48 protein-coding genes and 4 tRNA genes are annotated in these 47293 nt (G+C 68.0%); 49 read left to right on the plus strand and 3 right to left on the minus strand.

The window, feature by feature from the left end; translation table 11 throughout:
• The 38 genes from AB4Z01_RS23075 to dnaE all read left to right on the plus strand — a co-directional run.
• Positions 1–678: NAD(P)H-hydrate dehydratase (locus tag AB4Z01_RS23075; RefSeq protein ID WP_441697966.1), on the plus strand; the 678-nt coding region annotated here is incomplete at its 5' end.
• Positions 679–812: 134 nt separating this feature from the next.
• A tRNA-Leu gene (locus AB4Z01_RS23080) sits at positions 813–897 on the plus strand.
• Positions 898–959: 62 nt separating this feature from the next.
• The gene (tig, locus tag AB4Z01_RS23085) at positions 960–2336 is read left to right on the plus strand and encodes a trigger factor (protein ID WP_441697968.1); all 1377 of its coding nucleotides are present in this window, start codon (positions 960–962) and stop codon (positions 2334–2336) included.
• An 85-nt stretch (positions 2337–2421) separates the two neighbouring features.
• Positions 2422–3042, plus strand: a complete 621-nt coding sequence (clpP, locus tag AB4Z01_RS23090) for an ATP-dependent Clp endopeptidase proteolytic subunit ClpP (protein WP_429229734.1) — start codon at positions 2422–2424, stop codon at positions 3040–3042.
• 201 nt (positions 3043–3243) lie between these two features.
• The gene (gene clpX / locus AB4Z01_RS23095; RefSeq protein ID WP_429229733.1) at positions 3244–4509 is read left to right on the plus strand and encodes an ATP-dependent Clp protease ATP-binding subunit ClpX; all 1266 of its coding nucleotides are present in this window, start codon (positions 3244–3246) and stop codon (positions 4507–4509) included.
• A 271-nt stretch (positions 4510–4780) separates the two neighbouring features.
• Complete coding sequence (gene lon / locus AB4Z01_RS23100) at positions 4781–7186, plus strand: endopeptidase La (protein WP_441697971.1); 2406 nt, start codon at positions 4781–4783, stop codon at positions 7184–7186.
• Between the two features lie 207 nt (positions 7187–7393).
• A complete protein-coding gene (locus AB4Z01_RS23105) occupies positions 7394–7687 on the plus strand; it encodes an HU family DNA-binding protein (RefSeq protein ID WP_138891105.1) in 294 nt (97 codons plus the stop codon).
• Between the two features lie 96 nt (positions 7688–7783).
• Positions 7784–7859 (plus strand) — tRNA-Val (locus AB4Z01_RS23110).
• A 158-nt stretch (positions 7860–8017) separates the two neighbouring features.
• Positions 8018–8094 (plus strand) — tRNA-Asp (locus AB4Z01_RS23115).
• Positions 8095–8167: 73 nt separating this feature from the next.
• Positions 8168–8244, plus strand: a tRNA-Asp gene (locus AB4Z01_RS23120).
• 336 nt (positions 8245–8580) lie between these two features.
• Positions 8581–8949, plus strand: coding sequence for an NADH-quinone oxidoreductase subunit A (locus AB4Z01_RS23125; protein ID WP_441697973.1), 369 nt, complete (start codon positions 8581–8583; stop codon positions 8947–8949).
• Entirely contained in the window at positions 8940–9518 is a 579-nt protein-coding gene (locus tag AB4Z01_RS23130; RefSeq protein ID WP_441697975.1) for a NuoB/complex I 20 kDa subunit family protein, read from the plus strand. The genes AB4Z01_RS23125 and AB4Z01_RS23130 overlap by 10 nt, the downstream gene beginning before the upstream one ends.
• A 17-nt stretch (positions 9519–9535) precedes the next feature.
• Positions 9536–10183, plus strand: coding sequence for an NADH-quinone oxidoreductase subunit C (locus AB4Z01_RS23135; protein WP_441697977.1), 648 nt, complete (start codon positions 9536–9538; stop codon positions 10181–10183).
• A gap of 5 nt (positions 10184–10188) precedes the next feature.
• Positions 10189–11370 carry an NADH-quinone oxidoreductase subunit D gene (locus tag AB4Z01_RS23140; RefSeq protein ID WP_441697979.1) on the plus strand — a complete coding sequence of 394 codons (1182 nt, stop codon included), beginning with the start codon at positions 10189–10191 and terminating at the stop codon, positions 11368–11370.
• Positions 11367–12212: an NADH-quinone oxidoreductase subunit NuoE gene (gene nuoE, locus AB4Z01_RS23145; protein ID WP_441697981.1), complete on the plus strand. Its 846-nt coding sequence runs from the start codon at positions 11367–11369 to the stop codon at positions 12210–12212. Before AB4Z01_RS23140 ends, nuoE begins: the two co-directional genes overlap by 4 nt.
• Positions 12212–13510, plus strand: a complete 1299-nt coding sequence (nuoF, locus tag AB4Z01_RS23150) for an NADH-quinone oxidoreductase subunit NuoF (protein WP_441697983.1) — start codon at positions 12212–12214, stop codon at positions 13508–13510. Before nuoE ends, nuoF begins: the two co-directional genes overlap by 1 nt.
• 10 nt (positions 13511–13520) lie before the next feature.
• Positions 13521–15575: an NADH-quinone oxidoreductase subunit NuoG gene (gene nuoG, locus AB4Z01_RS23155; protein ID WP_441697985.1), complete on the plus strand. Its 2055-nt coding sequence runs from the start codon at positions 13521–13523 to the stop codon at positions 15573–15575.
• Between the two features lie 4 nt (positions 15576–15579).
• A complete protein-coding gene (gene nuoH / locus AB4Z01_RS23160; RefSeq protein ID WP_441697987.1) occupies positions 15580–16587 on the plus strand; it encodes an NADH-quinone oxidoreductase subunit NuoH in 1008 nt (335 codons plus the stop codon).
• A gap of 12 nt (positions 16588–16599) precedes the next feature.
• Entirely contained in the window at positions 16600–17088 is a 489-nt protein-coding gene (gene nuoI / locus AB4Z01_RS23165) for an NADH-quinone oxidoreductase subunit NuoI (RefSeq protein ID WP_429229724.1), read from the plus strand.
• A gap of 108 nt (positions 17089–17196) precedes the next feature.
• Positions 17197–17796, plus strand: a complete 600-nt coding sequence (locus tag AB4Z01_RS23170; protein ID WP_441697988.1) for an NADH-quinone oxidoreductase subunit J — start codon at positions 17197–17199, stop codon at positions 17794–17796.
• A gap of 4 nt (positions 17797–17800) precedes the next feature.
• Entirely contained in the window at positions 17801–18109 is a 309-nt protein-coding gene (gene nuoK / locus AB4Z01_RS23175; protein WP_034832270.1) for an NADH-quinone oxidoreductase subunit NuoK, read from the plus strand.
• 10 nt (positions 18110–18119) lie between these two features.
• Entirely contained in the window at positions 18120–20066 is a 1947-nt protein-coding gene (gene nuoL, locus AB4Z01_RS23180) for an NADH-quinone oxidoreductase subunit L (protein WP_441697990.1), read from the plus strand.
• 9 nt (positions 20067–20075) lie between these two features.
• On the plus strand, positions 20076–21596 hold the full coding sequence (locus AB4Z01_RS23185; protein ID WP_441697992.1) for an NADH-quinone oxidoreductase subunit M: 1521 nt from the start codon (positions 20076–20078) through the stop codon (positions 21594–21596).
• 21 nt (positions 21597–21617) lie between these two features.
• Positions 21618–23081 carry an NADH-quinone oxidoreductase subunit NuoN gene (gene nuoN / locus AB4Z01_RS23190; RefSeq protein WP_441698043.1) on the plus strand — a complete coding sequence of 488 codons (1464 nt, stop codon included), beginning with the start codon at positions 21618–21620 and terminating at the stop codon, positions 23079–23081.
• Complete coding sequence (locus AB4Z01_RS23195; RefSeq protein WP_441697994.1) at positions 23081–23839, plus strand: biotin--[acetyl-CoA-carboxylase] ligase; 759 nt, start codon at positions 23081–23083, stop codon at positions 23837–23839. Before nuoN ends, AB4Z01_RS23195 begins: the two co-directional genes overlap by 1 nt.
• A 1-nt stretch (position 23840) precedes the next feature.
• Complete coding sequence (locus AB4Z01_RS23200) at positions 23841–24626, plus strand: type III pantothenate kinase (RefSeq protein ID WP_441697996.1); 786 nt, start codon at positions 23841–23843, stop codon at positions 24624–24626.
• On the plus strand, positions 24623–26305 hold the full coding sequence (locus tag AB4Z01_RS23205) for a ribonuclease J (protein ID WP_441697998.1): 1683 nt from the start codon (positions 24623–24625) through the stop codon (positions 26303–26305). Before AB4Z01_RS23200 ends, AB4Z01_RS23205 begins: the two co-directional genes overlap by 4 nt.
• Positions 26306–26359: 54 nt before the next feature.
• Positions 26360–26764 carry a methylmalonyl-CoA epimerase gene (gene mce, locus AB4Z01_RS23210; RefSeq protein ID WP_441698000.1) on the plus strand — a complete coding sequence of 135 codons (405 nt, stop codon included), beginning with the start codon at positions 26360–26362 and terminating at the stop codon, positions 26762–26764.
• A gap of 215 nt (positions 26765–26979) precedes the next feature.
• Entirely contained in the window at positions 26980–27246 is a 267-nt protein-coding gene (locus tag AB4Z01_RS23215) for a DUF1467 family protein (protein WP_441698002.1), read from the plus strand.
• Positions 27225–27800 carry a DNA-3-methyladenine glycosylase I gene (locus AB4Z01_RS23220; protein WP_441698004.1) on the plus strand — a complete coding sequence of 192 codons (576 nt, stop codon included), beginning with the start codon at positions 27225–27227 and terminating at the stop codon, positions 27798–27800. The genes AB4Z01_RS23215 and AB4Z01_RS23220 overlap by 22 nt, the downstream gene beginning before the upstream one ends.
• Before the next feature lie 513 nt (positions 27801–28313).
• Positions 28314–29627: a proline--tRNA ligase gene (proS, locus tag AB4Z01_RS23225; RefSeq protein WP_441698006.1), complete on the plus strand. Its 1314-nt coding sequence runs from the start codon at positions 28314–28316 to the stop codon at positions 29625–29627.
• Positions 29628–29802: 175 nt separating this feature from the next.
• Entirely contained in the window at positions 29803–31065 is a 1263-nt protein-coding gene (locus AB4Z01_RS23230) for a lipoprotein-releasing ABC transporter permease subunit (protein ID WP_441698008.1), read from the plus strand.
• Between the two features lie 7 nt (positions 31066–31072).
• Complete coding sequence (locus tag AB4Z01_RS23235) at positions 31073–31759, plus strand: ABC transporter ATP-binding protein (RefSeq protein WP_441698010.1); 687 nt, start codon at positions 31073–31075, stop codon at positions 31757–31759.
• Positions 31760–31838: 79 nt separating this feature from the next.
• Complete coding sequence (locus AB4Z01_RS23240) at positions 31839–32132, plus strand: hypothetical protein (RefSeq protein ID WP_441698011.1); 294 nt, start codon at positions 31839–31841, stop codon at positions 32130–32132.
• Positions 32133–32699 carry a type II toxin-antitoxin system VapC family toxin gene (locus AB4Z01_RS23245; RefSeq protein WP_441698012.1) on the plus strand — a complete coding sequence of 189 codons (567 nt, stop codon included), beginning with the start codon at positions 32133–32135 and terminating at the stop codon, positions 32697–32699.
• A 10-nt stretch (positions 32700–32709) separates the two neighbouring features.
• On the plus strand, positions 32710–33957 hold the full coding sequence (locus AB4Z01_RS23250) for a lipoprotein-releasing ABC transporter permease subunit (protein ID WP_441698013.1): 1248 nt from the start codon (positions 32710–32712) through the stop codon (positions 33955–33957).
• A gap of 41 nt (positions 33958–33998) precedes the next feature.
• Complete coding sequence (locus AB4Z01_RS23255) at positions 33999–34187, plus strand: hypothetical protein (RefSeq protein ID WP_441698015.1); 189 nt, start codon at positions 33999–34001, stop codon at positions 34185–34187.
• Positions 34188–34403: 216 nt separating this feature from the next.
• On the plus strand, positions 34404–37877 hold the full coding sequence (gene dnaE, locus AB4Z01_RS23260; RefSeq protein WP_441698016.1) for a DNA polymerase III subunit alpha: 3474 nt from the start codon (positions 34404–34406) through the stop codon (positions 37875–37877).
• A 7-nt stretch (positions 37878–37884) separates the two neighbouring features.
• Here the strand turns inward: dnaE and mazF are convergent, their stop codons facing one another.
• Entirely contained in the window at positions 37885–38220 is a 336-nt protein-coding gene (gene mazF / locus AB4Z01_RS23265; protein ID WP_441698017.1) for an endoribonuclease MazF, read from the minus strand.
• The gene (locus AB4Z01_RS23270) at positions 38221–38472 is read right to left on the minus strand and encodes an AbrB/MazE/SpoVT family DNA-binding domain-containing protein (protein ID WP_441698019.1); all 252 of its coding nucleotides are present in this window, start codon (positions 38470–38472) and stop codon (positions 38221–38223) included.
• A 178-nt stretch (positions 38473–38650) separates the two neighbouring features.
• On the opposite strand from AB4Z01_RS23270, the gene AB4Z01_RS23275 reads away from it, so the two are divergent.
• From AB4Z01_RS23275 to AB4Z01_RS23325, 11 genes are all read left to right on the plus strand, one after another.
• Positions 38651–39226 (plus strand): chromate transporter, encoded by a 576-nt coding sequence (locus AB4Z01_RS23275; RefSeq protein ID WP_441698021.1) that lies wholly within the window; start codon positions 38651–38653, stop codon positions 39224–39226.
• Positions 39227–39230: 4 nt separating this feature from the next.
• Complete coding sequence (locus AB4Z01_RS23280; RefSeq protein WP_441698023.1) at positions 39231–39755, plus strand: chromate transporter; 525 nt, start codon at positions 39231–39233, stop codon at positions 39753–39755.
• A 65-nt stretch (positions 39756–39820) separates the two neighbouring features.
• Positions 39821–40234, plus strand: coding sequence for a DUF3592 domain-containing protein (locus AB4Z01_RS23285; protein WP_441698025.1), 414 nt, complete (start codon positions 39821–39823; stop codon positions 40232–40234).
• 91 nt (positions 40235–40325) lie between these two features.
• Positions 40326–40865, plus strand: coding sequence for a queuosine precursor transporter (locus AB4Z01_RS23290; RefSeq protein ID WP_441698027.1), 540 nt, complete (start codon positions 40326–40328; stop codon positions 40863–40865).
• A 14-nt stretch (positions 40866–40879) separates the two neighbouring features.
• The gene (gene queA / locus AB4Z01_RS23295; RefSeq protein ID WP_441698029.1) at positions 40880–41920 is read left to right on the plus strand and encodes a tRNA preQ1(34) S-adenosylmethionine ribosyltransferase-isomerase QueA; all 1041 of its coding nucleotides are present in this window, start codon (positions 40880–40882) and stop codon (positions 41918–41920) included.
• On the plus strand, positions 41913–43046 hold the full coding sequence (tgt, locus tag AB4Z01_RS23300) for a tRNA guanosine(34) transglycosylase Tgt (RefSeq protein WP_441698031.1): 1134 nt from the start codon (positions 41913–41915) through the stop codon (positions 43044–43046). The genes queA and tgt overlap by 8 nt, the downstream gene beginning before the upstream one ends.
• 9 nt (positions 43047–43055) lie before the next feature.
• On the plus strand, positions 43056–43526 hold the full coding sequence (queF, locus tag AB4Z01_RS23305) for a preQ(1) synthase (protein ID WP_441698033.1): 471 nt from the start codon (positions 43056–43058) through the stop codon (positions 43524–43526).
• On the plus strand, positions 43523–44653 hold the full coding sequence (gene queG / locus AB4Z01_RS23310; RefSeq protein ID WP_441698035.1) for a tRNA epoxyqueuosine(34) reductase QueG: 1131 nt from the start codon (positions 43523–43525) through the stop codon (positions 44651–44653). The genes queF and queG overlap by 4 nt, the downstream gene beginning before the upstream one ends.
• Before the next feature lie 98 nt (positions 44654–44751).
• The gene (locus AB4Z01_RS23315) at positions 44752–46134 is read left to right on the plus strand and encodes an RsmB/NOP family class I SAM-dependent RNA methyltransferase (protein WP_441698037.1); all 1383 of its coding nucleotides are present in this window, start codon (positions 44752–44754) and stop codon (positions 46132–46134) included.
• Between the two features lies 1 nt (position 46135).
• Positions 46136–46666 (plus strand): GNAT family N-acetyltransferase, encoded by a 531-nt coding sequence (locus AB4Z01_RS23320; RefSeq protein ID WP_441698039.1) that lies wholly within the window; start codon positions 46136–46138, stop codon positions 46664–46666.
• Positions 46663–46944 carry a DUF1294 domain-containing protein gene (locus tag AB4Z01_RS23325; RefSeq protein ID WP_441698041.1) on the plus strand — a complete coding sequence of 94 codons (282 nt, stop codon included), beginning with the start codon at positions 46663–46665 and terminating at the stop codon, positions 46942–46944. The genes AB4Z01_RS23320 and AB4Z01_RS23325 overlap by 4 nt, the downstream gene beginning before the upstream one ends.
• A gap of 145 nt (positions 46945–47089) precedes the next feature.
• On the opposite strand, the gene AB4Z01_RS23330 is transcribed toward AB4Z01_RS23325, so the two are convergent.
• A partial coding sequence (locus tag AB4Z01_RS23330; protein WP_441694510.1) for an IS66 family transposase occupies positions 47090–47293 on the minus strand: 204 nt, incomplete at its 5' end.

Here is a 47293-nt window from a genome sequence, read left to right on the forward strand (position 1 = left end):
ACCCGGCGGGTCGGCGCCGGCCTGCTGACCGTGGTCGCGCCCGAGGCGGCGCTGCCGGCCTTCCGCGCCGACTGGCCCGGCGCCATGGCGCTGCCGACGGAACGCTGGGACGGGCTGCTGGCCGACCGGCGCCTCGGCCCGGTGCTGATCGGCCCCGGCGGCGGGGCCGGGCCGGCGCTGCGCCAAGCAGTGGCGGCGGTGCGCGATGCCGGCAAGTCGCTGGTGCTCGATGCCGACGGCCTCGCCAGCTATGCCGGCGAGCCGCAGGCACTGGCGCGGGCCTTGGACGCCGACTGCGTGCTGACCCCGCATCAGGGCGAGTTCGATCGGCTGTTCGGCAAGGCCGAGGCCCCGCGCCTGGTCCGGGCGCGCCAGGCTGCGGTCGCGGCCGGCGCCGTGCTGGTGCTGAAGGGGGCGGACACCATCATCGCCGCGCCGGACGGCCGCGCCGCGATCAATGCCAATGCCCCGCCGACCCTGGCCACCGGCGGCACAGGCGATGTCCTGGCCGGCATGGTGCTGGGGTTGAAGGCGCAGGGCATGCCCGGCTTCGAGGCCGCCTGCGCCGCGGTCTGGCTGCACGGCGCCGCGGCCCAGCGGGTCGGCGCCGGGCTGATCGCCGAGGACGTGATCGACGCGCTGCCTGGCGTGCTGGACCGCATCGCCGGCGGGTCGTGAGCCACACGGGCGCCCGCGTTTTGCCTGTCGCCCGCAAAAACCCTGTGCTATGACCGCCCCTTCGCAGGGCCGACCCCCTTCGCTGCGCGTCGTTTTGTGCGTGTTTTCGGGAACGCGCAGGGGTGGGGGTCTTCGCGGGCGTGGCGGAATTGGTAGACGCACTGGATTTAGGTTCCAGCGGCGAAAGCCGTGGGGGTTCAAATCCCTCCGCCCGCACCATTGAACATCCCGACAGGGCACAGCTCGACCGACCTGTCACATCGACGGATTCCTGAAGACCGATGCAAGTGATCGAAACCAGCACCGAGGGTCTGCGGCACGAGTTCAAGATCGTCGTGCCTGCGGCCGACATCGAACAGCGCGTCCAGACGGAGCTCGTCAAGCTCGCGGGCCGGGTCAAGCTCCCCGGCTTCCGCCCCGGCAAGGTGCCGGTGTCGCTGATGAAGCAGCGCTACGGCAAGTCGGTCATGGGCGAGGTCCTGGAAGGGGCCGTCGACGAGGGCACCCGCCAGGCCCTGGAGGAGCGCAACCTCCGCCCGGCCCTGCGCCCGAAGGTCGAGGTGACCAGCTTCGACGAGGGCAAGGACCTCGAATACAAGGTCGATGTCGAGGTGCTGCCGGAGATCACCGCGCCGGCCTTCGACAGCGTCGAGATCGATCGTCCGGTCGCCGAGGTGACCGACGAGCAGATCTCGGCCGGCCTGACCCGGATCGCCGAGACCCGCCGCAAGTTCGAGCCGGTGACCGAGGAGCGCGGCCTGCAGGCCGGCGACGTCGCCGTCATCGACTTCGAGGGCAGCCTCGACGGCGCCGCGCCGAGCGAGGAGATGTCCGGCAAGGACCACCGCCTCGAGATCGGCTCGAACCGGTTCATCCCGGGCTTCGAGGAGCAACTGGTCGGCAAGAAGCCGGGCGAGCACGTCACCGTCTCGCTGAACTTCCCCGAGGAGTACCAGAGCGCTGATCACGCCGGGAAGCCGGCGGTGTTCGAGGTCGACGTCAAGTCGATCGAGCAGGGCGTGGTGCCCGAGGTGAACGAGGACTTCGCCAAGGAGCTGGGCTTCGAGGATCTCGAGGGCCTGCGCAACGCGGTCAAGGGCCAGACCGAGCAGGAGTTCGGCCGGGTGTCGCGCCTGCGCGCCAAGCGCAAGCTGCTCGACAAGCTGGCCGAGCTGGTCGACTTCGCCGTGCCGCAGGGCATGGTCGATCTCGAATTCGACCAGATCTGGCAGCAGGTGCAGCAGTCGATCGAGACCGGCGGCGACGACAATCCGGACAAGAACAAGCCGGAGGACGAGCTGAAGGCCGAGTATCGCGCCATCGCCGAGCGCCGCGTCCGCCTGGGCCTGCTGTTCGCCGAGATCGGCCGCGCCGAGAACGTCGAGGTGACGCAGGAAGAGCTGAACCGCGCCCTGATCGCCGAGGCCCGCCGCTATCCGGGCCAGGAGCAGCAGGTCGTCGACTTCTTCCGCAAGAACCCGCAGGCGATCGAGAATCTGCGGGCGCCGCTGTTCGAGGAGAAGGTCGTCGACCTGATCCTCGGCAAGATCAAGGTCAACGACACCACCGTGACGCCGGAGGAGTTGGCGCGCGACCCGGACGAGGACGAGGCGGGCGACGCCAAGCCGGCCGCCACCGACACCGCTTCCGGCGCTTGATCGGTTGAAGGTCGCCGCGGACCTCCCCTAATGTAGGGGAGAGCCGCGGCGCCCTGCCGGCCCGCGCGAGCCCTTCGAGGAACGTATGCCTCCGTATCAGCCGACCATGAACGCCCTGGTCCCGATGGTCGTCGAGCAGACCAATCGCGGCGAGCGCGCCTATGACATCTATTCCCGCCTCCTCAAGGAGCGGATCATCTTTCTGACCGGGCCGATCTATGACGAGCTGGCCAGCCTGGTCTGCGCCCAGCTGCTGTTCCTGGAATCGGAGAACCCGAAGAAGGACATCGCCTTCTACATCAACTCGCCGGGCGGGGTGATCACGGCAGGCATGGCGATCTACGACACCATGCAGTACATCCAGCCGAAGATCATGACCGTCTGCATCGGCCAGGCGGCTTCGATGGGCTCGCTGCTGCTGGCGGCCGGCGCCCCGGGCAAGCGCTTCGCCCTGCCGAACAGCCGGATCATGGTGCACCAGCCCTCCGGCGGCACCCGTGGCCAGGCCTCGGACATCGAGATCCAGGCGCGCGAGATCCTCAAGCTGCGGCAGCGGCTGAACGAGGTCTACGTCAAGCACACCGGTCAGAGCCTCGAGGAGATCGAGCGCTCGATGGACCGCGACAAATACATGTCGGCCGACGAAGCCAAGGGCTTCGGAATCGTCGATGAGGTCGTCGAACGGCGCCCGACCGTTGCCGAATAATCGATCTCTTTGCCCGCGGCCCTACCGATCCGGGCCGAAGGGCGCTATCTTGATTCGTGATGATGCGGATCTGCCTTGCGCCGGGACGAGCTTGTCGCAGGGTAGAGCCGCCGCCATCTGGAGGCAGCCGCATCCCGGCCCGCAGGTCCCCGCGGCGGGGAAGACGTGGATCGGTAACGCGGATGCGGAAGTGAGGCAGTGATGGGTAAGACCGCAGGCGGTGACTCGAAGAACACGCTCTACTGCTCGTTCTGCGGCAAGAGCCAGCACGAGGTTCGCAAGCTGATTGCGGGCCCGACTGTGTTCATCTGCGACGAGTGTGTCGAGCTGTGCACCGACATCATCCGCGAGGAGAACAAGACCACGCTGGTCAAGAACCGCGACGGGGTCCCGACGCCGAAGGACATCCGCAAGGTTCTGGACGACTACGTGATCGGCCAGGAGCACGCGAAGAAGGTGCTCTCGGTCGCCGTGCACAACCACTACAAGCGGCTGGCGCACGGCCAGAAGAACGGCGAGGTCGAGCTCGCGAAGTCGAACATCCTGCTGATCGGGCCGACCGGCTGCGGCAAGACGCTGCTGGCGCAGACCCTGGCCCGCATCCTCGATGTTCCCTTCACCATGGCCGACGCCACGACGCTGACCGAGGCGGGCTATGTCGGCGAGGATGTCGAGAACATCATCCTCAAGCTGCTGCAGGCCGCCGACTACAATGTCGAGCGGGCGCAGCGCGGCATCGTCTACATCGACGAGGTCGACAAGATCAGCCGCAAGTCGGACAACCCTTCGATCACCCGCGACGTCTCGGGCGAGGGCGTGCAGCAGGCCCTGCTGAAGATCATGGAAGGCACCATCGCTTCGGTGCCGCCGCAGGGCGGGCGCAAGCACCCGCAGCAGGAGTTCCTGCAGGTCGACACCACCAACATCCTGTTCATCTGCGGCGGTGCCTTCTCCGGGCTGGAGAAGATCATCTCGTCGCGCGGACGGGGCAGCTCGCTCGGCTTCGGCGCCGATGTGCGCGGGCCGGATGAGCGGACGACCGGCGAGATTTTCAGCGAGGTCGAGCCCGAGGATCTGCTGAAGTTCGGCCTGATCCCCGAATTCGTCGGCCGCCTGCCGGTGGTCGCGACGCTCGAGGATCTCGACTCGGAAGCGCTGATCGAGATCCTGTCCAAGCCGAAGAACGCGCTGGTGAAGCAGTACCAGCGCCTGTTCGAGATGGAGGACGTGCATCTGTCGCTGACCGACGATGCGCTGAAGGGCATCGCCAGCCGCGCCATCCAGCGCAAGACCGGCGCGCGCGGCCTGCGCTCGATCATGGAAAGCATCCTGCTCGAGCCGATGTACGACCTGCCGAGCATGAACGGCGTGGTCGAGATCGTGGTCAACCGCGAGGTGGTCGACGGCCGTGCCAAGCCGCTGCTGATCTATGCGGAGAAACAGCAGGAACGCGCTCCCGGCGCCTGAAACCGGGAGCCGGACACATCCTGACCGATCTGACAGCCGATGCCTCCGGGCATCGGCTGTTTCATTTCGAAGTTGGCGCAAACGGCCGCCTTTGGCTTGCCACTGCGGCCCGATTGCGCTCTTGTGACCCTACCATGAGGGCTGCAGCATCCCCGTCCCTTGAACGGCTTCCGGTCATCGCCACGTCTATTGGGCGCGCCGGGTCTCCTTCGTCCGGCGCCGGCGCGGCGCCGTTCCTCGGGCCGCTGCCCACCCCAGTAAGGCAGAACGCATGTTGAATCTGAACAAAGACACGCTGTACCCGGTGTTGCCTCTGAGGGACATCGTGGTCTTCCCGCACATGATCGTGCCCTTGTTCGTCGGCCGCGAGAAATCGGTGCGCGCGCTCGAGGATGTGATGAAGGAGGACAAGCAGATCCTCCTGGTCACCCAGCGCAACGCCTCGCAGGACGACCCGTCGCCGGAGGAGATCTTCGACGTCGGCACGATCGGGACGGTGCTGCAGCTGCTGAAGCTGCCGGACGGGACCGTCAAGGTGCTGGTCGAAGGCGTGAAGCGGGCGCGCATCGTGCGCTACGCCGACAACCCGGAATTCTTCCAGGCCCAGGTCGAGCCGCTTGAGGAGGTCACCGCCGACGCGCAGGAGGTCGAGGCGCTGGGCCGGGCCGCGGTCGCCCAGTTCGAGCAGTACATCAAGCTCAACAAGAAGATCCCGCCGGAGGTGCTGGTCTCGGTCAACCAGATCGAGGACGGCGCCAAGCTGGCCGACACCATCGCCGCGCACCTGTCGCTGAAGATCCCCGAGAAGCAGCAGATCCTCGAGATCGCCTCGATCACCGAGCGGCTGGAGAAGGTCTACGGCTTCATGGAGGGCGAGATCGGCGTCCTCCAGGTCGAGAAGCGCATCCGCAGCCGCGTCAAGCGGCAGATGGAGAAGACCCAGCGCGAGTACTATCTGAACGAGCAGCTGAAGGCGATCCAGAAGGAGCTCGGCGAGGGTGAGGACGGCCGCGACGAGGCGGCGGAGCTCGAGGAGCGGATCAACAAGGTCAAGCTGACCAAGGAAGCCCGCGACAAAGCCATGGGCGAGCTGAAGAAGCTGCGCTCGATGAGCCCGATGTCGGCCGAGGCCACGGTGGTCCGCAACTACCTCGACTGGATGCTGTCGATTCCCTGGAAGCAGCGGACCCGCACCAAGAAGGATCTGCTGCATGCCGAGCAGGTGCTGAACGACGACCATTTCGGCCTGGAGAAGGTCAAGGAGCGCGTGCTGGAGTACCTGGCCGTGCAGCAGCGGACCAACAAGATCCGCGGCTCGATCCTGTGCCTGGTCGGCCCGCCGGGCGTCGGCAAGACCTCGCTGGGCAAGTCGATCGCCAAGGCCACCGGCCGCAACTTCGTGCGCATGTCGCTGGGCGGCGTCCGCGACGAGGCGGAGATCCGTGGCCACCGGCGGACCTATATCGGCTCGATGCCCGGCAAGGTGCTGCAGGGCATGAAGAAGGCGAAGTCGTCGAACCCGCTGTTCCTGCTGGACGAGATCGACAAGCTCGGCGCCGACTACCGCGGCGACCCGTCGTCGGCGTTGCTGGAGGTGCTGGATCCGGAGCAGAACTCGACCTTCAACGACCACTATCTCGAAGTCGATTACGACCTGTCGGACGTGATGTTCATCTGCACGGCCAACAGCCTGCGCATGCCGCAGCCGCTGATGGACCGCATGGAGATCATCCGCATCCCCGGCTACACCGAGGATGAGAAGATCGAGATCGCCAAGCGCCACCTGATCCAGAAGCAGGCCGAGGCCAACGGCCTGAGGAAGGGCGAGTGGACGCTGACCGATGAGGCGCTGCGCGACCTGATTCGCTACTACACCCGGGAGGCGGGCGTCCGCAGCCTGGAGCGCGAGATCGCGGGCCTGGCGCGCAAGGCGGTGCGCGAGATCCTGTCGACCGACGTCAAGAAGATCGTCGTCAAGTCGGAAGATCTCGACAAGTATGCCGGCGTGCGCAAGTTCCGCTACGGCGAGGCGGAGCTGGAGGACATGGTCGGCGTCGTCACCGGCCTGGCCTGGACCGAAGTCGGCGGCGAGATCCTGACGATCGAGGCGGTGCCGGTCCCCGGCCGCGGCCGCGTGGTCGCCACCGGCAAGCTCGGCGACGTGATGAAGGAATCGGTGCAGGCGGCGGAAAGCTTCGCCAAGGCCCGCGCCGTGTCCTTCGGCATCAAGCCGACGCTGTTCGGCAAGCGCGACATCCACGTCCATGTGCCGGAGGGGGCGACCCCGAAGGACGGGCCGTCGGCCGGCGTCGCCATGGTCGTGGCCATCGTCTCGGCGCTGACCGGGAACCCGGTCCGCCGCGACGTGGCGATGACCGGCGAGGTCACCCTGCGCGGACGCGTGCTGCCGATCGGCGGACTGAAGGAGAAGCTGTTGGCGGCGGTCCGGGCCGGCATCAAGACCGTGATTATTCCGAAGGACAATGAAAAAGACCTTGCGGATATTCCGGATTCGGTGAAGAAGGCCTTGGCAATCCTGCCGACCGCCAGTGTCGAGGAGGTTCTGAAGAACGCCCTGGTGCGTCCTCTGGAACCGATCGAATGGAAGGATACGGATGTGGACGACATCGCCCCCGTTGCCGCCGATGGCGACGACGAAGCGGTGATCCGCCACTGACCAATTGCGGCGGCCTTGGAACTCGGCAGAATTCCATGTGTTTCAGGGCCGCCGACGATTGACCGTGTTTCCGCGATACGCTTACATTTCGTGACGTTTCGGTGTCGGGAAAAGGCGCATCGAACGGTTGTCGGTTTGGAGAGTACCTAGCCTGTATCCGGCGAACCCGCCGGAACGACCAACGCAGAGCCTGAAGGAGGCCGACACGTGAACAAGAACGATCTCGTCGCACACGTCGCGGAAAGCACCGGTCTGTCGCGTGCCGATGCTGGCAACGCCATCGACAGCTTCATCGACGGCGTCACCCAGACGTTGACGAAGGGGGGGGAGGTCCGCCTCGTTGGGTTCGGCACCTTCGGTGTTGCGGCGCGTGCCGCGTCTGAGGGCCGCAACCCGCGCACCGGCGAGACCATCAAGATCGCCGCCTCCAAGCAGGTGAAGTTCAAGGCCGGCAAGGGCCTGAAGGACTCCGTCAACAGCGCCGGCGGCAAGAAGAAGTAAGCCTCCGCGTATGGACCTGAACCGGCCGGTCGGCGCCCTGGCCCGACCGGCCGCTTCATGTCCGGGCCCCGCGGCTTCGCCTCCGAGGGCCCGCCCGGGCGATTAGCTCAGTTGGTAGAGCATCGGTTTTACACACCGAGTGTCGGCGGTTCGAGCCCGTCATCGCCCACCAGTTCCCGGCCGCTCCGGCGGCCGTCGCGGCTTCCCGAATCCCAGGTCTATCCTTGATCCGGCCGCCGCGAAAATCCCGCACCGCCCGCTGGCAATACAAGTTGACAGCCCCCGGTGGAGTGGGTATCTCAAGCGCCTCGCCGCGATGAGCGGCCAGATGCGGGTGTAGCTCAGTTGGTTAGAGCGCCGGCCTGTCACGCCGGAGGCCGCGGGTTCAAGTCCCGTCACTCGCGCCACTTCCTGTTTTCCGGTCTCGCTCCGGGTTTCGGCGGTCCGCCGAAGGCCCCGTGATCGTTGCCGGCACCCTGCGCGGGTGTAGCTCAGTTGGTTAGAGCGCCGGCCTGTCACGCCGGAGGCCGCGGGTTCAAGTCCCGTCACTCGCGCCACTTCCCCTGCCATCATCAGTATTGCTCCCGGGCCGGCCTCGTCTTCGACGGGCTATTCGGCCCTTGCTGCATTTGGACGCGGCTGGACCCGCCAGTCCAACTGGCCGTTCACGATGCCTTCCGGGAGTGCGAAGATCTCAGCAAAATCATGCAGTTGAGAAGCATTCGCATTTACAAAATGTGGCGGAAATTCGCTTCTCTCGTCCGACATGCCGGCCTATAAAGGCCGCGCCGGAAGGGCGGCCGTGACGGACGGCCTTCACGACGAAGAAAGAGATTTGGGGTGGAGCGCCTGCCGATCAAGATCGCGCAGGCTCCACGTGTGACGGGTGAGCGATGACGACCTCTCTAGTGTCGGAGTACTTTCCGATCCTCGTCTTCCTGGCGATCGCCATCGTGATCGCCGGCGCCGCGGTCGGCGCATCCCTCGTCGTCGGGAAGCAGAATCCGGACAGCGAGAAGCTCTCGGCCTATGAGTGCGGCTTCGACGCCTTCGCCGATGCGCGCTCCAAGTTCGACGTCCGGTTCTACCTGGTCTCGATCCTGTTCATCATCTTCGACCTGGAAGTGGCGTTCCTGTTCCCCTGGGCCGTGGCGCTCAAGAACATCGGGATGTTCGGCTTCTGGTCGATGATGGTGTTCCTCGGCGTCCTGACCGTCGGCTTCATCTACGAGTGGAAGAAGGGAGCGCTGGAATGGGAGTGAGCGCGACGCAGCCGGGCAGCACGGTGGCGAGCAGCCCCGTGGGCGTCGGCACGCCGATCCCGCCGGGCGCCGGGCAGGACGCGGTGATCCGCGCCGCCAACGCCGAGATCCAGGACCGCGGCTTCCTGCTGACCCAGTTCGACTCGCTGATCGACTGGGCGCGCACCGGATCGCTGTGGCCGATGACCTTCGGCCTGGCGTGCTGCGCGGTGGAGATGATCCACGCCTACATGCCCCGTTACGACCTGGACCGACTCGGAGTCATCCCGCGGCCCAGTCCGCGCCAGTCCGACGTCATGATCGTTGCCGGCACCCTGACCAACAAGATGGCTCCGGCCCTGCGCAAGGTCTACGACCAGATGCCGGAGCCGCGCTGGGTCATCTCCATGGGCTCCTGTGCCAATGGCGGCGGCTACTATCACTATTCCTACTCGGTGGTGCGCGGCTGCGACCGCGTCGTCCCGGTCGACATCTATGTCCCGGGCTGCCCGCCGACGGCCGAGGCCCTGGTCTACGGCATCATGCAGCTGCAGAAGAAGATCCGGCGCGGCAACCGGATCATCCGCTGAGGGATCGGGAAGCGAGAATGGCATCGATCCAGGAACTGACCGATCTCGGCACGGCCCTCGCGGCGGCGCTGGGCGCGGATGTGCTCGATCACGCGGTGTCGCCGACGGCCGAGCTGACCCTGACTGTCCGGCGTGACTCGATCGTCCGGGTGCTGACCCATCTGCGCGACGCGCCCGAGACCCTGTTCGAGCAGCTGACCGACCTCTGCGGCGCCGACTATCCGACCCGGCCGGAGCGGCTGGAGGTGATCTACCACCTGCTCAGCTTCCGGCATAACCGCCGGATCCGGATCAAGCTGACGACCGATGAGGACACGCCGGTGCCGTCGGCTGCCGGCACCTTCCCGGCCGCGACCTGGTTCGAGCGCGAGGCCTGGGACCTGTACGGCATCTTCTTCGCCGACAACCCGGACCTGCGCCGCATCCTCACCGATTACGGCTTCGAGGGGCATCCGCTGCGCAAGGACTTCCCGCTGACCGGCTATGTCGAAGTCCGCTACGACAATGAGCAGAAGCGGGTGGTGTACGAGCCGGTCAAGCTGACCCAGGATTTCCGCACCTTCGACTTCCTCAGCCCGTGGGAAGGCATGACGCGGCCCGGTCCTGATGTGCCCGTGGTTCTGCCGGGCGACGAGAAGGCCGCGCTGAACGAGCCGAAGGCGTAAGCATCATGGTCGAGACCCAGATCAAGCCCTACACCATGAACTTCGGCCCGCAGCACCCGGCCGCTCACGGCGTGCTGCGCCTGGTGCTGGAGCTGGACGGCGAGGTGGTCGAGCGGGCCGATCCGCATATCGGGCTGCTGCACCGCGGCACCGAGAAGCTGATCGAGTACAAGACCTACATGCAGGCGACGCCGTATTTCGATCGCCTGGACTACGTCGCGCCGATGAACCAGGAGCACGCCTTCGCCCTGGCGGTGGAGCGGCTGCTCGGCGTCACCGTGCCGGAGCGCGGCCAGTACATCCGGGTGCTGTTCTCCGAGATCAGCCGCATCCTCAACCATCTGCTCAACATCACCACCTACGCGCTCGATGTCGGCGCGGTGACCCCGTCTCTATGGGGCTTCGAGGAGCGCGAGCTCCTGATGGAGTTCTACGAGCGGGTGTCGGGCGCGCGGCTGCACGCCAACTACTTCCGTCCGGGCGGCGTCGCTCAGGACATGCCGGCCGGCCTGGCCGACGACATCTTCGCCTACACCGAGCGCTTCCCGAAATTCGTCGACGATCTCGAAAGCCTGCTGACCGAGAACCGGATCTTCAAGCAGCGCCTGGTCGATATCGGCGTGGTGACGGCCGAGCAGGCAAAGGCCTGGGGCTTCACCGGCGTCATGCTGCGGGCCTCGAACGTGTCCTGGGACCTGCGCAAGTCGCAGCCCTATGAGGTCTATGACAGGCTCGATTTCGACATTCCGGTCGGCCTGACCGGCGACTGCTACGCCCGCTACCTGCTGCGGATCGAGGAGATGCGCCAGTCCAACCGCATCATCCGCCAGTGCCTGGAGCAGATGCCGAAGGACGGCCCGGTCAAGACCACCGACCGCAAGGTGTCGCCGCCGCCGCGCGCGGACATGAAGCGCTCGATGGAAGCGCTGATCCATCACTTCAAGCTCTACACCGAGGGCTATCACGTCCCGGCCGGCGAGACCTATGCCGCGGTCGAGGCGCCGAAGGGCGAGTTCGGCGTCTATCTGGTCGCGGACGGCACCAACCGCCCGTATCGCTGCCGCATCCGCGCCCCGGGCTTCGCCCATCTGCAGGGGCTCGACTTCATGAGCCGGGGGCACATGCTGGCCGATGCGGTCGCGATCATCGGCAGCCAGGACATCGTGTTCGGGGAGATCGACCGATGACGGCCGCAGGGATTGCGCCGGAGGCGGAGCAGCCGAAGGAATTCGCCTTCACGCCCGAGAATCTCGAGCGGGCGAAGAAGATCATCGCCAAATACCCCGAGGGCAAGCAGCAGAGCGCGGTGATCCCGCTGCTCGACATCGCCCAGCGCCAGCACCACAACTGGATCCCGCGGGTGGCGATGGACCATGTCGCCGACCTGCTGGAGATGCCGCGCATCCGGGTGTACGAGGTCGCCAGCTTCTACACCATGTTCAACAAGGCGCCGGTCGGCCGCCACTTCTTCCAGGTCTGCACCACCACCCCGTGCTGGCTGCGCGGCTCCGGCGAGGTGATGAAGGCCCTGCAGGACAAGGCCGGCTGCGGCCACCACGAGACCAGTGAGGACGGCCTGTTCTCGGTGCTCGAGGTCGAGTGCCTGGGCGCCTGCGTCAACGCCCCGATGGTCCAGATCAACGACGATTTCTACGAGGATCTGGACTACGACAAGACGGTCGCGCTGATCGACGCGCTGAAGGCCGGCCAGCAGACCACGCCCGGCCCGCAGAACGGCCGCACCAACTCCGAGGCGCTGTCCGGCGCGACCACCCTGCTGAACATGCGGCCCGGCCACCGCCCGGCCGTGCCGGCCTCGGCGGCCCCTCCGGTCGCGGACGGCGGCAAGGGCGATCAGCCGGACCCGGCGCCCGGCGCCGCCCCGCCGGCGCATGAGGTCGCGGCCCAGGCCGAGGCTTCTCCTGGTGCCCATCGTGGCGATGCCGAGCCCGAGAAGAAGGGCAGGCCGAAGCAGAAGGTCGAGACGAGCGGCGACCACGCCGGCACCGCGGATTCGGGAGAAAAGTGATGCTGCGCGACGAAGACCGCATCTTCACCAATCTCTACGGCTGGGACGACTGGGGCCTGGACGGCGCCCGCCGCCGCGGCATCTGGAGCGACACCAAGGCGCTGGTCGATCTCGGCCGCGACAAGATCATCGAGGAGGTCAAGACCTCCGGCCTGCGCGGCCGCGGCGGCGCCGGCTTCCCGACCGGCATGAAGTGGTCCTTCATGCCGAAGGAGAGCAAGGACGGCCGCCCGAGCTACCTGGTCATCAACGCCGACGAATCCGAGCCGGGCACCTGCAAGGACCGCGAGATCCTGCGCTTCGACCCGCACCGGCTGATCGAGGGCGCGCTGCTAGCCTCCTTCGCCATGGGGGCGCACGCCTGCTACGTCTACATCCGGGGCGAGTTCTACGGCGAAGCCTCGAACATGCAGGTCGCGATCGACCAGGCCTATGACGCCGGCCTGCTCGGCAAGAATGCGGCCGGCACCGGCTGGGATTTCGACCTGTACCTGCATCGCGGCGCCGGCGCCTATATCTGCGGCGAGGAAACCGCGCTGCTGGAGAGCCTGGAGGGCAAGAAGGGCCAGCCGCGCAACAAGCCGCCATTCCCGGCCGGCGCCGGCCTGTATGGCTGCCCGACCACGGTCAACAACGTCGAGACCATCGCCGTCGTCGGCGAGATCCTGCGCCGCGGCGGCGCCTGGTTCGCCGGCATCGGCCGGCCGAAGAACCAAGGCACCAAGCTGTTCTGCATCTCCGGCCATGTGAACCAGCCCTGCAATGTCGAGGAAGAGCTCGGCATCCCGATGCGGGAGCTGATCGACCGTCATGCCGGCGGCGTGCGCGGCGGCTGGGACAACCTGAAGGCGGTGATCCCCGGCGGCTCCTCCGCCCCAATCCTGCCGAAGGACATCTGCGACACCGTCCTGATGGATTTCGACGCGCTGCGCGAGGTCAAGTCGGCGCTCGGCACCGCCGGGCTGATCGTCATGGACAAGTCGACCGACGTGATCTACGCGATCGCCCGCCTGTCGCGCTTCTACATGCATGAGAGCTGCGGCCAGTGCACGCCGTGCCGCGAGGGCACCGGCTGGATGTACCGGGTGATGCAGCGCATGGTCACCGGCGATGCGCGGTCGGACGAGATCGACATGCTGCTGCAGGTGACCAAGCAGATCGACGGCCGCAGCATCTGCGCCCTCGGCGACGCGGCAGCCTGGCCGGTCCAGGCGCTGATCCGGCATTTCCGCGACGAGATGGAGGAGCGGATCCGCGACTATCGCGACCGCGCCCATCGCCGCGAAGCTGCGGAATAGGAAGGCACCGATGCCCAAGCTGACGATTGACGGGGTCGAGATCGAGGTCGAGCCGGGCACATCGGTGCTGCAGGCCTGCGAGCGCCTCGGCATCGAGGTGCCGCGCTTCTGCTTCCACGACAAGCTTTCGGTGCCGGCCAACTGCCGCATGTGCCTGGTCGAGATGGAGAAGGCGCCGAAGCCGATCGCGTCCTGCGCGATGCCGGCCGGCGACGGCATGGTGATCCGGACGAACACCGATGTCGTGCGCGACGCGCGCCGCGGCATCATGGAGTTCCTGCTGATCAACCATCCGCTCGACTGCCCGATCTGCGACCAGGGCGGCGAGTGCGACCTGCAGGACCAGGCCGTGGCCTACGGCTTCGACCGCGGCCGCTACACCGAAGGCAAGCGCGCGGTCACCGACAAGTATCTCGGGCCGCTGATCGAGACCTTCATGACCCGGTGCATCCAGTGCACCCGCTGCATCCGCTTCATCGACGAGATCGCCGGTGTGCCGGTGCTCGGCGGCGTGAACCGCGGCGAGCACATGGAGATCACCACCTATGTCGAGCAGGCGATCGCGTCCGAACTGTCGGGCAACCTGGTCGATGTCTGCCCGGTCGGGGCGCTGACCTCCAAGCCCTACGCCTTCAGCGCCCGGCCGTGGGAGCTGCGCAAGACCGAGACGGTCGACGTGCTCGACGCCATCGGCTCGAACATCCGCATCGACGCCCGCGGCGGCGAGGTGATGCGCGTGCTGCCGCGGCTGAACGAGGACGTCAACGAGGAGTGGATCAACGACAAGACCCGCTACGCGATCGACGGGCTGAAGCGCCGCCGCATCGACCGGCCCTATGTCCGGCGTGACGGCAAGCTGCAGCCGGCCAGCTGGGCCGAGGCGTTCCAGGCCATCGCCGGGAAGGCCAAGGGGCTGGACGGCAAGCGCATGGCGGCGATCGCCGGCGACACCGTCGACGCCGAGGCCATGGTCGCGCTGAAGGACCTGATGACCGCCTTCGGCTCGCCGAACCTCGACTGCCGCCAGGACGGGGCGAAGCTGCCGGCCGGGCCGCGCGGCGCCTATCTGTTCAACAGCGGCATCGCCGGGATCGAGCAGGCCGACGTCATCCTGCTGGTCGGCACCAACCCGCGCTCCGAGGCGGCGATCGTCAACGCCCGCATCCGCAAGCGCTGGCTGAAGAACGGCCTGACCGTCGGTGTGGTCGGCCCGGCTGTCGACCTGACCTACCGCACCCGCCATCTCGGCGCCGGGCCGGAGACGCTGGCGGCGATCGCCGACGGCACCGACGGCTTCGCCGAGGTGCTGCGCAACGCCAAGGCGCCGCTGCTGATCGTGGGGCAGGGCGCCCTGACCCGTGAGGACGGTGCCCAGGTGCTGGCCGCCTGCCGCCGGATCGCCGAGATCTTCGGCCTGGTCCGCGACGACTGGAACGGCTTCAACGTGCTGCACACCGCGGCGGCGCGGGTCGGCGGGCTCGATCTCGGCTTCGTGCCGGGCCTGGGCGGCCACGACGTCGCCGGCATCCTCGACGGCGCGACCAAGGGCGAGATCGACTTCGTCTGGCTGCTGGCGGCCGACGAGATCGACACCGGCCGGCTGGGCAGCGCCTTCGTGGTCTATCAGGGCCATCACGGCGACCGTGGCGCCCACCGCGCCGACGTGATCCTGCCGGGGGCCGCCTACACCGAGAAGAACGCCACCTACGTCAACACCGAAGGCCGCGTGCAGCAGGCCCGCATGGCGGTGTTCCCGCCGGGCGAGGCGCGCGAGGACTGGAAGATCCTGCGCGCCGCCAGCGACGTCCTGGGCCAAAAGCTGCCCTATGACAGCCTGCGCGAGGTGCGCCAGCGCCTGGTCGCGGTGAACCCGGTCTTCGGGGCGCCGGACACCCGGGCGGCGGGCGAGTGGGGGGCCTTCGGCGCCGAGGGCGCGATGGGCTCGGCGCCCTTTGTCTCGGCGGTCGAGAACTTCTACATGACGGACCCGATCACCCGCGCCTCGGAGACGATGGCGCAGTGCATCGACGAAATCCTGGGCCAGCACAAAGCGGCGGCGGAGTAGGGCGATGGGTTTCTGGAGCGGATACGCCTGGCCGATGGTTCTCGTCGTCCTTCAGATCATCGCGATCATCCTGCCGCTGATCGTCGCGGTGGCCTACCTGACCTATGCCGAGCGCAAGGTGATGGCGGCGATGCAGCTGCGCCAGGGGCCGATGGTGGTCGGCCCGTTCGGCCTGCTGCAGCCGATCGCCGACGGCCTCAAGCTGCTGAGCAAGGAGACGATCATCCCGTCCGGCGCCAACCGGATGCTGTTCATCCTGGCGCCGATGATCACCTTTTTCCTCAGCCTCGTGGCCTGGGCGGTGATTCCGTTCGACGACGGCTGGGTGCTGGCCGACATCAATGTCGGCGTCTTGTACCTGTTCGCGATCTCGTCGCTCGGCGTCTACGGCATCATCATCGCCGGCTGGTCGTCGAACTCGAAATACGCCTTCCTCGGCGGCCTGCGCTCCGCGGCGCAGATGGTGTCCTACGAAGTCTCGATCGGCTTCGTCATCATCACCGTGCTGCTCTGCGTCGGCTCGCTCAACATCTCCGACATCGTCAGGGCGCAGCAGACCATCTGGTTCGCGGTCCCGCTGTTCCCGATGTTCGTGATCTTCTTCATCTCGGCGCTGGCCGAGACCAACCGGGCGCCCTTCGACCTGCCCGAGGGCGAATCCGAGATCACCGGCGGCTTCATGGTCGAATACTCGTCCATGACCTATGCGCTGTTCTTCCTCGGCGAATACGCCAACATGATCCTGATGAGCGGGATGACGACGATCCTGTTCCTCGGCGGCTGGCTGCCGCCCTTCGGCTTCGCGCCGTTCACCTGGATCCCCGGCGTGATCTGGTTCGTGGCGAAGATCCTGTTCTGCCTGTTCGTGTTCATCTGGGTCCGGGCGACGCTGCCGCGCTTCCGGTACGACCAGCTGATGCGGCTGGGCTGGAAGGTGTTCCTGCCGTTCTCGCTGGCCTGGGTGGTGATCACCGCCGGCGTGCTGACCGCCTTCGGCTGGCTGCCGAACTGAGAGGCCGAGACCATGGCATTCATCGACCGCACCGCCCGCAGCCTGCTGCTCAAGGAAATCCTGGGCGGGCTGGCGCTGACCTTCAGCTACATGTTCAAGCAGAAGGCGACGCTGAACTACCCCTTCGAGAAGGGGCCGCTGAGCCCGCGCTTCCGCGGCGAGCACGTGCTGCGCCGCTATCCCAGCGGCGAGGAGCGGTGCATCGCCTGCAAGCTGTGCGAGGCGATCTGCCCGGCCCAGGCCATCACCATCGAGGCCGAGCCGCGCGCGGACGGCAGCCGCCGCACCACGCGCTACGACATCGACATGACCAAGTGCATCTATTGCGGCCTGTGCCAGGAGGCCTGCCCGGTGGATGCGATCGTCGAGGGACCGAACTTCGAGTTCGCCACCGAGACGCGCGAGGAGCTTTTCTACAACAAGGAAAAGCTGCTGCAGAACGGGGACCGCTGGGAAGCGCAGATCGCCGCGAACATTGCGATCGACGCGCCGTACCGGTAAGACCCGCCTCGCCGGGGGATTCGGCCGGCTCCCACAGGGGAGCGGCGCCGAGGGGAAGAGCAACCGTGACCTCGAGCGTCCGCAGGGGACGACAGGGAGCACCGTGAGATGATCATCCAGGCCTTGGCCTTCTATCTGTTCGCCGCGATCACCGTGGCTTCCGCCGTGATGGTGATCTCGGCCCGCAACTCGGTGCATTCGGTGCTGTTCCTGATCCTCGCCTTCTTCAACGCGGCGGCGCTGTTCGTGCTGATCGGGGCGGAGTTCCTGGCGATGATCCTGGTCGTCGTCTATGTCGGCGCGGTCGCGGTGCTGTTCCTGTTCGTCGTGATGATGCTGGACATCAACTTCGCCGAGCTGCGGGCCGGCTTCCTGCGCTACATGCCGGTCGGCGCGCTGATCGGCGTGGTGCTGCTGGTCGAGCTGTTCCTGCTGTACGGCTCGGTCGGCGGCCCCTCGATCCTGTCCGCGGGGGCGGCGAAGGCGGGCCCGACCAACACGGCGGCGCTGGGCCAGCTGATCTACACGCAGTACGCCTTTCCGTTCCAGGCCGCGGGCCTCGTCCTGCTGGTCGCGATGATCGGGGCGATCGTGCTGACCCACCGCCACCGCGCCGGCGTCCGCCGCCAGGTGATCTCAAATCAGCTCGCGCGCCGCCGCGAGGAGGTGATGGTGATCAAGAAGATCGGCACCGGGGAAGGGGCCTGACACGATGACGATCGGACTCGGGCACTACCTCGTCCTCGCGGCGATCCTGTTCACGCTCGGCATCTTCGGCGTGTTCCTGAACCGCAAGAACGTCATCGTCATCCTGATGTCCGTCGAGCTCATGCTGCTCGCCGTCAACATCAACCTCGTCGCCTTCTCGGTCGCGCTCGGCGACCTGGTGGGACAGGTGTTCGCGCTGTTCGTGCTGACCGTCGCCGCCGCCGAGGCGGCGATCGGCCTCGCGATCCTCGTCGTCTACTTCCGCAACCGCGGCTCGATCGCGGTTGAGGACATCAACATGATGAAGGGCTGAGGCGCCCCCGATGGACATAGCAGCAATCTTCCTGCCGCTGGCCGGCTTCCTGATCGCAGGACTGTTCGGCCGCCTCATCGGCGACCGCGCCTCGATGGCCGTGACGACGCTGGCCGTCTGCGTCGCCGCCGTCATCTCCTGGTGGCTGTTCTTCGACGTCGCCATCGACGGCAACGTCCGCACCCATTCGCTGTTCCTGTGGATCAGCAGCGGCACCTTCGTCGCCGATTGGGCGCTGAAGTTCGACACGCTGACCGCCGTGATGCTGATCGTGGTCAACACCGTCTCCGCGATGGTGCACGTCTACTCGATCGGCTACATGTCGCACGACCATTCGAAGCCGCGCTTCTTCGCCTATCTGAGCCTGTTCACCTTCGCCATGCTGATGCTGGTGACGGCGGACAACCTGGTGCAGCTGTTCTTCGGCTGGGAGGGCGTCGGCCTGGCGTCCTACCTGCTGATCGGCTTCTGGCACGAGAAGGAGAGCGCCCGCGCCGCCGCGGTAAAGGCGTTCCTGGTCAACCGCGTCGGCGACTTCGGCTTCGCCCTGGGCATCTTCGCCGTCTACAAGATCTTCGGCACGGTGCGGTACGAGGAGATCTTCGCCGCCGCGCCGCATCTGGTCGATGCCCGGATCAACTTCCTCGGCATGGACCTGCCGGCCCTGACCACCGCCTGCCTGCTGCTGTTCGTCGGCGCCATGGGCAAGTCGGCCCAGCTCGGCCTGCACACCTGGCTGCCGGACGCGATGGAAGGCCCGACCCCGGTCTCGGCCCTGATCCATGCCGCCACCATGGTCACCGCCGGCGTGTTCATGCTGGCGCGCATGTCGCCGCTGTTCGAATACGCCCCGGATGCGCTGGCCGTGGTCTGCGTCGTCGGCGCGCTGACCGCCTTCGTCGCCGCGACAATCGGCCTGACCCAGTTCGACATCAAGCGGGTCATCGCCTATTCGACCATGAGCCAGCTCGGCTACATGTTCTTCGCCATCGGCGTCTCGGCCTATCAGGCGGCGATCTTCCACCTGCTGACCCACGCCTTCTTCAAGGCGCTGCTGTTCCTCGGTGCCGGCTCGGTGATCCATGCCATGGGCGGCGAGCAGGACATGCGCAAGATGGGCGGCATCTGGAGGCTGATCCCCTGGACCTACGCCCTGATGTGGATCGGCAGCCTGGCGCTGGCCGGCATCGGCATCCCCGGCGTGTTCGGCTTCGCCGGCTTCTACTCCAAGGACATGATCCTCGAGGCGTCCTGGGCCGCCCACACCAATGTCGGCGCCTTCGCCTATTGGCTCGGTATCCTGGCCGCGGTGATGACCGCCTTCTACAGCGGCCGCCTCCTGTTCCTGACCTTCCACGGCAAGCCGCGTGCCGACCACCACACCATGGACCATGCCCATGAATCCCCGCCGGTGATGCTGGTGCCGCTGCTGATCCTCGGCACTGGCGCGGTGCTGGCCGGCCTGATCGGCTACGACGTCTTCGTCGGCGAGGGGCGCGAGCACTTCTGGCGCGAGGCGATCCTGGTGCTGCCCGCCCAGGACAGCATCGAGGCGGCGCACCATGTCGCCCTGTGGGTCAAGCTGCTGCCGCTGGTTGCCGGGCTGGTCGGGCTCGCCGCCTCCTGGGTGTTCTACATCCAGTCGCCGGGTCTGCCGGGCGCGGTGGTGCGGGCGTTCAGGCCGGTCCACCAGCTGTTCTTCCGCAAGTGGTACTTCGACGAGATCTACGACGCGCTGTTCGTCAAGCCGGCCTTCGTCATCGGCCGGGCCCTGTGGAAGGGCGGCGACGGGGCGATCATCGACCGGCTCGGGCCGGACGGCGTCGCGGCCACCTCGATCGGCATCGCCCGTCGGGCCAGCCGGCTCGAGAGCGGATATGTCTACCACTATGCCTTCGTCATGGTGATCGGCGTGGTCGCGCTGGTCTCCTGGTATGTCTTCGGCGGCCGGATCTGAGAGTGACCCATGGGTAATTGGCCGATCCTCTCGCTCGCCACCTTCCTGCCGCTGGTCGGGGCCGCGCTGATCCTGCTGCTGGCCCGGGGCAGCGACGCCGCCGTGGCCGCCACCTCCCGCTGGGTGGCGCTGTGGACCACGCTCGTCACCTTCGCCCTCTCGGTCGCCATCTGGCTCGGCTTCGACCCCTCCGCGGTCGGCTTCCAGATGGAAGAGAAGGTGGCGTGGTTCCCGGACCTCAACATCGCCTATCACATGGGCGTCGACGGCATCTCGGTGCTGTTCGTCGTCCTCTCGGCCTTCCTGATGCCGATCTGCATCCTCGCCAGCTGGGAGAGCATCCACAGCCGGGTGAAGGAGTACATGGTCTCGTTCCTGATCCTCGAGACCATGATGATCGGCATGTTCTGCGCGCTCGACTACGTGCTGTTCTACGTCTTCTTCGAGGGCGTGCTGATCCCGATGTTCGTGATCATCGGCATCTGGGGCTCGGGCCCGCGCCGCATCTACGCCGCCTTCAAGCTGTTCCTGTTCACGCTGCTCGGCTCGGTGCTGATGCTGGTGGCGCTGCTGGCCATGTATGTCCAGGCCGGCACCACCGACATCCCAACCCTGCTGGCGACCGATTTCGGCTACGACATGCAGGTCTGGCTGTGGCTGGCCATGTTCGCCTCCTTCGCCGTGAAGGTGCCGATGTGGCCGGTCCACACCTGGCTGCCGGACGCCCATGTGGAAGCGCCCACCGCGGGCTCGGTGATCCTGGCCGGCGTGCTGCTGAAGATGGGCGGCTACGGCTTCCTGCGCTTCTCGATTCCGATGCTGCCGGAAGCGACGGCGCTGCTGACGCCGCTGGTCTACGGCCTGTCGATCGTCGCGGTCATCTACACCTCCCTGGTCGCCCTGGCGCAGGAGGACATGAAGAAGATGATCGCCTATTCCTCGATCGCGCATATGGGCTTCGTCACCGCCGGCATGTTCTCGCTGACCCAGCAGGGCGTGGAAGGCTCGATCTTCCAGATGCTCAGCCACGGCGTGGTCTCGTCGGCGCTGTTCCTCTGCGTCGGCGTGGTCTATGACCGGCTGCACACCCGCGAGATCGCGCGCTACGGCGGCCTGGCCAACAACATGCCGAAATACGCCGTGTTCTTCATGATCATGCTGCTCGGCTCGGTCGGCCTGCCGGCCACTTCGGGCTTCGTCGGCGAGTTCCTGATCCTGACCGGGCTGTTCCAGGTGAACACCTGGGTCGCGACCCTGACCGCGACCGGCCTGGTGCTGGGCGCCACCTATATGCTGCTGCTGTACCGCAAGGTCATCTTCGGCGAGATCACCCGCGAGGATGTGCGGAAGATGACCGACCTGAGCCCGCGCGAGATCGTGCTCTTCGTGCCGCTGGCCCTGGTGGTGCTGTGGATGGGCATCTACCCGTCCAGCTTCCTGAACGTGATGTCGGTCTCGGTCGACCATCTCATCACCCAATACCACGCCGATCTCGGCCGCGCCGACGCGGTCGCGTTGGCCGTCCGCTGAGCCGGGGATCCGATCGCCATGGTGTCTTTTCCCGATCTGATGCCGGCCCTGCCGGAGATCTTCCTGGCCTGCGCCGGCATGGCGCTGCTGCTGATCGGTGTCTTCCTGGGCGAGAAGTCGACCCGGATCGTCGCCTCGCTGGCGGTGATGTCCTTCATCATCGCCGGCGCCCTGCTGGTGATGGGGCCCGGCGGCCGGACGGTGACCTTCAACGGCATGTTCGTGGCCGACCATTTCGCCGTCTTCATGAAGATCCTGGTGCTGATCGGTTCGGCGCTCACCCTGATCCTGTCGCTCGACTACCTCGAGCATGAGGGCATGTCGCGCTTCGAGTTTCCGGTGCTGTTCGTGCTGGCAACCGTCGGCATGCTGCTGATGATCAGCGCCAACAACCTGATCTCGCTCTATCTCGGCCTCGAGCTGCAGAGCCTCTCGCTCTACGTCGTCGCCGCCTTCAACCGGGATTCGGAGCGGTCGAGCGAAGCCGGGCTGAAGTATTTCGTGCTCGGCGCGCTGTCGTCGGGCCTGCTGCTGTACGGTGTCTCGCTGGTCTACGGCTTCCTCGGCACCACCAGCTTCGACGTGCTGGCCCAGGCCCTGTCCGGCCAGGCCACCTCGGGCGTCGTGGTCGGTGGCAGCTCGATGGGCGTGATCATCGGCCTGGTCTTCATCTGCGCCGCCTTGGCCTTCAAGGTCTCGGCCGTGCCGTTCCACATGTGGACGCCGGACGTCTACGAAGGCGCGCCGACGCCGGTCACCGCCTTCTTCGCGGTGGCGCCGAAGGTGGCGGCCATGGCGCTGTTCGTCCGCGTGCTGGTCGAGCCCTTCGGCCATCTCACCAGCCAGTGGCAGCAGATCATCGTCGTCGCCTCGGCCCTGTCGATGATCCTCGGCTCCTTCGCCGCGATCGCGCAGACCAACATCAAGCGGCTGATGGCCTATTCCTCGATCGGCCATGTCGGCTTCGCGCTGCTCGGCCTTGCCGCCGGCACCCAGCAGGGCATCACCGGCGTGATCGTCTACATGGCGATCTACGTGCCGATGAGCCTCGGCGCCTTCGCCGTGATCCTGTCGATGCGGATCGACGGCAAGCAGGTCGAGGGCATCCAGGACCTCGCCGGCCTCGGCAAGTCCAGCCCCGGCCTGGCCTTCGCCCTGGTGGTGATGATGTTCTCGATGGCCGGCATCCCGCCGCTGGCCGGCTTCTTCGCCAAGCTCTACGTGTTCAAGGCGGTGATCGAGCAGGGCTTCATCGTGCTCGCGGTGATCGGCGTGCTGGCCAGCGTGGTGTCGGCGGTCTACTACCTGAAGATCATCAGGGTGATGTATTTCGACGAGCCGAAGGTCGCCTTCGACAAGGCGGAAGGCGCGGCCATCCCGGCGATCCTCGCCATCTCGACCCTGTTCATCGTCGTGTTCTGGCTGCTGCCGGCGCCGCTGACCGGGGCAGCCCAGGCGGCCGCGGCCAGCCTGTTCGGGGGCTGATGCCCGACTTCCCGCTCCCAGTCACACTGCCACCAGGCTGGCGGCTCGACGCAAGGGACAGCGTCGGCAGCACCAATGACGAGGCACGGGCGCTCGCCGCGGCGGGCGCCCCGCATGGCACCATCGTCTCGGCCCGGCGGCAGGACGCGGCCCGCGGCCGGCGCGGCCGTGCCTGGTCCGCGCCGGAAGGCAACCTCTACTGCTCGGCGATCCTGCGGCCGCAGGTGCCGTTCAGCCGGGCCGGGGAACTGACCTTCGTGGTCGGCATCGCCGTGGCCGACGCGGTGGCCGGCTTCGGGCTCGAGCCGAAGCTGAAATGGCCGAACGACGTGCAGATCGCCGGCGACAAGATGTGCGGCATCCTGCTGGAGGCCGCGGTCGCCCCGGACAAGACCGTCGACTGGATCGTCGCCGGCATCGGGGTGAACGTCGCCCATCACCCCGCGTTGGCCGACTACAACGCCACCAGCTTGAATGCCGCGGGCGCCAGGGACGCAACCGTCGAGGCGGTGCTGGAACGCCTGGTCGCGGCGCTGGACCGGCGCCTGGCGGAGTGGCAGGGAGGGGGCTTCGACGCCACCCGGGCGGCCTGGCTGGAGCGCGCCGTCGGCCTCGGCGCCCGCATCAAGGTGCGGCTGGAGACCGAGACGCTGGAGGGCGTGTTCGAGCATATCGACCCCAGCGGCGCTCTGATCTTGCGCACCGACACCGGCCGGCACAGCATCACCGCAGGCGACGTCTTCTTCGGGAGGGGCTGAGATGCTTCTCGCCATCGATGCGGGCAACACCAACATCGTCTTCGCGGTGTTCGACGGGGCGCAGCAGAAGGGCCAGTGGCGGATCGCCACCGACAGCCGCCGCACCTCCGACGAATACGCGGTCTGGCTGGTCTCGCTGATGGCGATGCGGGGCTTGCGCCCGGTCGACGTCACCCGCTCGATCCTGTCCAGCGTGGTGCCGGCCGCCACCTTCAACCTGGCCAAGCTGTGCCGCGACCATTTCGGCACCGACCCGATGCGGGTCGGAGATCCGGACGTTCAGCTCGGCATCAAGAACCTGCTGCGCAACCCGCGCGAGGCCGGCGCCGACCGCCTGGTCAACGCCGTCTCCGCCGGCGCCGCCTATGCCAAGCCGCTGATCGTGGTCGATATCGGCACCGGCACCACCTTCGACGTGATCAACGCCGATGGCGACTTCATCGGCGGCATCATCGCCCCGGGACCCCAGCTGGCGCTCGACGCGTTGCACAAGGTGGCGGCCCAGCTGCCCAAGGTCGAGATCGTGCGGCCGGAGCAGGTGATCGGCTACGGCACCATCAGCGCCATGCAATCCGGCATGTTCTGGGGTTATCTCAGCATGATCGAAGGGCTGATCACCCGCATCAAGGCCGAGCTGTCGCCGACCGGCACGCCGCCGGTGACGGTGATCACCACCGGCGGCCTCGGTAGCGTTTTCGCCCAGGCGACCCATATGATCGATCACATCGACAGCGAACTGACCCTGCGCGGACTGCGCCTCATCTACGAGCGAAACACCACCACATGAATGCATCTCCCGCGGCCGGCGCCAACGGCCCCGACGACGCCCTTTACTTCCTGCCCCTCGGCGGTGCCGGCGAGATCGGGATGAACCTGTATCTCTACGGTCATGCGGGCCACTGGCTGATGGTCGATTGCGGGGTCACCTTCGCCGATGAATCGATCCCCGGCGTCGACCTGATCGTGCCCGATCCGGTGTTCATCGAGCGGCGGCGCGACAAGCTGCTGGCGATGGTCATCACCCATGCGCATGAAGACCATATCGGCGCCATCAGCCATCTGTGGCCCGACCTGCGCTGCCCGATCTACGCCACGCCCTTCACTGCCGCGGTGCTGCGGATCAAGCTGCGCGAAACCGACTTCGCCGACCAGGTGCCGATCATCGAGGTGCCGCTGGGCGGCGATGTCGAGATCGGCCCGTTCGGCGTCGGCTTCATCACCATGACCCATTCGGTGCCGGAGCCGAACGCCCTGGTGATCCGCACCAAGCACGGCAACGTCATCCACACCGGCGACTGGAAGCTGGACCCGGCGCCGCAGATCGGCGACGTGACCGACGAGGCCAAGCTGCGCCAGCTCGGCGACGAGGGCGTGGTCGCGGTGATGGGCGACAGCACCAACGCCCTCAACCCCGGCCGTTCCGGGTCGGAGGAGGAGGTGCGCATCGGGCTGGCCGAGGTGATCGCGGCCCAGCGCAACCGCGTCGTCGTCACCTGCTTCTCCTCCAACGTCGCGCGCATCCACAGCGTGGCGCTGGCGGCGCGGCAGGCCGGGCGGCAATGCGCCCTGGTCGGCCGGTCGCTGTGGAAGATCATGGAGGCGGCGCAGGCCACCGGCTACATGAACGACCTGCCGGAGCCCTTCGTGCGCGAGGACCAGGTCGGCTACATCCCGCGTGACAAGATCGTGCTGATCTGCACCGGCAGCCAGGGCGAGGCGCGGTCGGCCCTGTCCCGCATCGCCGGCGACAGCCACCCGCACATCACGCTGGAGGCCGGCGACACGGTAGTGTTCTCGGCCCGCGAGATCCCAGGTAACGAGAAGGCGATCGGCCGGGTGCAGAACGCGCTGGTGGGGCAGGGCGTCGTCCTGATCACGCCGGATGACGCCATGGTGCACTGCTCCGGCCATCCGGCGCGGGACGAGCTGACCACCCTCTACCAATGGCTGAAGCCGCAGGCGGTGGTGCCGGTGCATGGCGAGGAGCGGCACATGCGCGCCCATGCGGCGCTGGCCGAGGCCGGGCAGGTGAAGCAGACCCTGATCCCGCGCAACGGTGCCCTGATCCGCCTGGCGCCGGGACCGCTGGAGATCGTCGACAATGTCGAGCACGGCCGGCTGGCGCTGGATGGGCACCATCTGGTGCCGATCGGCGGCGAGGCGATCCGCGACCGCCAGCGCATCATCCACAACGGCGCCGCGGTGGTGACCCTGGTGCTCGACCGCGACGGCCGGCTGGCCGCCGACCCGAGGGTGGCGCTGCTCGGCATCGAGGACGCCGAGGACCAGGCCGACAGCGAGGCCGAGTTGGCGGACGAGGTTCGTTCGGCGATCGGATCCCTGCCGCGGGCCCAGCGCAATGACGACACCGCGATCACCGAGGCGGCGCGGGTGACGGTCCGGCGCACGATCCGCAGTTGGCACGGCAAGAAGCCGGTGACCGAGGTGCATCTGGTCCGGCTGTGAGGGGCGGGCCGGGTTGACTCCGGCCCCTTCCTGTCATTTCCGAGGGAGCGCACCATGATCGGCCGCCTCAACCACGTCGCCATCGCCGTGCCGGACCTGCCGGCCGCGGTGGCGCTGTATGGCGAGACGCTGGGGGCGGCGGTGTCGGCGCCGGTCGAGCTGCCGGAGCACGGCGTCACCACCGTCTTCGTCACCCTGCCCAACACCAAGATCGAGCTGCTGCACCCGCTGGGCGAGGCCTCGCCGATCGCCAAGTTCCTTGAGCGCAACCCGAAGGGCGGCATCCACCACCTCTGCTACGAGGTCGAGGACATCCGGGCCGCGCGGGACCGTCTGGTCGCCGCCGGCCTGCGCGTGCTGGGCGACGGCGAGCCGAAGATCGGCGCCCATGGCAAGCCGGTGCTGTTCCTGCATCCGGCCGACCTCGCCGGCACCCTGACCGAGATCGAGCAGGTGTGAGGCTCCAATCGGCTTTTCCTCTAAAGGAGCCGTCATTGCGAGGAGGCGAAGCCGACGAAGCAATCCAGGGGCGGCTCGCGCTGCGCTCGCAATGACGACCCTTTGCCTCGGTGCTCCGGTCTGAGCCGCGGGCGCAGACCGGCCAGGACGAAAAGACCCATATCTCGCCGCGTGCCGGCCGGGTAAGCAGGGCGGAACACTCCGGGAGGGACCACATGGGCCTGGTCAGCGGCATCGTCGTCTTCACCATCATCTGGTGGACCGTGATCTTCATGGTCCTGCCCTGGGGCGTGCGGCCCGAAGTCGACGACGCGCAGCCGGGCCATCAGGTCGGGGCGCCGGCCAATCCGCGGATGTGGCGCAAGGTGCTGATCACCACCGCCATCACCGTCGTGCTATGGGTGGTGATCGACATCCTCATCACCGAGAACGTGTTCTCCTTCCGGGACTGGGCGGACTCATGGACGAAGGCGCAGCAGTGATCGACCCCGCGCCGCTGAAGGGCTACTGTGCCGTCGCCGAGCGCGACCCGCTGCACAAGGCCTATCACGACACCGAATACGGCTTTCCGGCCCGCGACGACGCGGTGCTGTTCGAGCGGCTGATCCTCGAGATCAACCAGGCCGGGCTGTCCTGGGACCTGATGCTGAAGAAGCGCGAGACCTTCCGCCGGGCCTATGCCGGCTTCGACATCGATAAGGTGGCCGCCTTCGGCGACGCCGACCGCGCCCGGCTGCTGGCCGATCCCGGGGTGATCCGCAACCGGCTGAAGGTCGACGCCGCGATCGACAACGCCAGGCGGCTGCAGGCGATCCGCGAGAGCCATGGCAGCTTCGCCGCCTGGCTCGACGCCCATCATCCGCTGTCCAAGGCGGAGTGGGTGAAGCTGTTCAAGAAGACCTTCCGCTTCACCGGCGGCGAGATCGTCAACGAGTTCCTGATGAGCCTGGGCTATCTGCAGGGCACGCATCACCCCGGCTGCCCGGTCTATGACACGATCCTGACGCTGGACCCGCCATGGCGGCGAGGGGCGTGATGTCGTCGTCTCCGCCCTCTGCACTCATTGTATACATGCACAAAAAAACGGCAGGGCCGAAGCGCCTGCCGATCGAAAATCTGTCTTTTTAATTGTGTCCGGCGGACTTTAGTCCTGCCGGCACTCCCGACAGTTTCCTCCCTAAACTCGAGCCTGCCCTTGTTGTTGATTTTGTTCAGGCGAGGCGGACCTTAGCGAGGAAAAACACCGCTGTCACGCAGATTCGCATGCCCCCCATGCAGCCAGATCAGAGCGCATTTGCACACAAACAAAATCCTGGAATCCCTGCCGCCTGATGGATGCCCCACACGCGGCCGGCGAGTGCTTTAATGCCCACATAGGCGGTGAGGTCGCAGGCTATTTCGTGGGCGATTGATCATGCAGTAGGCAATGCCGCGTCGGCAGCGGCGCCGGGGTGAACCCCTGCCGCGGAACCCCGCATGGACAGGGTGCCGGTCCTTCCCTAAAGTCGCGCCCCTGTGTTCTCAACGGTTCCAGACGGAAGCCCGCTCGATGCGCCTGTCCCAGTTCTTCCTGCCCACCCTGAAGGAGAATCCCAGCGAGGCGCAGATCGTGTCGCATCGGCTGATGCTGCGCGCCGGCATGATCCGACAGCAGGCGGCCGGTATCTATTCGTGGCTGCCGCTGGGCTTCCGGGTGCTGAAGAAGATCGAGCAGGTGGTGCGCGAGGAGCAGGACCGGTTCGGCTGCCAGGAGATCCTGATGCCGACGATCCAGCCGGCCGACCTGTGGCGCGAGAGCGGCCGCTACGACGATTACGGCAAGGAGATGCTGCGCATCCGCGACCGCAGCGACCGTGACATGCTGTACGGGCCGACCAATGAGGAGATGGTCACCGACATCTTCCGCTCGTCGGTGAAGAGCTACAAGCAGCTGCCGCAGCTGCTGTACCACATCCAGTGGAAGTTCCGGGACGAGGTGCGCCCCCGCTTCGGCGTGATGCGCGGCCGCGAATTCCTGATGAAGGACGCCTACAGCTTCGACATCGACTACGAGTCGGCGCGGCGGTCGTACAACAAGTTCTTCGTCTGCTATCTCAGCACCTTCGCCCGGCTGGGGTTGAAGGCAGTGCCAGTGAAGGCCGACACCGGCCCGATCGGCGGCGATCTGAGCCATGAGTTCCAGATCCTGGCCGAGACCGGCGAAAGCCAGGTCTATGTCGACCCCCGGCTGCTGGAGCTGGACACCGAGGCCCGCCAGCTCGGCCCCGAGGACGACCTCGCCGCCTTCGTCGACCGCGTCACTGGCCTCTACGCCGCGGCGGACGAGATGCACGACGCGGCCAACTGTCCGGTCCCGGCGGCCGAGCTGCAGACCCGGCGCGGCATCGAGGTCGGGCACATCTTCTATTTCGGCACCAAGTACTCGGCGCCGATGGGCGCGACCGTGGCCGGGCCCGACGGCACGCCGCGGCCGGTCGAGATGGGCAGCTACGGCATTGGCGTGTCGCGCTTGGCCGGCGCCATCATCGAGGCCAGCCATGACGAGGCCGGCATCATCTGGCCGGATGCCGTGGCGCCGTTCGATGTCGGGCTGATCAACCTGAAGCCGGGCGACGCCGCCTGCGACGCTGCGGCCCAGGACCTGTACCAGCGCTTCCAGGCCGCCGGCCTCGATCCGCTCTATGACGACCGTGACGAGCGGGCGGGGGCGAAGTTCGCCGAGATGGACCTGATCGGCCTGCCCTGGCAGGTGGTGATCGGGCCGCGCGGCGCCGCCAGCGGCGTGGCCGAGATCAAGCGCCGGGCCACCGGCGAGAAGATCGAGCTGCCGCTCGACGCGGTGGTGGCGCGGATCAAGGGCTGAGTCGGCTTGGCTGGCCCGGAGGGATCGGTCTCAATGACCAACACCAAATTGTCATTGCCGGGCTTGACCCGGCAATCCAGAGGATGTCGACGCCCTCTGGATGCCCGGGTCAAGCCCGGGCATGACAGCCAGGGGGACGTTGTCCTCCTCGGCTCGGCAACCTGACCCTCCGCCCATGTTCAACGCCTTCGAACGGACCGTCGCCTTCCGCTACCTGCGGGCCCGCAGGAAGGAAGGCTTCATCTCCGTCATCGCCGGCTTCTCCTTCGCCGGCATCCTGCTGGGGGTGGCGACGCTGATCATCGTGATGTCGGTGATGAACGGCTTCCGCGCCCAACTGGTGGACCGCGTGCTCGGCCTCGACGCTCATCTCAAGGTCAGCGCCGCGGCCGGGGCGGGCGTTCCGGATTACGGCCCGCTGGCCGACAGGCTGCGGCAGGTGCCGGGCGTGGTGCGGGTGTCGCCGGTGATCGAGGACCAGGCGCTGGTCAGCCGGGATTCCGACTTCACCACCTTTCAGGGCGCGCCGGTGGCGGTCGAGGGCGTCGAGCCGGCGGATTTCCTCGGCCGCCCGGCGATCGCCCGGTCGATCCTGATCGACCGGGCGGAGGATTTCTCCGGCACCGACGGTATCGCCATCGGCAGCGGCCTGGCCGGCCAGTTCGGCGTCCGGCTGGGCGACGAGCTGACGCTGGTCACGCCGCATTTCAACCGTACCGCCTTCGGCTTGGTGCCGCGGGCCAAGACCTACACTGTGGCGGCGATCTTCTCGACCGGGCTGCAGGAGCCCGATGCCGCGACCGTCTACATGCCGCTGGAGGCGGCGCAGCAGCTGTTCCAGATGAAGGATCAGGTTGGCGGCCTCGACATCTTCACCACCGACCCGGAGCGGCTCGACGCCGTGCGGGCGCGAGTGGCCGAACTGGCCGGGCCCGACCTCAAGGTGTCGGATTGGCGCGACGCCAACGCCACCATCTTCACGGCGCTGCAGGTCGAGCGCAGCGCGATGTTCGTCATCCTGACCCTGATCATCCTGGTGGCGGCCTTCAACATCGTCTCCAGCCTGGTGATGCTGGTGAAGGACAAGGGCGGCGACATCGCCATCCTGCGCACCATGGGGGCCTCGCGCGGCGCCATCCTGCGCATCTTCTTCCTGGCCGGCGCCACCATCGGCACGGTCGGCACCCTGGCCGGGCTGGCGCTCGGCCTCGGCCTTGCCGCCAATATCGACGCCATCCGCCTGTGGCTGCAGAGCGTGCTCGGCCCCGACACCTTTGCCGCCGAGTTCAGCTTCCTGGCCTCGCTGCCGGCTCTGGTCGACTCTGGCCAGGTGGTCGCGGTCTGCCTGCTGGCCATCGGCCTGACCTTCCTGGCCTCGATCTTCCCGGCCTGGCGGGCCGCCCGGCTCGATCCGGTGGAGGCCCTGCGCTATGAGTGACGCCGCCATGACCAAAGCCCCCGAGGTGCTGCGCCTGGACGAGATCCGCCGCAGCTTCCACCAGGGCGAGACCCGGCTCGACGTGCTGCGTGGCGCCGAGCTGTCGCTGGCCGGGGGCGAGATCGTCGCCCTGGTCGGCCCCAGCGGCGCCGGCAAGTCGACCCTGCTGCACATCGCCGGCCTCTTGGAGCAGCCGGATGGCGGCACCATCACCATTGCCGGCCAGCGCTGCGACGGGCTCGGCGACGGCCCGCGCACGGCGCTGCGCCGCTCGGCCATCGGCTTCGTCTACCAGTTCCACCACCTGCTGCCGGAGTTCAGCGCCATCGAGAATGTGGTGCTGCCGCAGATGATCGCCGGCCGCTCGCGCTCGGAAGCGCGCCAGCGGGGGCGGGAGCTCCTGGCCCGGGTCGGCCTGGCCGGAAGGCTGGAGCATCGCCCGGCCCAGCTGTCGGGCGGTGAGCAGCAGCGCGTCGCCATCGCCCGGGCGCTGGCCAACGCGCCGAAGGTGCTGATCGCCGATGAGCCGACCGGCAATCTCGACCACACCACCTCCGACGCCGTGTTCGAGATGCTGGTCGAGGTGGTGCGCTCGACCGGCGTCGGCGCCCTGATCGCCACCCACAACCTGGATCTGGCCGCGCGCATGGACCGGGTGGTGGAAATGCGTGACGGCGTGCTGGTGGGGCAGTAAAGCGGCCCAACTTGCCGCCGATGGTGCAGGCGCGTATGTTCAACAGAATTTCATTCTGTTGAACGAAGGGATCTGACCGATGCCCGCCACCGCGAAGAAGCCGCGCAACCAGCAGCTCGAAATCAGCCGGGCCCGGTTCGAATCCGTGATGGCGGCGGCCGAACGGTCGGGCCTGCTGCGGGACAAGAACAGCCGCATCGGCGTCCGGATCAGCCCGAAGCTGGTCGCGGAAGCCAAACGGCTGACCGGCATCGAGGCCGACACCGAGCTCATCGAGTTCGCCCTGGCCAGCATTGCCCTTGAGGACGACTTCCTGCGCGTCTTCGACGAGATCGAGGGCACGGTGGATCCGGACATGAAGCTCGGCTACTGAGTGGCCGATTTCCACTTCGACGCCGCGCTGCGATGGGCTCGTTTCGATCCGCAGCGGACGCTCGCGCGGCGGCCCGACGATCGTCTTCCGTTCGTCCGCGGCGGTCCGGCCGGTGGATCGGGGCTTCTGTTCGACACCAGTGTCTATATCGACCGGATGCAGGGGCGGGTACCGGCAGAGGTGAGACAGTTACTGGGGCATCGCCAGGCCAACCATTCGACGGTCGCGATCCAGGAGCTCATGCATGCCGTTGGTGCGTTGAATCCGGCCGATGCGCGGACGCCGGCGGCAATCGCCCAGATCCGCTTGGTGATCAAGACGATGCCACGTCATCGGGTCTTCGCGCCGGACCCGGATGTCCTGGGGCGGGCAGCGCTGCTGTCCGGGACGCTGTGCCGTCTTCAGGGCTATGCCGCCGACCACAAGATGCGCGCCCTGCACGACTGTACCCTATTCCTGCAGGCGCAGAAGCTTGGCTTGGCCGTGTTGACGGCGAACATCGCCGACTTCGACATCATACTGCAGCTGATTCCATCAGGACGTGCCTTGCTGTACCGGCGCGTGTAAGAGCTATCCCATGTTCAACGCCTTCGAACGCACCGTCGCCTTCCGCTACCTGCGGGCCCGCCGCGGCCAGGGCTTCGTCTCGCTGATCGCCGGATTCTCGCTGCTCGGCATCATCATCGGCGTCGCCACGCTGATCACCGTCACCTCGGTGATGAACGGCTTCCAGACCGAGCTGCTGGCCCGGTTTCTCGGCCTCAACGCCCATGTCAGCGTCGCTCCCCTGGGCGGGGCGGCCATCGCCGACTATGAGCCGATGGCGGGGCGGCTGCGCGGGGTCGAAGGCGTCACTCGGGTGGTGCCGGTGGTCGAGGGCCAGGCGCTGGCCAGCGCCGGCAAGGCCTCGGCCGGGGTGCAGATCCGCGGCGAGAGCCCGGAGGATTTCCTGGCCCGGCCGCTGATCGCCCAGAACCTGCAACTGCAGGCGCCCGGCGCCTTCGCCGGCGGCGACGCGGTGGCGATCGGCCGCGGCCTGGCCGAGAAGCTCGGCCTCGGCCTTGGCGGCAAGCTCACCCTGCTGGCGCCGGGCGCCGCGGGGCAGAGAGAGCAATCCGCGGGACCGACCGCGCGAGCCTTCACCGTGGTCGCGATCTTCGACGCCGGGCTCTACCAGTTCGACAGCGGCGTCGCCGTGCTGCCGCTGCCGGCGGCGCAGTCCCTCCTCGGCCTCAAGGGCGTGTCCCGGCTCGACCTCTATGTCCGCGATCCGGACCGGATCGGCGAAATCGCTGCGGCCCTGCAGCAGGCCGCCGGCCCCGGCGTGCGCTTCTTCGACTGGAAGCAGGCGCTGTCCGGCTATCTCGACATCGTCGCCGGGCAGCGCAACGTGCTCTTCGTCATCCTGTCGCTGATCGTGCTGGTGGCCGCGTTCAACATCATCTCTAGCCTGATCATGCTGGTGAAGGAGAAGGGCGCCGACATCGCCATCCTGCGCACCATGGGCGCCTCGCGCGGGTCGATCCTGCGCATCTTCTTCCTGGCCGGCGCCACCATCGGCGTCATCGGCACCCTGGCCGGGCTCGGCCTCGGCATCGCCCTGGCCGACAGCCTGGAGACGCTGCGGCAGTGGCTGCAGCAACTCACCGGCACGCCGATCTTCGACCCGAAGCAGTATTCCCTGACCCGGATCCCGACCGAGATCGACGCCGCCGAGGTCATGCTGGTCTGCGGCATGGCGCTGGCCCTGTCGCTGCTGGCCTCGATCTACCCCGCCTGGCGCGCCGCCCGTCTCGACCCGGTCGAGGCTCTGCGATACGAGTGAGCGCCTTGCCGTGAGGCGAGGCGATCCCTTAAAATCGCGGCATGCGAACCGGACCAACGACGTTTCTTGGGCGCAAGGCTGCGGATCTGCTTGCCGAGCTGGATTCGAACCGGGAATCGGCCCTGATGGCGCAGCTCGAAGGCATTGCCCGCGGAGAGCAGGCAGCAGAGGACGGGCGGATGTTGGCGCAGCACGAGGCCATGCAGCACATGGCGCGATGGTTGAGCTAGAGGTCTGGCTGAGAATATACACGTCAAGTGAGGCGATCTATTTATTGTCATTGCCGGGCTTGACCCGGCAATCCAGAAGATCTCGACAGTGTCTGGATGCCCGGGTCAAGCCCGGGCATGACCGTTTTTGGTTCGGCCGTTGTTCGAGATGGCCTATCAATAACCCGTCGCCCGATTCCTCCGGGCCCCCGTTCCGTCGCCGCGGAGAGCCGCCGCATGCCACACGCCGATTTTGTCCATCTGCGCGTGCACAGCGCCTATTCCCTCTCGGAAGGGGCGATCAAGATCAAGGAGCTGGTCGGCATCTGCAAGAAGCTGCAGATGCCGGCCGTGGCGGTCACCGACACCGGCAACCTCTTCGGCGCGCTGGAGTTCGCCTTCGCCGCCAAGGACTACGGCATCCAGCCGATCATCGGCACCATCCTCAGCATCACCCGGACGGAGACGGAATCGGGCGCCCGCGTCGGCGGCCCGGCCATCGCCGAGCCCGACTGCCTGGTGCTGCTGGCGCAGAACGAGGCCGGCTACGAGAACCTGATGGCGCTGACCAGCCGCGCCTATCTGGAGACCGAGCAGGGGCTGGCGCCGCAACTGGCGCTGGAGGATCTGGCGGGCCACACCGAGGGTGTCATCGCCCTGACCGGCGGGCCGAAAGGCCCGGTCGGCCGCCTGCTGCTGGCTGAGCATCCGGAGCGGGCGCTGGCCACCCTGCGCTATCTGAAGACCCTGTTCCCCGGCCGGCTCTATGTCGAGCTGATGCGCCACGGCATGGAGGAGGAGGACCGGATCGAGGCCGGCCTGATCGACCTCGCCTATGCCGAGGACGTGCCGCTCGTCGCCACCAATGACTGCTTCTTCGCCGGCGAGGACATGTACGAGGCGCATGACGCGCTGCTGTGCATCGCCGACGGCACCTATGTGGTCGAGGCAGACCGCCGGCGGGTGACGCGCGACCACCGCTTCCGCTCGGCCGAAGAGATGCGCCAGCTCTTTGCCGACCTGCCGGAGGCGGTCGACAACACGATGGTGATCGCCCGGCGCTGCGCGGTGATGCCGAAGAAGCGGGACCCGATCCTGCCGACCTTCCCGAGCGAGGCCGGCCGGACCGAGGTGGAGGAACTGCGCGCCCAGGCGCATGACGGGCTCACGGCCCGGCTGGAGGCGCATGTCTACACGCCGGAGATGACGGCGGAGGAGCGCAAGACGGTGCGGGAGAAATACACCGCCCGGCTCGACTACGAGCTCGACGTCATCGAGAAGATGGGGTTCCCGGGCTACTTCCTGATCGTCGCGGACTTCATCAAATGGTCCAAGGCGCACGACATCCCGGTCGGGCCGGGCCGCGGCTCCGGCGCCGGCTCGGTCGTCGCCTGGGTGCTGACCATCACCGACCTCGACCCGCTGCGCTTCGGCCTGCTGTTCGAGCGGTTCCTGAACCCCGAGCGCGTATCGATGCCGGATTTCGACATCGACTTCTGCCAGGACCGGCGCGACGAGGTGATCACCTATGTCCGCGACAAATACGGCCATGACCGGGTCGCGCAGATCATCACCTTCGGAAAGCTGCAGGCCCGCGCCGTGCTACGCGACGTCGGCCGCGTGCTGCAGATGCCCTACGGCCAGGTCGACCGCATCTGCAAGCTGGTGCCGAACAACCCGGCCAACCCGGTCACGCTGGTCCAGGCGATCGACGGCGAGCCGGCGCTGCAGCAGGAGCGCGACAACGACCCGGCGGTGCGCCACCTGATCGACCTGGCGATGAAGCTGGAGGGGCTGTACCGCCACGCCTCGACCCACGCCGCCGGCGTGGTCATCGGCGACCGGCCGCTGCACGAGCTGGTGGCGCTGTACCGAGATCCGCGCTCGCCGATCCCGGCCACCCAGTTCAACATGAAGTATGTCGAGCAGGCCGGGCTGGTGAAGTTCGACTTCCTCGGCCTCAAGACGCTGACCGTGCTGCGCGTGGCCGAGAACCTGATCAAGGCCAGCGGCGTCGAGATCGACCTGGCGCATATCCCGCTCGACGACGGCCCGACCTACGCCATGCTCGGCCGGGCGGAGGCGACCGGCGTGTTTCAGCTGGAAAGCTCGGGCATGCGCGACGTGCTGCGCCGGATGAAGCCGAACCGGATCGGCGACATCATCGCGCTGGTGGCGCTGTATCGCCCCGGCCCGATGGACAACATCCCGACCTTCATCGAGGTCAAGAACGGCACCAAGGCGCCGGACTACCTGCACCCGTCGCTGCAGCCGATCCTGGAAGAGACCTATGGCATCATGGTCTACCAGGAGCAGGTGATGCAGGTGGCGCAGACCCTGGCGGGCTATTCGCTCGGCGGTGCCGACCTGCTGCGCCGCGCCATGGGCAAGAAGATCAAGGCGGAGATGGACGCCCAGAAGGCCACCTTCGTCGAGGGCGCGGTGGCCCGCGGCGTGCCGGCCGGCCAAGCCTCCACCATCTTCGACCAGGTCGAGAAGTTCGCCGGCTACGGCTTCAACAAATCGCACGCCGCCGCCTACGCCATCGTCGCCTACCAGACCGCCTATCTGAAGGCCAACCATCCGGTCGAGTTCCTGGCCGCGTCGATGACGCTCGACCTCGGCAACACCGACAAGCTGAACGTCTTCCGGCAGGAGCTGACGCGCCTGAAGATCAAGCTCCTGATCCCCGACATCAACAAGTCGGAGGCGGTGTTCGCGGTCGAGACGCTGCCGGACGGCAGCAAGGCGATCCGCTACGCCCTCGGCGCGATCAAGGGCGTGGGGCCGGAGGCGATGCGCAGCCTGGTGCAGGAGCGGGAGAAAGGCGGGCCCTTTAAAGACCTGTTCGACCTGGCCCGGCGGCTCGATCTCAAGCTCATGAACAAACGCCAGCTGGAGAATCTGGCCCGCGCCGGCGCCTTCGATTCGATCGAGCGCAACCGCGCCCGGGTCGTCGCCTCCTTCGAGACGCTGCTGCGCTACGCCCACACCATGGCGGCGGAGCGCGAGAGCGGCCAGATCGGCCTGTTCGGCGGCCCGGCCGGCGGGGGCTTGAGCGCGCCACCGTTGCCGACCATCCCGGACTGGGATTCGATGGAGCGGCTGCGGCAGGAGTTCGACGCGGTCGGCTTCTACCTCTCGGCCCATCCGCTCGACACCTACAACACCAAGCGCCTCGGCTCGGTGCGCTCGGCCGAGATCGGCCAGAAGATGCGGATGGGGCACACCCAGCTGCGCCTCGCCGGCATCCTGATGGCCAAGCGCGAGATGACGACCAAGACCGGCAACCGCATGTGCTTCGGCACTTTCTCCGATGCCAGCGGCGTGTTCGAGGTCACCTTCTTCGCCGAGAGCCTGGCCACGGCCCGGCAACTGCTCGAGGTCGGCGCCGCCCTGGCCATGGCGGTGGAGATCCAGAGCCGCGGTGAGGAGCTGCGGCTGACCGCGATGTCGGTCGAGCCGATCGACCAGGCCCTGGCCCGCAGCGCCGCCCGCTTCGTCGTCTATGTCGACGGGGTGCACGCGATCCAGCCGCTGCACGGCCTGCTCGACCGCGAAGGCCAGGGGCGCTGCAAGGTCAACCTGCAGCTGCTGCTGTCGCCGACCGAAGAGGTCGAGATCGAGCTGCCCGGTGCCTACGCCGTCGGCGGCCGGGCCAAGGCGGCGCTGAAATCCGTGCCCGGCGTGCTCAGCGTCGAGGAGTTCTGACGTGGTGCTAAACCAGCGCGCGTAGCTTCTTGCGGACTTCGGTGACCTCGTTGGCGGAGGCTCGACCCTTGAACACCGCGCCGCGCGCCCGCCAGTCGAGCGACTTCACCTGGTCGGCCAGCACCGCGCTGGGAACGCCGCCGGCGACCGGCACCTCAAAGGGGTAGCCCTTCAGCTTGGTCGTCATCGGGCAGGCGACCAGCAGACCGATCTTGACGTTGTAGGCGGCTGGGGAGAGGACCAGGGCTGGGCGGTGCCCGGCCTGCTCGTGCCCCGCCTGGGGGTCGAAATCGATCCAGATGATGTCGCCGCGGTCGGGGACATAGGCCGGCGCCTTCGCCATCTACCAGACTTCCTTGCCGACGGCCGGCCCGAAATCGACCGGGTCGTGCCGGTTCTCGTCGGTGACGCCGGCCAGCAGGGTGTCGAGGTCGTCGCCGGCAACGCCATCATCCAGGATCGGCTCGATGACGATGCGGCCGCTTTCCAGCCGGACATCCACCGCCTGGTCGATCGAGATCTGGGCGACCTCCATGATCGCGGCGGGGATCCGCACGGCGGCGCTGTTGCCCCACTTCTTGACGGTCACCCGCATCAGAACCCTCACACCAGCCATGTAGAGACATCTGTATCAACATCGGTCGCGAGCCGTTCCGCGTCAACGGCCGTCGATGCGGTGAGATCAGCTGATAGATCGGACCTGTTGTCGCGTCCCTTGTTGCCGCGCCGCGCCTGCGCTTGAGTGGAGGGATCGCGGAGAATCGGGGACCGGCATGGCTGAGACCGCAGCCGAGATGGCGGCACCAGCCGGGCCGCCGGGCCTGGGGCAGATCTTCCTGGCCTTCGCCAAGATCGGGCTGACCAGCTTCGGCGGCGGCCTCAGCGGCTGGATGCTGCGGGAGTTCGTGCAGAACCGGCGCTGGGTTTCCGAGGTCGACTTCCTCAACGGCCTCGCCTTGGCCCAGGCCTTCCCCGGGGTCAACGTCGTCAACCTCTCGCTCTGGATCGGCTTCCGCCTGCGCGGCGGGCCGGGGGCGCTGGCGGGCGTGCTCGGCATGGTGATCCCGGCGATGCTGGTCGCCATCGCCGCCGCCGCGGCCTTCGCCGAGGTGGCGCAGGTCCGCTCGGTCCACCTGGCCTTGGCCGGGGCGGCCGCGGCGGCGGTCGGGCTGTCGCTGCAGATGGGTGTCCGCGCCGCGCGCCGGGCGGCCCGCTCCGCCGTGCCGGTCGCGATCATCGTCGCCACCTTCGTGGCGATCGGCGTGCTGCACCTGCCGCTGCTGCCGGTGATGGCGGTGCTGGCGCCGCTCAGCGTCGGCTATGCCGCCTGGCGGCCGCGGAAGGACTGAGCCGATGGACAACGTGCTGCTGCGGCTGCTGATCGTCTTCGTGCCGCTGTCCTTCCTCAGCGTCGGCGGCGGCCAGAGCATCGTCGCCGACATCCACCGCCAGTCGGTCGGCGTCTATGGCTGGATGACCGACGCCCGCTTCCTCGACCTGTTCGGCCTGTCGCGGATGACGCCGGGGCCGGGATCGCTGCTGGTGACGCTGGTCGGCTGGCAGGCCGCGGGCTGGGCCGGGGCGCTGGTGGCGACGGCAGCGATCTTCGTCCCGTCCTCGCTGCTGGTCTACGGCCTGGCGCGGCTGTGGGCGCGATACAGCGGCGCGCCGTGGCAGCGCGCGGTCGAGACCGGGCTGGCGCCGGTCGCCGCCGGCATGGTGCTGGCCGCCTCCTTCACCCTGCTGCAGGCGGCCGAGGGCGGGGTGCTGGCCTGGGCCATGGCCGGCATCTCCTGCCTGGCCCTGCTGTTCACCCGGGTCAGCCCCTTCCTGCTGCTCGGCGCCGGCGCGGTCGTGTTCCTGCTGGTCCAGCCGTGACCGTCCCGGAGATTGCCACAATACCGGCTTATGCCCGATCCCGAGCGAAACGGGGGGAGGCGGCGATGGCACGAGTCACCGGCGTCAGGGCGTTGCCCATTCTCGGACTGGTCTTCTTCGGCCTCGGCCTCTTGGGGCTGATCGCCGCCGGCGTGCTGGCCTGGCGCGAGATGGACGGCAGCCGGCAGGCCAAAGCCGAGGGCGTCATCGTCGATTTCAACAACGGCCCGGTCGTCGAATACACGACAGAGCACGGGGCGACGGCGCAGTTCCGCAGCGCGGTCCGCAGCAGCTCCTTCATGCGGGGGCAGCACCTGCCGGTCGCCTACGACCCGGCCGATCCCACCGACGCGGCGATCGACGGATTCGCCGGCCGCTGGTTCCTGCCCGGCCTGTTCTGCCTCATCTTCGGCGTCTTCCTGGCGGTCGGCCTGGTGCTGTCGGTGTTGGGGCGGATCCTGCGGCCACGCCTGGCGTAGGGGTGGCCAAGCCGCCCGAGTTGCGCTAAAAGCCCCCCGGACCCGGGCGCCGAGGGCTGCGCCGCGGGCGCTTTTTGTTGGAAGAACCGCCTTGCGTACCGAAACCCGCGGCATGGGCCTGGCGCTGATCGCGATGATCACCGTCGTGGTGGCCTCGAACTACCTGGTCCAGTTCCCGATCAACGACTGGCTGACCTGGGGTGCTTTCACCTATCCGGTCACCTTCCTGGTCACCGACCTGACCAACCGCTTCTTCGGTCCGCACCGCGCCCGCCAGGTCGCCTATGTCGGCTTCGCGCTCGCGATCCTGCTGTCGCTGTGGCTGGCGGATTGGCGCATTGCTGTCGCCTCCGGCACCGCCTTCCTGGTCGGCCAACTGCTCGACATCCACATCTTCGACCGGCTGCGCCGCGCCGCCTGGTGGCGCGCGCCCTTCATCGGCTCGGCCCTCGGCTCGGTGGTCGACACCGCCCTCTTCTTCACCATCGCCTTCGCCGGCACCGGCCTGCCGCTGCTGACCCTGATGACCGGCGACCTGGCGGTGAAGCTGGCCTGCGCCCTGTTGTTCCTGGCGCCGTTCCGGGCGCTGATGAACCTGCTCATGCCGATGCCGGCACTGCAGAACGGCTGACCCCCGCCTTCGCCATGCGTGTCGACGAGTTCGATTTCGACCTGCCGCGGCGACTCATCGCCGACCGGCCGGCAGAGCCGCGCGAGGCCGCCCGGCTGCTGGAGGTCGCGGCCGACGGCCTGACCGACCGCCGGATCGGCGACCTGCCGGGGCGGCTGCGGGAAGGCGACCTGCTGGTGGTCAACGACACCCGCGTCATCCCGGCCCGGCTGCACGGCAAGCGCGGCCTGGCGGGGATCGAGATCATGCTGCATCAGCCGGCCGAGGCCGGGCGCTGGCGCGCCTTCGCCCGCCCGGCCAAGAAGCTGAAGCCGGGCGACGTGGTCCGCTTCGCTGATGATTTCGCCGCAACCATCGTCGCCAAGGGCGAGGCCGGCGAGGTCGAGGTGGCTTTCGATGATCCCGCCGGCCTGGCCGCCCAGCTGCAGCGCCATGGCGAGATCCCGCTGCCGCCCTATATAGACCGGCCGGACGGGCCGGACGAGCGTGACCGTGCCGACTACCAGACCGTCTTCGCCCGGCATGACGGCGCCGTCGCCGCGCCGACCGCGGGGCTGCACTTCACCCCGCCGCTGCTCGACGCGCTGGCCGCACGGGGCATCGAGACGGTGCGTCTGACCCTGCATGTCGGCGCCGGCACCTTCCTGCCGGTGAAGAGCGACACGGTCGAAGGCCATGTCATGCATGCCGAGCGCGGCGTGCTGACCGCCGAGGTCGCGGACCGGATCAAGGCCGTGCGCGCCGCCGGCGGCCGCATCGTCTCGGTCGGCACCACCAGCCTGCGCCTGCTGGAGAGCGCGGCGGCCGAGGACGGCACGGTGCGGCCCTTCGACGGGTCGACCGCGATCTTCATCACCCCGGGCTACCGCTTCCGCGCCGTCGACCTGCTGGTGACGAATTTCCACCTGCCGCGGTCGACCCTGTTCATGCTGGTCTGCGCCTTCGCCGGCATGGAGCGGATGACCCGGGCCTATGCCCATGCCATCGCCACGGGCTACCGTTTCTACTCCTATGGCGACGCCTGCCTGTTGCACCGGTCGGACCGAGATGACTGAACCCGCCTTCCGCTTCGAGCCCCTGGCCCGCGACGGCGCCGCCCGCACCGGCCGCCTGCACACCGCCCATGGCGTGGTCCAGACCCCGACCTTCATGCCGGTCGGCACCGCCGCCACGGTGAAGGCGATGCGGCCGGAGGAGGTGGCGGCCACCGGCGCGCAGATCGTGCTGGGCAACACCTACCATCTGATGCTGCGCCCGGGGGCGGAGCGGGTGGCCCGGCTGGGCGGCCTGCACCGCTTCATGAACTGGCCCGGCCCGATCCTGACCGATTCCGGCGGCTTCCAGGTGATGTCGCTGTCGCAGCTGCGGCGCATGGACAAGGACGGCGTGACCTTCCGCTCGCATCTCGACGGCAGCGAGCACCGGCTGTCCCCGGCGCGGTCGACCGAGATCCAGCATCTCCTGGACGCCACCATCACCATGGCCTTCGACGAGTGCACGCCGTTCCCGGCGGAGCCGGAGGTGGCGGCCAGCTCGATGCGCCTGTCGATGGGCTGGGCGCAGCGCTCGCGCGACGCCTTCGTCGCCCGGCCCGGCTATGGCCAGTTCGGCATCGTCCAGGGCAGCGTGTACCCGGACCTCCGGCTGGAATCCGCGGCGGCGCTGACCGCGATCGGCTTTGAGGGCTACGCCATCGGCGGCCTGGCGGTGGGCGAGGGGCAGGAGCGGATGTTCGCCGCCCTCGACGTCACCGTGCCGGCGCTGCCGGACGACCGGCCGCGCTACCTGATGGGGGTGGGCAAGCCCTCCGACCTGGTCGGCTCGGTCCGCCGCGGCGTCGACATGTTCGACTGCGTGCTGCCGACCCGGTCCGGCCGCACCGGCCAGGCCTTCACCCGCCGCGGCACGGTCAACCTGCGCAACGCCCGGCACCAGGACGACCAGCGGCCGCTGGACGAGGCCTGCCGCTGCCCCGCCTGCCGCAGCTACAGCCGCGCCTATCTGCACCATCTGGTGCGCAGCGAGGAGGTGCTGGGGCTGATGCTGCTGACCCAACACAATTTGACCTACTATCAGGACCTGATGGCCGGGCTGCGCGGTGCCATCGCCGCCGGCACGCTCGACGCCTTCGCCGCCGCCTTCGAGGCGGAGCAGGCGTCGGGCGACATCCCGGCTCTCTGAGGAGACATCATGGCCCGCAAGACGAAGGGCACGGAAGCGCTCACCCAGCTCGGCCAGGCCACGGCGCTGCCGGCATCGCCGGAAGAGGCGGTGCTGGAGACGGTGCCGAATCCGCGGCCGAAGCAACTGTACCTGGTGCGCTTCACCGCGCCGGAATTCACCTCGCTGTGCCCGATGACCGGCCAGCCCGATTTCGCCCATCTGGTGATCGACTACGCCCCGGCCGCCAAGATCGTCGAGAGCAAGTCGCTGAAGCTGTTCCTCGGCTCGTTCCGCAACCACGGCGCCTTCCACGAGGACTGCACCGTCTATGTGGCGGAACGGCTGATCCAGGCGATGAAGCCGCGCTGGTTGCGCATCGGCGGCTACTGGTACCCGCGCGGCGGCATCCCGATCGACGTGTTCTACCAGAGCGGGCCGGCGCCCGAGGGCCTGTGGCTGCCCGACCAGGGCGTGCCGCCCTATCGCGGACGGGGATGACCGGCGCGGCCGACATCAAGGACCGTATTAGGGCCGAGGCCTTCGCCCTCGGCTTCGACAGCGCCGGCTTCGCCGCCGCCAAGCCAGACCCCAGGCTGCGGGAGCGGCTGGAGCTGTTCCTCGGCGAGGGTCAGCATGGCGACATGGGCTGGCTGGAGGCGAATGCCGACCGGCGCGCCGACCCGCAGACGCTGTGGCCGGACGCCATGACCGTGCTGTCGCTCGGCCTCAACTACGGCCCGGCCGAGGACCCGCTGCCGCTGCTCGAACAGCGGGAGAGGGGGGTGATCTCGGTCTACGCCCAGGGCCGCGACTATCACGACGTGGTCAAGAAGAAGCTGAAGGCGCTGGGCGGCTGGATCCACCGGACCTTCAAGGCCGAGCTCAAGGTCTTCGTCGACACCGCGCCGGTGATGGAGAAGCCGCTGGCGATGCGCGCCGGGCTGGGCTGGCAGGGCAAGCACACCAACCTGGTGTCGCGCGACTGGGGCTCCTGGCTGTTCCTGGGCGAGATCTACCTGGCGATCGACCTGCCGCCGGACGCGCCGGAGCGCGACCGCTGCGGCTCCTGTCGCTCCTGCCTCGACATCTGCCCGACCGCCGCCTTCCCGGCGCCCTACCGGCTCGACGCCCGGCGCTGCATCTCCTACCTGACGATCGAGCACAAGGGCCCGATCCCACGCGAGCTGCGGCCGCTGCTGGGCAACCGCATCTATGGCTGCGACGACTGCCTGGCGGTGTGCCCCTGGAACAAGTTTGCCGCCATGGGGCGCGAGGCGGCGCTGGCGCCGCGGCCGGGGCTGAACGGCCCGGCCCTGGTGTCGCTGCTGGGCTTTGACGATGCCGGCTTCCGCGCCGCCTTCTCCGGCTCGCCGATCAAGCGCATCGGCCGCGACCGCTTTCTGCGCAACGTGCTGGTCGCCCTCGGCAACAGCGGCGACCCGGCCCTGGCTCCGGCGGTCGAGCCGCTGCTGGACGACGCCTCGCCCCTGGTGCGCGGGGCCGCGGTCTGGGCCCTCGGCCGCCTGCTCGGCCCGGAGGGACTGCAGCGGCTTGCGGCGGCGCGTGTCGAGGATCCGGAGACCGAAGTGCGCGAGGAATGGCAGGCCGGTCTCGCCGCGGCCTGATACCTCCAGCGCATAGCTCGCCCGCGCCGTCGGGCAAAAGCTGGCGCACCGCAGGCGAAGCGCGGTAGAAGGCGCGTTTTCCTGTTACGCTTGAGTCCATGACCCCCTCCGCCCGCATCCAGGCCACGATCGACATTCTCGAGCGCCTCGGCATCGAGAACCGCCCCGCCGACGCCCTGGTCTCGGCCTATTTCCGCACCCGCCGCTTCATCGGCTCCAAGGACCGCAGCGAGGTCGCCGCTCGCGTCTACGCCGTGCTGCGCCATCACGCCCGGCTGGGCTGGTGGCTGGCCAAGGTCGAGGCCGAGGACACGCCGCGCAACCGGGTGATCGCCGAGCTGACCCTGGCCGAGGGCGTCGCGGTCAAGGATATGGGTCGGCTGTTCTCCGGCGAGACCTACGCGCCGATCCCGCTGGACGGGCCGGAGGACAAGCTGGTCAAGGCCACCGCCGGCCAGCCGCTCGACCATCCCGACATGCCGAAGCCGGTGCGCAGCGAGATCCCGGACTGGGCCTCGCCCTCGCTGGAGGCCATGTTCGGCGACCGCTTCGAGGTCGAGGTCAACGCGCTGCTCGACCAGGCGCCGCTCGACCTGCGGGTGAACGAGCTGCGCGGCACCCGCGACGAGGTGCTGCAGACGCTCATCGCCGGCAAGCTCGACGTGGTGGCGACGCCGCTGTCGCCGCTGGGCATCCGGGTCAAGGGCCGGCCGCAGCTGGGCCGCCATCCCGCCTTCCAGTCCGGCCTGATCGAGGTGCAGGACGAGGGCTCGCAGCTGGTCGCGCTGCTGGTCGACGCCCGGCCGGGCCAGCAGGTGGTGGATTTCTGCTCCGGTGCCGGCGGCAAGGCGCTGGCGCTGGCGGCGCGGATGAAGGGCAAAGGCCGGGTCGTCGCCTGCGACGTGTCCAAGGGCCGGCTCGACCGCGGCAAGGAGCGGCTGCGCCGCGCCGGCATCGACAATGTCGAGCCGCGTCTGCTGGAGAACGAGCGCGACCGCTGGGTGAAGAAGCAGCGCGGCAAGTTCGACCGAGTGCTGGTCGACGCGCCCTGCACCGGCACCGGCGCCTGGCGCCGCAATCCGGATGCCCGCTGGCGGCCGATGGATCTGGAGCGGCTGCTGGGCGTGCAGCGCGAGATCCTGGACAGCGCCGCCCGCCTGGCCAAGCCGGATGGCGGCCGGGTGATCTACGCCACCTGCTCGCTGCTGCGCGAGGAGAACGAGGCGCAGGTCGAGGGCTTCCTCGCCGCCCATCCCGACTATCGGCTGCTGCCGGTCGAGACGGTGTGGGACGAGACGGTGGGCACCGGCCCGGCCCCGACCACCGGCATGCTGCGCCTGTCGCCCGCGGCCAACGGCACCGACGGCTTCTTCGTCGCGGTGCTGGAGCGCGGGCCGAAGGCCGACGCGGCCTCCGGCGAGGCGGCCGACGCCGGCGAGCCCGACGATGCCGATGCGGCGGCCGAGGGAGAGGAAGGCTGACATGATCCGCCGCGCGATCCTGGCCGATGCGCCGGCGATCGCGCGGATCCATGTCCAGTCCTGGCAGGAGACCTATCGCGGCCTGGTGCCGGACGAGTATCTCGACCGCATGACCGTGACCCAGCGCGAGCGCGGCCATGAACGCTCGCTGGCGCATGAGGACGGCACCGCGACCTTCCTGGCGCTGGACCCGACCCCGGCGGGCGGCGCGGTGCCGGTCGGCTTCGCCCTGTGCGGCCGGGCTCGCGGCGCGCCGGGCTGGAATTGGGGCGAGATCTTCGCCCTCTATCTGCTCGACCGGGCGAAGGGCAGGGGCCATGGACGGGCACTGATGGCCGCGTCCTCCGCCTGGTTCGCCGAGCGCGGCATGTCGCCCTTCATGCTGTGGGCCCTGACCGCGAATTTCCGCGCCACCGGCTTCTACCGCCATCTCGGCGGCGAAGCCTATGCCGACCGGCTGGAGCGCTTCGGCGGTGCCGTGCTGGCGGAAAGCGCCTTCCGCTTCGACCGGCCGATCTTCCCCGCCGCATGACCGCCCTGGCGCTGTATCTCCTCGCCGCCAGCCTGGCCGCCTTCGCCCTGTTCGCCTGGGACAAATGGTGCGCCGCCGCCGGCCGCCGGCGGATCCCGGAGCGAACGCTGCTGACCCTGGCCGCGATCGGCGGCACGCCCGGCGCCATCGCCGGGCAGCGGCTGCTGCGCCACAAGACGCGCAAGGAGCCGTTCCGCACCCGGCTGCTGTGGATCGCCGGGACGCAGCTGGTCCTGATCGCAATCCTTGCCGGGCTGGCGCTGGCTGGAATGGGATGAGTTGAGGTCGGGTGTCAGTGCATTTCGAGCAGGGCTGACGGATATCGAGCGACTTCGCGCTGCCTCTCCCGCCTGGCGGGACCTTTTCAGAATTCCAAACACCGTCATTGCGAGCGCAGCGGTAACTGCCCAGGTGCAGGCGTGATTAGGCGGAGTTGAGGTTATGGATGAGTTGTGTTGGGCAGGATGACAGTGTTTCGAGCAGGTTCCATCCGCGCTTTCGAGCGGTGCCGATGAGGGTGCGGAGCGTGGCGAAGTTGTCTGCGCCTTGAGATGTGCGGAACCCGCCGGAGATTTTCTGTCGGAGTTTCATCATCCGGGCATCGCGCTCGGCTTCGTTGTTGGTGAA

The organism is Inquilinus sp. YAF38, from assembly GCF_052113205.1.
Taxonomy (GTDB): domain Bacteria; phylum Pseudomonadota; class Alphaproteobacteria; order DSM-16000; family Inquilinaceae; genus Inquilinus.

Excerpts from the sequence above, each read along its gene's own strand:
- AB4Z01_RS23195 (WP_441697994.1), top strand. The coding sequence starts at position 23,081 with ATGCCCGACTTCCCGCTCCCAGTCACACTGCCACCAGGCTGGCGGCTC.
- AB4Z01_RS23125 (WP_441697973.1), top strand. The coding sequence starts at position 8,581 with ATGACGACCTCTCTAGTGTCGGAGTACTTTCCGATCCTCGTCTTCCTG.
- AB4Z01_RS23320 (WP_441698039.1), top strand. The coding sequence starts at position 46,136 with ATGATCCGCCGCGCGATCCTGGCCGATGCGCCGGCGATCGCGCGGATC.
- AB4Z01_RS23170 (WP_441697988.1), top strand. The coding sequence starts at position 17,197 with ATGATCATCCAGGCCTTGGCCTTCTATCTGTTCGCCGCGATCACCGTG.
- AB4Z01_RS23285 (WP_441698025.1), top strand. The coding sequence starts at position 39,821 with ATGGCACGAGTCACCGGCGTCAGGGCGTTGCCCATTCTCGGACTGGTC.
- AB4Z01_RS23215 (WP_441698002.1), top strand. The coding sequence starts at position 26,980 with ATGGGCCTGGTCAGCGGCATCGTCGTCTTCACCATCATCTGGTGGACC.
- AB4Z01_RS23140 (WP_441697979.1), top strand. The coding sequence starts at position 10,189 with ATGGTCGAGACCCAGATCAAGCCCTACACCATGAACTTCGGCCCGCAG.
- clpP (WP_429229734.1), top strand. The coding sequence starts at position 2,422 with ATGCCTCCGTATCAGCCGACCATGAACGCCCTGGTCCCGATGGTCGTC.
- AB4Z01_RS23200 (WP_441697996.1), top strand. The coding sequence starts at position 23,841 with ATGCTTCTCGCCATCGATGCGGGCAACACCAACATCGTCTTCGCGGTG.
- dnaE (WP_441698016.1), top strand. The coding sequence starts at position 34,404 with ATGCCACACGCCGATTTTGTCCATCTGCGCGTGCACAGCGCCTATTCC.
- AB4Z01_RS23255 (WP_441698015.1), top strand. The coding sequence starts at position 33,999 with ATGCGAACCGGACCAACGACGTTTCTTGGGCGCAAGGCTGCGGATCTG.
- AB4Z01_RS23130 (WP_441697975.1), top strand. The coding sequence starts at position 8,940 with ATGGGAGTGAGCGCGACGCAGCCGGGCAGCACGGTGGCGAGCAGCCCC.
- nuoE (WP_441697981.1), top strand. The coding sequence starts at position 11,367 with ATGACGGCCGCAGGGATTGCGCCGGAGGCGGAGCAGCCGAAGGAATTC.
- queA (WP_441698029.1), top strand. The coding sequence starts at position 40,880 with ATGCGTGTCGACGAGTTCGATTTCGACCTGCCGCGGCGACTCATCGCC.
- queF (WP_441698033.1), top strand. The coding sequence starts at position 43,056 with ATGGCCCGCAAGACGAAGGGCACGGAAGCGCTCACCCAGCTCGGCCAG.
- AB4Z01_RS23240 (WP_441698011.1), top strand. The coding sequence starts at position 31,839 with ATGCCCGCCACCGCGAAGAAGCCGCGCAACCAGCAGCTCGAAATCAGC.
- tgt (WP_441698031.1), top strand. The coding sequence starts at position 41,913 with ATGACTGAACCCGCCTTCCGCTTCGAGCCCCTGGCCCGCGACGGCGCC.
- mazF (WP_441698017.1), bottom strand. The coding sequence starts at position 38,220 with ATGGCGAAGGCGCCGGCCTATGTCCCCGACCGCGGCGACATCATCTGG.
- AB4Z01_RS23235 (WP_441698010.1), top strand. The coding sequence starts at position 31,073 with ATGACCAAAGCCCCCGAGGTGCTGCGCCTGGACGAGATCCGCCGCAGC.
- AB4Z01_RS23220 (WP_441698004.1), top strand. The coding sequence starts at position 27,225 with ATGGACGAAGGCGCAGCAGTGATCGACCCCGCGCCGCTGAAGGGCTAC.
- AB4Z01_RS23205 (WP_441697998.1), top strand. The coding sequence starts at position 24,623 with ATGAATGCATCTCCCGCGGCCGGCGCCAACGGCCCCGACGACGCCCTT.
- clpX (WP_429229733.1), top strand. The coding sequence starts at position 3,244 with ATGGGTAAGACCGCAGGCGGTGACTCGAAGAACACGCTCTACTGCTCG.
- queG (WP_441698035.1), top strand. The coding sequence starts at position 43,523 with ATGACCGGCGCGGCCGACATCAAGGACCGTATTAGGGCCGAGGCCTTC.
- AB4Z01_RS23280 (WP_441698023.1), top strand. The coding sequence starts at position 39,231 with ATGGACAACGTGCTGCTGCGGCTGCTGATCGTCTTCGTGCCGCTGTCC.
- nuoH (WP_441697987.1), top strand. The coding sequence starts at position 15,580 with ATGGGTTTCTGGAGCGGATACGCCTGGCCGATGGTTCTCGTCGTCCTT.
- AB4Z01_RS23315 (WP_441698037.1), top strand. The coding sequence starts at position 44,752 with ATGACCCCCTCCGCCCGCATCCAGGCCACGATCGACATTCTCGAGCGC.
- tig (WP_441697968.1), top strand. The coding sequence starts at position 960 with ATGCAAGTGATCGAAACCAGCACCGAGGGTCTGCGGCACGAGTTCAAG.
- nuoI (WP_429229724.1), top strand. The coding sequence starts at position 16,600 with ATGGCATTCATCGACCGCACCGCCCGCAGCCTGCTGCTCAAGGAAATC.
- nuoL (WP_441697990.1), top strand. The coding sequence starts at position 18,120 with ATGGACATAGCAGCAATCTTCCTGCCGCTGGCCGGCTTCCTGATCGCA.
- mce (WP_441698000.1), top strand. The coding sequence starts at position 26,360 with ATGATCGGCCGCCTCAACCACGTCGCCATCGCCGTGCCGGACCTGCCG.
- AB4Z01_RS23135 (WP_441697977.1), top strand. The coding sequence starts at position 9,536 with ATGGCATCGATCCAGGAACTGACCGATCTCGGCACGGCCCTCGCGGCG.
- nuoG (WP_441697985.1), top strand. The coding sequence starts at position 13,521 with ATGCCCAAGCTGACGATTGACGGGGTCGAGATCGAGGTCGAGCCGGGC.
- proS (WP_441698006.1), top strand. The coding sequence starts at position 28,314 with ATGCGCCTGTCCCAGTTCTTCCTGCCCACCCTGAAGGAGAATCCCAGC.
- AB4Z01_RS23250 (WP_441698013.1), top strand. The coding sequence starts at position 32,710 with ATGTTCAACGCCTTCGAACGCACCGTCGCCTTCCGCTACCTGCGGGCC.
- nuoF (WP_441697983.1), top strand. The coding sequence starts at position 12,212 with ATGCTGCGCGACGAAGACCGCATCTTCACCAATCTCTACGGCTGGGAC.
- AB4Z01_RS23230 (WP_441698008.1), top strand. The coding sequence starts at position 29,803 with ATGTTCAACGCCTTCGAACGGACCGTCGCCTTCCGCTACCTGCGGGCC.
- lon (WP_441697971.1), top strand. The coding sequence starts at position 4,781 with ATGTTGAATCTGAACAAAGACACGCTGTACCCGGTGTTGCCTCTGAGG.
- AB4Z01_RS23185 (WP_441697992.1), top strand. The coding sequence starts at position 20,076 with ATGGGTAATTGGCCGATCCTCTCGCTCGCCACCTTCCTGCCGCTGGTC.
- AB4Z01_RS23270 (WP_441698019.1), bottom strand. The coding sequence starts at position 38,472 with ATGCGGGTGACCGTCAAGAAGTGGGGCAACAGCGCCGCCGTGCGGATC.
- AB4Z01_RS23325 (WP_441698041.1), top strand. The coding sequence starts at position 46,663 with ATGACCGCCCTGGCGCTGTATCTCCTCGCCGCCAGCCTGGCCGCCTTC.
- nuoK (WP_034832270.1), top strand. The coding sequence starts at position 17,801 with ATGACGATCGGACTCGGGCACTACCTCGTCCTCGCGGCGATCCTGTTC.
- AB4Z01_RS23275 (WP_441698021.1), top strand. The coding sequence starts at position 38,651 with ATGGCTGAGACCGCAGCCGAGATGGCGGCACCAGCCGGGCCGCCGGGC.